Annotated in this window: 53 protein-coding genes, 2 pseudogenes and 1 other annotated feature (1 of these 56 only partly in view); of the genes and pseudogenes, 52 read left to right on the top strand and 3 right to left on the bottom strand. The window is 48.5% G+C overall.

Translation table 11 applies throughout. The features are described from left to right. From PVOR_RS11465 to PVOR_RS11545, 18 genes and pseudogenes are all read left to right on the top strand, one after another. A protein-coding gene (locus tag PVOR_RS11465; protein WP_006209337.1) for an ABC transporter substrate-binding protein crosses the window boundary here: on the top strand, window positions 1–727 show its 3' portion. The gene continues 626 nt to the left of window position 1, outside the view; only the last 727 of its 1,353 coding nucleotides appear in the window; the start codon falls outside the window, past its left edge; the stop codon is at window positions 725–727. 92 nt (window positions 728–819) lie between these two features. Continuing rightward, window positions 820–1,704, top strand: coding sequence for a carbohydrate ABC transporter permease (locus PVOR_RS11470; RefSeq protein WP_006209338.1), 885 nt, complete (start codon window positions 820–822; stop codon window positions 1,702–1,704). Beyond that, window positions 1,704–2,531 carry a carbohydrate ABC transporter permease gene (locus PVOR_RS11475; protein WP_006209339.1) on the top strand — a complete coding sequence of 276 codons (828 nt, stop codon included), beginning with the start codon at window positions 1,704–1,706 and terminating at the stop codon, window positions 2,529–2,531. The genes PVOR_RS11470 and PVOR_RS11475 overlap by 1 nt, the downstream gene beginning before the upstream one ends. Before the next feature lie 21 nt (window positions 2,532–2,552). After that, window positions 2,553–4,409, top strand: a complete 1,857-nt coding sequence (locus PVOR_RS11480; RefSeq protein WP_006209340.1) for a cache domain-containing sensor histidine kinase — start codon at window positions 2,553–2,555, stop codon at window positions 4,407–4,409. Beyond that, window positions 4,387–5,172, top strand: a complete 786-nt coding sequence (locus tag PVOR_RS11485; RefSeq protein ID WP_006209341.1) for a response regulator transcription factor — start codon at window positions 4,387–4,389, stop codon at window positions 5,170–5,172. Before PVOR_RS11480 ends, PVOR_RS11485 begins: the two co-directional genes overlap by 23 nt. A gap of 99 nt (window positions 5,173–5,271) precedes the next feature. Next, the gene (gene nagZ, locus PVOR_RS11490; protein WP_419144504.1) at window positions 5,272–6,597 is read left to right on the top strand and encodes a beta-N-acetylhexosaminidase; all 1,326 of its coding nucleotides are present in this window, start codon (window positions 5,272–5,274) and stop codon (window positions 6,595–6,597) included. Between the two features lie 6 nt (window positions 6,598–6,603). After that, window positions 6,604–6,918 (top strand): glycoside hydrolase family 3 C-terminal domain-containing protein, encoded by a 315-nt coding sequence (locus PVOR_RS33000; protein ID WP_419144505.1) that lies wholly within the window; start codon window positions 6,604–6,606, stop codon window positions 6,916–6,918. A gap of 155 nt (window positions 6,919–7,073) precedes the next feature. Beyond that, a complete protein-coding gene (locus PVOR_RS11495; RefSeq protein ID WP_006209342.1) occupies window positions 7,074–9,794 on the top strand; it encodes a stalk domain-containing protein in 2,721 nt (906 codons plus the stop codon). A 231-nt stretch (window positions 9,795–10,025) separates the two neighbouring features. Further along, window positions 10,026–10,496 carry a Fur family transcriptional regulator gene (locus PVOR_RS11500; protein WP_006209343.1) on the top strand — a complete coding sequence of 157 codons (471 nt, stop codon included), beginning with the start codon at window positions 10,026–10,028 and terminating at the stop codon, window positions 10,494–10,496. After that, entirely contained in the window at window positions 10,493–10,750 is a 258-nt protein-coding gene (gene yidD / locus PVOR_RS11505) for a membrane protein insertion efficiency factor YidD (protein ID WP_006209344.1), read from the top strand. Before PVOR_RS11500 ends, yidD begins: the two co-directional genes overlap by 4 nt. A 118-nt stretch (window positions 10,751–10,868) precedes the next feature. Further along, window positions 10,869–11,128: a binding site (T-box leader), on the top strand. A gap of 80 nt (window positions 11,129–11,208) precedes the next feature. Further along, window positions 11,209–13,198: pseudogene (gene metG / locus PVOR_RS11510) on the top strand (methionine--tRNA ligase). Window positions 13,199–13,402: 204 nt separating this feature from the next. Continuing rightward, a complete protein-coding gene (locus PVOR_RS11515; protein ID WP_082834325.1) occupies window positions 13,403–14,461 on the top strand; it encodes a metal ABC transporter solute-binding protein, Zn/Mn family in 1,059 nt (352 codons plus the stop codon). Window positions 14,462–14,561: 100 nt separating this feature from the next. Beyond that, window positions 14,562–15,311: a metal ABC transporter ATP-binding protein gene (locus PVOR_RS11520; RefSeq protein ID WP_006209347.1), complete on the top strand. Its 750-nt coding sequence runs from the start codon at window positions 14,562–14,564 to the stop codon at window positions 15,309–15,311. 48 nt (window positions 15,312–15,359) lie between these two features. Beyond that, window positions 15,360–16,166: a metal ABC transporter permease gene (locus PVOR_RS11525; protein WP_006209348.1), complete on the top strand. Its 807-nt coding sequence runs from the start codon at window positions 15,360–15,362 to the stop codon at window positions 16,164–16,166. A gap of 17 nt (window positions 16,167–16,183) precedes the next feature. Beyond that, window positions 16,184–16,897, top strand: coding sequence for a cytochrome c biogenesis CcdA family protein (locus tag PVOR_RS11530; protein WP_006209349.1), 714 nt, complete (start codon window positions 16,184–16,186; stop codon window positions 16,895–16,897). Window positions 16,898–17,050: 153 nt separating this feature from the next. After that, on the top strand, window positions 17,051–17,476 hold the full coding sequence (gene mntR / locus PVOR_RS11535) for a transcriptional regulator MntR (RefSeq protein WP_006209350.1): 426 nt from the start codon (window positions 17,051–17,053) through the stop codon (window positions 17,474–17,476). Window positions 17,477–17,593: 117 nt separating this feature from the next. Then, window positions 17,594–19,150, top strand: coding sequence for a family 10 glycosylhydrolase (locus PVOR_RS11540; RefSeq protein WP_006209351.1), 1,557 nt, complete (start codon window positions 17,594–17,596; stop codon window positions 19,148–19,150). Between the two features lie 79 nt (window positions 19,151–19,229). Then, the gene (locus PVOR_RS11545; RefSeq protein ID WP_006209352.1) at window positions 19,230–20,153 is read left to right on the top strand and encodes a patatin-like phospholipase family protein; all 924 of its coding nucleotides are present in this window, start codon (window positions 19,230–19,232) and stop codon (window positions 20,151–20,153) included. A 129-nt stretch (window positions 20,154–20,282) separates the two neighbouring features. Here PVOR_RS11545 and PVOR_RS11550 read toward each other — a convergent pair whose 3' ends face one another. Further along, on the bottom strand, window positions 20,283–20,531 hold the full coding sequence (locus tag PVOR_RS11550; protein ID WP_006209353.1) for a hypothetical protein: 249 nt from the start codon (window positions 20,529–20,531) through the stop codon (window positions 20,283–20,285). A 6-nt stretch (window positions 20,532–20,537) separates the two neighbouring features. Then, entirely contained in the window at window positions 20,538–21,530 is a 993-nt protein-coding gene (locus tag PVOR_RS11555) for a DUF1385 domain-containing protein (protein WP_006209354.1), read from the bottom strand. Window positions 21,531–21,693: 163 nt separating this feature from the next. Here PVOR_RS11555 and PVOR_RS11560 point away from each other — a divergent pair, with 163 nt between their 5' ends. From PVOR_RS11560 to spo0A, 31 genes and pseudogenes are all read left to right on the top strand, one after another. Continuing rightward, a complete protein-coding gene (locus tag PVOR_RS11560; RefSeq protein WP_006209355.1) occupies window positions 21,694–22,191 on the top strand; it encodes a YqhR family membrane protein in 498 nt (165 codons plus the stop codon). A gap of 78 nt (window positions 22,192–22,269) precedes the next feature. After that, complete coding sequence (aroQ, locus tag PVOR_RS11565; protein ID WP_006209356.1) at window positions 22,270–22,716, top strand: type II 3-dehydroquinate dehydratase; 447 nt, start codon at window positions 22,270–22,272, stop codon at window positions 22,714–22,716. Between the two features lie 38 nt (window positions 22,717–22,754). Then, on the top strand, window positions 22,755–23,825 hold the full coding sequence (locus PVOR_RS11570) for a M24 family metallopeptidase (protein ID WP_006209357.1): 1,071 nt from the start codon (window positions 22,755–22,757) through the stop codon (window positions 23,823–23,825). A 91-nt stretch (window positions 23,826–23,916) separates the two neighbouring features. Further along, on the top strand, window positions 23,917–24,474 hold the full coding sequence (efp, locus tag PVOR_RS11575) for an elongation factor P (protein WP_006209358.1): 558 nt from the start codon (window positions 23,917–23,919) through the stop codon (window positions 24,472–24,474). Between the two features lie 236 nt (window positions 24,475–24,710). Beyond that, window positions 24,711–25,964 carry an aspartate kinase gene (locus tag PVOR_RS11580; RefSeq protein ID WP_006209359.1) on the top strand — a complete coding sequence of 418 codons (1,254 nt, stop codon included), beginning with the start codon at window positions 24,711–24,713 and terminating at the stop codon, window positions 25,962–25,964. A 185-nt stretch (window positions 25,965–26,149) separates the two neighbouring features. Beyond that, complete coding sequence (locus tag PVOR_RS11585) at window positions 26,150–26,416, top strand: YqhV family protein (protein ID WP_006209360.1); 267 nt, start codon at window positions 26,150–26,152, stop codon at window positions 26,414–26,416. Window positions 26,417–26,535: 119 nt separating this feature from the next. Further along, on the top strand, window positions 26,536–27,534 hold the full coding sequence (spoIIIAA, locus tag PVOR_RS11590; protein ID WP_006209361.1) for a stage III sporulation protein AA: 999 nt from the start codon (window positions 26,536–26,538) through the stop codon (window positions 27,532–27,534). Beyond that, the gene (gene spoIIIAB, locus PVOR_RS11595) at window positions 27,527–28,045 is read left to right on the top strand and encodes a stage III sporulation protein SpoIIIAB (protein ID WP_006209362.1); all 519 of its coding nucleotides are present in this window, start codon (window positions 27,527–27,529) and stop codon (window positions 28,043–28,045) included. Before spoIIIAA ends, spoIIIAB begins: the two co-directional genes overlap by 8 nt. A 15-nt stretch (window positions 28,046–28,060) precedes the next feature. Then, window positions 28,061–28,264, top strand: a complete 204-nt coding sequence (gene spoIIIAC, locus PVOR_RS11600) for a stage III sporulation protein AC (RefSeq protein ID WP_006209363.1) — start codon at window positions 28,061–28,063, stop codon at window positions 28,262–28,264. A gap of 10 nt (window positions 28,265–28,274) precedes the next feature. Then, window positions 28,275–28,664 (top strand): stage III sporulation protein AD, encoded by a 390-nt coding sequence (gene spoIIIAD, locus PVOR_RS11605; protein WP_006209364.1) that lies wholly within the window; start codon window positions 28,275–28,277, stop codon window positions 28,662–28,664. 15 nt (window positions 28,665–28,679) lie between these two features. After that, window positions 28,680–29,888, top strand: coding sequence for a stage III sporulation protein AE (gene spoIIIAE, locus PVOR_RS11610; protein ID WP_006209365.1), 1,209 nt, complete (start codon window positions 28,680–28,682; stop codon window positions 29,886–29,888). Window positions 29,889–29,928: 40 nt separating this feature from the next. Continuing rightward, the gene (gene spoIIIAF, locus PVOR_RS11615) at window positions 29,929–30,648 is read left to right on the top strand and encodes a stage III sporulation protein AF (RefSeq protein WP_006209366.1); all 720 of its coding nucleotides are present in this window, start codon (window positions 29,929–29,931) and stop codon (window positions 30,646–30,648) included. A 14-nt stretch (window positions 30,649–30,662) separates the two neighbouring features. Beyond that, window positions 30,663–31,304, top strand: a complete 642-nt coding sequence (gene spoIIIAG / locus PVOR_RS11620) for a stage III sporulation protein AG (RefSeq protein WP_006209367.1) — start codon at window positions 30,663–30,665, stop codon at window positions 31,302–31,304. Window positions 31,305–31,375: 71 nt separating this feature from the next. Further along, window positions 31,376–32,206 carry a SpoIIIAH-like family protein gene (locus PVOR_RS11625; RefSeq protein ID WP_006209368.1) on the top strand — a complete coding sequence of 277 codons (831 nt, stop codon included), beginning with the start codon at window positions 31,376–31,378 and terminating at the stop codon, window positions 32,204–32,206. 169 nt (window positions 32,207–32,375) lie between these two features. Then, on the top strand, window positions 32,376–32,879 hold the full coding sequence (accB, locus tag PVOR_RS11630; protein ID WP_006209369.1) for an acetyl-CoA carboxylase biotin carboxyl carrier protein: 504 nt from the start codon (window positions 32,376–32,378) through the stop codon (window positions 32,877–32,879). Window positions 32,880–32,933: 54 nt separating this feature from the next. Continuing rightward, a pseudogene (accC, locus tag PVOR_RS11635) lies at window positions 32,934–34,278 on the top strand (acetyl-CoA carboxylase biotin carboxylase subunit). Window positions 34,279–34,396: 118 nt separating this feature from the next. After that, a complete protein-coding gene (locus tag PVOR_RS11640; RefSeq protein ID WP_006209370.1) occupies window positions 34,397–34,810 on the top strand; it encodes an Asp23/Gls24 family envelope stress response protein in 414 nt (137 codons plus the stop codon). A gap of 73 nt (window positions 34,811–34,883) precedes the next feature. Further along, window positions 34,884–35,423 (top strand): alkaline shock response membrane anchor protein AmaP, encoded by a 540-nt coding sequence (gene amaP, locus PVOR_RS11645; protein ID WP_006209371.1) that lies wholly within the window; start codon window positions 34,884–34,886, stop codon window positions 35,421–35,423. A gap of 15 nt (window positions 35,424–35,438) precedes the next feature. Next, the gene (locus tag PVOR_RS11650; protein ID WP_006209372.1) at window positions 35,439–35,672 is read left to right on the top strand and encodes a DUF2273 domain-containing protein; all 234 of its coding nucleotides are present in this window, start codon (window positions 35,439–35,441) and stop codon (window positions 35,670–35,672) included. Between the two features lie 178 nt (window positions 35,673–35,850). Next, window positions 35,851–36,309, top strand: a complete 459-nt coding sequence (gene nusB / locus PVOR_RS11655; RefSeq protein ID WP_006209373.1) for a transcription antitermination factor NusB — start codon at window positions 35,851–35,853, stop codon at window positions 36,307–36,309. 58 nt (window positions 36,310–36,367) lie between these two features. Next, window positions 36,368–37,228: a bifunctional methylenetetrahydrofolate dehydrogenase/methenyltetrahydrofolate cyclohydrolase FolD gene (gene folD, locus PVOR_RS11660; RefSeq protein ID WP_006209374.1), complete on the top strand. Its 861-nt coding sequence runs from the start codon at window positions 36,368–36,370 to the stop codon at window positions 37,226–37,228. Between the two features lies 1 nt (window position 37,229). Beyond that, on the top strand, window positions 37,230–38,600 hold the full coding sequence (xseA, locus tag PVOR_RS11665) for an exodeoxyribonuclease VII large subunit (protein WP_040680502.1): 1,371 nt from the start codon (window positions 37,230–37,232) through the stop codon (window positions 38,598–38,600). Continuing rightward, complete coding sequence (gene xseB, locus PVOR_RS11670) at window positions 38,590–38,850, top strand: exodeoxyribonuclease VII small subunit (RefSeq protein WP_006209376.1); 261 nt, start codon at window positions 38,590–38,592, stop codon at window positions 38,848–38,850. The genes xseA and xseB overlap by 11 nt, the downstream gene beginning before the upstream one ends. A gap of 22 nt (window positions 38,851–38,872) precedes the next feature. Next, the gene (locus PVOR_RS11675; RefSeq protein WP_200860825.1) at window positions 38,873–39,748 is read left to right on the top strand and encodes a polyprenyl synthetase family protein; all 876 of its coding nucleotides are present in this window, start codon (window positions 38,873–38,875) and stop codon (window positions 39,746–39,748) included. 110 nt (window positions 39,749–39,858) lie between these two features. Continuing rightward, window positions 39,859–41,766: a 1-deoxy-D-xylulose-5-phosphate synthase gene (dxs, locus tag PVOR_RS11680; protein WP_006209378.1), complete on the top strand. Its 1,908-nt coding sequence runs from the start codon at window positions 39,859–39,861 to the stop codon at window positions 41,764–41,766. Window positions 41,767–41,785: 19 nt separating this feature from the next. Further along, the gene (locus PVOR_RS11685; RefSeq protein ID WP_006209379.1) at window positions 41,786–42,658 is read left to right on the top strand and encodes a TlyA family RNA methyltransferase; all 873 of its coding nucleotides are present in this window, start codon (window positions 41,786–41,788) and stop codon (window positions 42,656–42,658) included. 68 nt (window positions 42,659–42,726) lie between these two features. Beyond that, complete coding sequence (locus PVOR_RS11690; protein ID WP_006209380.1) at window positions 42,727–43,218, top strand: hypothetical protein; 492 nt, start codon at window positions 42,727–42,729, stop codon at window positions 43,216–43,218. 17 nt (window positions 43,219–43,235) lie between these two features. After that, on the top strand, window positions 43,236–43,685 hold the full coding sequence (gene ahrC, locus PVOR_RS11695) for a transcriptional regulator AhrC/ArgR (protein ID WP_006209381.1): 450 nt from the start codon (window positions 43,236–43,238) through the stop codon (window positions 43,683–43,685). Between the two features lie 41 nt (window positions 43,686–43,726). After that, window positions 43,727–45,466, top strand: a complete 1,740-nt coding sequence (gene recN, locus PVOR_RS11700; RefSeq protein WP_006209382.1) for a DNA repair protein RecN — start codon at window positions 43,727–43,729, stop codon at window positions 45,464–45,466. A gap of 100 nt (window positions 45,467–45,566) precedes the next feature. Beyond that, window positions 45,567–46,901 carry a SpoIVB peptidase gene (gene spoIVB / locus PVOR_RS11705; protein ID WP_006209383.1) on the top strand — a complete coding sequence of 445 codons (1,335 nt, stop codon included), beginning with the start codon at window positions 45,567–45,569 and terminating at the stop codon, window positions 46,899–46,901. A 196-nt stretch (window positions 46,902–47,097) separates the two neighbouring features. After that, the gene (gene spo0A, locus PVOR_RS11710; protein WP_006209384.1) at window positions 47,098–47,901 is read left to right on the top strand and encodes a sporulation transcription factor Spo0A; all 804 of its coding nucleotides are present in this window, start codon (window positions 47,098–47,100) and stop codon (window positions 47,899–47,901) included. A gap of 161 nt (window positions 47,902–48,062) precedes the next feature. Here spo0A and PVOR_RS11715 read toward each other — a convergent pair whose 3' ends face one another. Next, entirely contained in the window at window positions 48,063–48,965 is a 903-nt protein-coding gene (locus tag PVOR_RS11715) for an ArsR/SmtB family transcription factor (RefSeq protein ID WP_006209385.1), read from the bottom strand. A 293-nt stretch (window positions 48,966–49,258) separates the two neighbouring features. Here PVOR_RS11715 and PVOR_RS11720 point away from each other — a divergent pair, with 293 nt between their 5' ends. The 3 genes from PVOR_RS11720 to PVOR_RS11730 all read left to right on the top strand — a co-directional run bounded on the left by PVOR_RS11720 (window position 49,259) and on the right by PVOR_RS11730 (window position 52,437). After that, window positions 49,259–50,500 (top strand): extracellular solute-binding protein, encoded by a 1,242-nt coding sequence (locus PVOR_RS11720; RefSeq protein WP_036636775.1) that lies wholly within the window; start codon window positions 49,259–49,261, stop codon window positions 50,498–50,500. A 92-nt stretch (window positions 50,501–50,592) separates the two neighbouring features. Continuing rightward, the gene (locus PVOR_RS11725) at window positions 50,593–51,468 is read left to right on the top strand and encodes a carbohydrate ABC transporter permease (protein ID WP_006209387.1); all 876 of its coding nucleotides are present in this window, start codon (window positions 50,593–50,595) and stop codon (window positions 51,466–51,468) included. A 54-nt stretch (window positions 51,469–51,522) separates the two neighbouring features. Then, window positions 51,523–52,437, top strand: coding sequence for a carbohydrate ABC transporter permease (locus PVOR_RS11730; protein WP_006209388.1), 915 nt, complete (start codon window positions 51,523–51,525; stop codon window positions 52,435–52,437). The last annotated feature ends 83 nt before the right edge of the window (window positions 52,438–52,520 follow it).

Genomic DNA, 52,520 nt, shown 5'->3' on the forward strand with positions numbered 1-52,520 from the left:
GATTCCGCTCATGACCACGAATAATCTGTGGAGCTATTATGCAGGAGCGGAAGTTACGTATGGCTTTAAGACCGGAGAAACCAAATGGACCGATCCGAAAGTCGTAGAAGGCGTGAAGAAACATCAGGAATGGGTTGAAAAGGGTTACTTCAAAAAAGGCGAGCTCGGTTTCGAGTATGCGGACATGAGAAACCAGATCATCTCCGGCGAAGCTATGATGATGATGGACGGATCGTGGGCTAACTCCGTATTCAGAGATCCGGCTCAAGCAGGCGATATGGTAGGCAAGATCGGATACTTTAACCTGCCTCCGGTTAATGAAGGCGATCCTGTGATTGTCATGCAGGATGCTAATAATGGATACGGCTTCTCTGCTTCGGTGGCTGAGGATCCTCGTAAACTTCAAGCGGTTAAAGAATTCATCAAAAATATGTGGACAGATGAAATGCAGCTTCGCGGTCTGAAAGAAGACGGCGTGCTGCCGGCGATGAAGATGGATCTGGCAACCATGAACTCCACTTCGGACGATCCGCTCATGCAGGATATTTTCAAAGGGGTAAGTGAAATCAAATATTCCTTCCCTGCCTTTGATGCACTTGTTCAAGCAGACGTGAATACGGCACTGAGCATGGGGATTCAACAGGTCATCGGCGGCGAGCTTGATGCCGAGAAGATGCTGGAGAATGTTCAAGCAGCACAAGAAGCGGCTAACGCTGCAGAGGAATAAATAATCAAGATTAGACGTTAAAGGGCACCACCCGCTGCTAGACATGGGGGTGCCCTTTCGTCTAAATTACAGACATAAATACGGAGGTTACCATGAACAAAGCGCTGAGAAATCCTCTGATTTACATCGTTTTTGTGCTGCCGGCATTCATACTGTTTCTGGCCTTTTTCATATACCCGATTTTCACTGCGTTTGATAACAGCTTTACGAGCTGGAACGGCATCTCCAAAGATGTGAAGTACATTGGGCTTGATAACTATGTTACCGCAATTAATGACGATGCTTTTTGGAAAGCAGTTAAGAATAACGTTTATTTCATTCTCTTTTCCTGTTTGATCCAGGTTCCGATTATCGTGATTTTTTCATTGCTTATTGCAAACGTGAAACGTCTGAAGGGACTTTACAAGACAGCGGTTTTTGCACCATCTATTATGTCAACAGCAGTTATCGGCATTTTGTGGGGATTCATTTACAACCCGGACTTTGGCCTGATGAATGAAATTTTAGGATTGGTTGGCGTTGAGCCAATTTACTGGCTGTCTGATCGAAAATGGGCCATGATTGCCATCCTCATTACGAACGGCTGGCAATGGACCGGCTTTTACATCGTGATGGTGCTTGCGGCGATTCTATCCATACCTAAGGAACTTGATGAGGCTGCCGCGATGGATGGTGCGACAGGCGTTCAGAGAGCCACGAAAATCACGCTTCCATTAATTATGCCAATTATCTCTGTAGTGATCATGCTTTCGATCGCGGGAGCCATGAAAGCGGCGGATATTATTCTGGTTATGACCAAGGGCGGGCCGGCCGGCTCAACCGACGTTATGGCAACATATATGATTCGATATGCAATTACGAGTTTCAAACATGGTTTTGGCAATTCGATTGCCGTGTTGATCTTCCTCTTCACGATTATCGTAACCGTGCTCTACCAGGTGCTGATTGCACGTCGCAACGAAAGGATTGAATACTGATGAGAGCACTGAAGAAACTGATCCCGCATATATTCCTGATGGCTTATCTGCTCATCATTCTCTATCCATTCCTGTTCGTGTTGTTCTCTTCCGTGAAGGTGGATAATCAGTCCATCGCGTCGAACCCGTTTGGACTGCCAAGCACGTTTGTATTCGATAACTACGTCAATGCGTGGGTTAACGCCAAGATCAGCACCTACTTCTGGAACAGCTTGTACATCGGCGTGCTGTCTGCCTGCTTGTCAATCCTGTTTGCGGCAATGCTGGCATTTGCGGTCACACGCATGCGGTACAACCGGATCAGCGCAATTGTTTTCCAATGTATTTTAATAGGGATGCTGATTCCTAACAATTCTCTGATGCTGCCGATTTATGGCATGATGAGACAGCTCGACATTTTGAACACACATATGGCTCTCATTCTACCGTATGTTGCTAATGCGATACCCTTCTCTGTCATTATTCTGGCAGCCTTCATGCGGTCGTTGCCCGGAGAAATAGAAGAAGCGGCAGTTATTGATGGATTGAGGTCTGGCGGGTTGTTTGCTAGAATTATATTACCTCTAACCGTTCCGGCCATCGTTACCGTTTTCATTATCAACTTCCTTGGTAACTGGAACGAATTCTTGCTTGCTAACTATTTCCTATCTAATGATGAACTGAGAACGCTTCCTGTCGGAATGGTCGGTTTCAGAGACGCCTATAATATGAACTACGCGCAGATGTCGGCGGGTATCGTATTCAGCGTACTTCCGGTCCTAATCATCTATGCAGTTCTACAAGAGAAGATTATTGAAGGTGTCACCGCAGGAAGTGTCAAGGGGTAATACAGGAGCGGGAGCATGCGTATGAATTTGCGGAACAAACTATTCACGGCCTTTTTGGGGCTCATTATTATTCCGTTATTTGTGCTAGGTCTATTTACTTTCTTTATTACCTATAACTCGATTGAGAAAAAGTACAGTCAGCAAGCCGAGTACTCCCTTAAAGCGATCAGTTACAGCATTCTGAACGTGTTTAAGGAAATGGAATATGTCACGGATAACGGGATTGCCACATCCGTATTTGCGATGGCGCTGAATGCCAAGGACCCCGATGCGCAAAATCTGATCAAGGAATCAAATGCGGATCAGCTGAAACTCAATGACAGACAGCGCAGTTTTCGAAACCTTCTATATAATCATCCTGCGATCAGTTATGCGTTTTTGTATCATTTCAGCAAAGAGTCGCCACCGATTCCGATTTTTAGTAAAGAAAATTTCAGAACCCTGCCTTACGAACAATTTAAGAATAGTCCTCTATATGAAGAGGTTGTCAAACTGAACGGAATTCCCAAATGGCTGGCTCCGCATGAATTTCCGGAATTGACGGGTGCGGACCCGGTCTTCACCCAGATCAGGCTCATTAAGGATGTCTCCACACTTCGCAAGCTAGGTATTCTTGTTGTTCAGATCAAAAAATGGGAGTTTGAAGAGATCTTCCGTAACCTTACACTCCCGAACAATCTGCAGAACACCTCATTCATGGTAGTTAATAATGAGGGATTAATCCTCTTTGATCCAAAGAATGATATGGATGGCCAAAATATCAGTCAGTATATGAAGCAAAAAGTCGAGTTTAAACAAGGCTACCAGAGCTTTAAAGCCAAGTTTAACGGCAATGAGAACATTGTCTCCATCTATCATCTGAACGATTATGGCTGGAATCTCGTTTCGGTTACCGATTGGAATTCTTTGTCGCAGGAGGTTACTTCCTTTGCCAAATGGTTCTTTGTCATTATGGGCATCAGCCTTGTCACAGCCATTGTGTTCAACCGTCTGTTCATGAACCGGATTACCGGCACGATCGCTGTCATTGTACGCTTTATGCGCCGAGTGGAGGATGGGGATTTGAGCGCGAGGGTTGAAGAGAAGGGAGAGGATGAACTGCTGCTCCTCTCGAAAGGGTTCAACAATTTGATGAACCGGATCAACAATCTGTTTGCGCAGATCAAGAAGGAACAGCGGCAGAAGACCGAAGCAGAGATGCGGGTGTTGCAGGCACAGATTAAGCCGCATTTTCTCTTTAATACATTGGAATCTATCAATGTCCTTGCCATCCAGAATGAAGGGCGCAAGGTCAGTGAAATGGTATACCGGCTTGCCAGCATTTTGCGAATCAGTATACAGGACAAGGAAGAGATCACACTCGAGGAAGAAATCAAGCATTTGCAGAGCTATCTCGAAATTCAGAAGTTTCGGTTCGAGGATTTGTTCGAATATGAAATCGACGTTCCGAGGGAGCTTATGCACAGCCGTATCCTGAAGCTGACGCTGCAGCCGCTTGTCGAGAATAGCATACAGCATGGATTTGAAGGGATAGCCTATACGGGAATGATTCGCATATCCGCGTGGAAGGAACTCGGGAATGTTTTCATCCGGGTGGAGGATAACGGGCTTGGGATGACCTCCGAACAGCTGTCGATGTTTGAATATATGGTATCCGAGGATAACGTGTCCGAACAGACAACGATGCAGAACCTTAAAGTGAACCAGGAACGGCGTGGACTAGGACTGCGAAGCGTGGCAGACCGGCTGAGGATTCAGTACGGGGATTATTACGGTCTGTTCATATGCTCCAGCCGTCCCGGCGGAACCGTTATACAATGTGTCATACCCAATTATGACAGGGGGGAAGGGCAGCATGCTGAAGGTATTATTAGTTGACGATGAGGCTCCCATCTTGAACAATCTCAGCAGGGTTCTGCCTTGGGAAGAGATGGGGATGAAGGTTGTCGGACTTGCCAGAAGCGGGATGGAGGCACTTGAAGTAGCTGATCAGCATCATCTCGATTTGATTCTGTCGGATATCCGGATGCCTGTGATGGATGGATTGTCCTTTATTACGAAGATCCGCGATAAGGGGAGCAAGGCGGAAATCTTTTTGCTGACGGGTTATCAGGAATTTGAATATGCGCGGGAAGCAATCAAACTTGGCGTTAAAGATTATATCAGCAAGCCGATTCATTACGGTGAACTGGAGATGAAGATTCGGGACATTGGGGAGGAAATCCGCAAGAAGAGAGCGAAAGAGAAGTATTACAGCACCGTTTCGCTTATTGATGAGGCTCCAAATCCTGTAGCTGTCAAGAAAACACCCGACCAATTGGTTACATCCGCATTAGAGTATATCAATACCCATATGGGGCAGGATTTGGGCATTGAGGAGCTCTCGGAACATCTGGGCATCAGCTCAAGTTACTTCTGCTTATTGTTCAAGAACCATGTGGGTCTTACCTTTGTGGAATACTTGACGAGACAGCGAATGGAGGCTGCCAAGTTTCTGCTTGTGAACAGCGATAAGAATATTGCGCAGATCGGTTCTTTTGTCGGTTATCATGAACGCCGTTATTTCACCAAGGTGTTTCAAAAGGCCACGGGCATGACACCATCCGAATTCCGGGAAATGTCCGGGGAGGCAACGGTCTAAGATCTCCCTGTACGAATGCGGGCTGCCAAGTCATCATACGAACCCGCTTAACCAGCCTTGCATGGTCCTTAAATTGATAGAAAGTAGGTTTTTGAAACCATGAAATGGACGATAGCGGATTTATCTTTAGAGCAAAAGGTAGGGCAAATGTTTATATGCGGATTCAATGCCCTAACGCCGAATGAACATGCAAACATACTGATCGATCAATATCAGGTCGGGGGTATCTGTTATTTCCGCCGAAACGTGAGAACGCTGCCCCAGCTGGCCGAGCTTTCGGAATCGTTGCAGCAGCTCGCCTCAGGCAGCCAGAAGCTTCCGCTTCTGCTCTCGATTGATCAGGAAGGCGGCATGGTTGCACGAATCGATCATGAAGGCATCAGCCGCATTCCTGGTAATATGGCGCTTGGCGCAGCGGGAAGCGCGGAAGATTCCTACAGGGTGGCACAGATTGGGGCGCGTGAGCTTCGTTCACTCGGTGTGAACATGAACTTTGCGCCTTGTCTGGATGTCAACAACAACCCTCGCAATCCGGTGATCGGCGTACGTTCCTTCAGTGAAGACCCGCAAGCCGTTGCTGCCCTTGGGACAGCTGCGATCAAGGGATACCAGGAAGAGGGCGTATCTGCAACGGCCAAACATTTTCCCGGACATGGCGACACCAGCGTCGATTCCCATCTGGGGCGGGCTTCTGTGCCGCATGATATGGAACGCCTTCGCCGTGTAGAATTATACCCCTTCGCGCAAGCGATCAAGGCTGGCGTTGATGCGATTATGACCGCGCACGTCAGCTTCCCGGCAATCGAATCGAGTGATCTCCCGGCAACCCTCTCGCATGCCGTGCTGACCGGACTTCTTCGAGAGGAGATGGGGTTTGAAGGGCTGATCGTGACAGACTGTCTGGAGATGCATGCCATCTCCAAAGAGTACGGCATTCCTGAAGGAGCGATTCGTGCTATTGAAGCCGGCGCGGACTGCGTGCTGGTCAGCCATACCCTGTCAGAGCAGACCGCAGCGATTACAGCTGTCATTGAAGCCGTTCAAAGCGGAAGATTGTCCATGAACCTGATCGACAGGTCTGTAGAGCGGATATTAGCACTCAAGGAGCGCAATGCGAAGCTTGCCGAAGAGCTGCCGGTCCAAACGATTGGAGAGGTGACGGAAGAGACCAAACAATTACTGGCCCAAATCGCGGGCAGAGGAATCACGCTGGTGAAAGACGAAGGCCAGCTTCCACTTCAGGCAGAGCAAGCGATTGCGGTTATCTGGCCAGAGCTGCTGCAAGCTACCCAGGTGGATGAAGCCTGGAGCAAAAGCTATACGTTAGGCGATGCGCTGAGAAGTTATGGGGTGCAGGCAGACGATCTGCGTGTCGGAACCGATATGTCGGATGCGGAGGTAGAGCAAGCAGTTAAGGCGTGCTGAAGGACTATAGACAAAGTTGTACGTGGCTACGTACACGTCGGAGACGCCGTCTCCCCGCGGGACAACGAGAAGCTGGTGAATAAGCTGGCTGAGCTTGAGGGTGTGTCAATCGTTGTTGTTGCAACCCGCAATCCATATGATATGAATGACCTTCCTCCCGTTGCAACATATCTGTGCAGTTACGAGAACACACCTTATTATATGAATGCGGCTGCCGGCGTCTTGTTGGGCAAGGTGATACCGGAAGGGAAACTCCCGGTCAGCATTAGCGATACTTATCCGCTGGGTTGGAGCGGCCACCAGGATTATGTCAATAATTAAATAAATGTTATTGGAGCCGGAGTCTTCCTTACGGGGAATGCTCCGGTTTTCCTATTTTCCAGCTATTTCTGAGCAACTTTTCGGGAATGTTGGCGTCTAATACTATGTCCCATAGAGGCAGACAGACTATACTGAGTGTTTTAAAGGAGTAAAGGATGAATTTCAAAAGAATCTCGATGATTACAGTCCTTGCCGCGGCCCAAGTATCAACGGCTCTTCCCGTGGCAGCTGAATCACCGGATATTACAGCTCCGGCGCTAATTAGCAATTCAGCGCTGCAGTCCCCGGTGGAAGGACAAACCCAGCAGAGCAGAGAACAGCAGACGGAATTGCAGCAAGCCGAAGAAACGCCAAATGAAACACCGACCCAGGCAGTCGAAGGTACGATAAGTGATCCTGATTCCGATTCTTCTGCACCAAATGAACAGCAGGAGGAGCAGGAAAGCGATCCTTCCGATAATACGGTATCAGAAAATGAAGAGGGCAGTACGACCAAAGATGAGTCCGAGATCGGCACTTTCCAGGTTTCAGCCAATGAACTGGTGCTGATGATGAACAGCAATGTGATGTATCACAACGGTAAGCAGTACAAGGCAGGACAGCCGATGGCTGTGAAGCAAGGAGTATCCTATGTGGCTATCCGTGCGATGGTTGAACGCGCAGGACTAAAGCTGGCTTATGATAACAAGACAAAGGAAACGATCATCCTTAAAGACGGCAATGAACTACGCTTTACGACAGGAAGCAGCAATTATAAAGTGAACGGACAGGTGCGCCCAATGAAAGGCGCTGCCTATCAGAGCAGCAATGTATTTATGGTTCCATTAACCGCAATCACGCAAGCGCTTGATATTCCATATAAGGTTAATCAGCCAGAGAAGAAGGTTATTCTGGATTTATCCAATATGGGCAATGACAGCAATAGCGGTCAACAACCCGGTGGAAATAACGGGGGGGAACCAGGGAGCGAGACTCCCAATATACCGAATCTTGGCCCCAATGACTTGATCCTGATGATGAACAGCAACAAGATGTACCAGAACGGGAAAACGTATACCGCTGGACAGCCGATGGCTGTCAAGAATGGCGTATCCTATGTTGCGATTCGTTCCCTTGTCGATCGGGTCGGCCTGAAACTGACTTATGACGGGAAAACAAAAGAAACGATCATTATCCGTGGCAGCGATGAGCTTCGCTTCAAGACGAACAGCAGCGTATATACTGTGAATGGTCAGAGAAAATCAATGAAGGGCCCGGCGTACCAGTCCAACAATACGTTCATGGTGCCGCTGACCAGCATTACGCAGGCGCTTGATATCTCTTATCGGGTGGATCAGCCGAACAAGCGTATTATACTCAGCGTGAGCTCAAAGCCGGTGGCTTCCTTTACCATTCAGTCCGGTGAGATCCTTGCCGGTCAGAAGGTTACGTATAAAACGAACTCGTATTCGCCGACAGGCCTTGCGATCGTAAATGAGCATTGGGAAGGCCGCGAAGAGGTTTTCAATGAACCCGGCGTGCATACGGTTTCCTACTCCGTACAGGATTCGAGTGGGGAGTGGAGCGAGCCGTATACACTCAGCATCCATATATCAGCTCCAAACACCCCGCCTGTAGCGATGTTTGATACCGATAAGAAGGAATATAAGATCGGTGAGAAAATTACGTATATCAACCAGAGTTATGACAGTGATCCTGGCGATGAGATTACGTATAAATGGGAAAACAATGATCAGGCCTTTTTCACGGCCGGCCCGCATAAAGTGTTATTGATTGTTACGGATAAGCATGGCGCCACCAGCTCTTATGAGAAAATCATTAACGTAACGAATGAGGTCTTGTATACAAAGGATCAATTCAATCAGTTATTTACGGGTATCGGCGACAAATATACGTTTGACGGAACAGCGGTGCCAACATGGAATCTTATGCCCATTACGAGAAGCTCCGAGCCCAGCTTGCTGATCCGCAGCAACTCTCCGGAAACAGTATATCAAGAGGGGATTGTGTACCGCGAGATTGGCAATGCCAGCACACGCTTCATGATTCACCATTTGAACGCAACCGGAAAAAACATGAAGATGTACGTAGTCGCAACTAATATCAACACATCGACGGCACGCCTGACAACCGAGTATACCGGAATGGGCGGACCGATTAATATTCCTACAGCGACAGGCAAAGCAGCCGTGCAGCGTTACCTTGAATCGATGCAGTCACCGGATTCGTTCAAGACGATTTCCCTTGCACCTGGGGAAAGTCGAATCATTTTACAAGATTTAAGCGCGCAAACGATGAAGAACCAGCAGGTGCTCTCGATGTTTGCTGATCTGTATTCGGATTCGCCGATCCGATATGACGTTATCATGATTGATGAAGTCAAGGATCCGATTCAAAAGCTTCCTTATCTGATTCTGCATCCGAGTGATGGCGTTCATAACCGGGGAACCTATCCGGATTCCACGCGGATCATCGAGTCTTACGAACTGGTAGGGAATACACCTTCCCGGCTTGCGCTGGGTGACAAGACAAATGATCCGAATCTGGAAGGGTATGACGGCATTAACGGCTCATATCAATCCAATGCCGGCAACTTCGGTGTACTGTACAAAATCAAGCTGCACCGCGTAGCGCCCAATACGCTGATCACGCTGAATCCGCGCGGAGGCAAATACATGGGCGCGATGATGGTGAACGGAAACATCATTCAGACGCCGAATACAAGCGGAGGCGCAATTTCCGCTCCGAATGAAGCCGCAGTACTGTACCGTACAGGCAATTACGAGCAGAGCGTAGAGATTTTGTTCACAGCAGCACCGGGAAGCAGTCTGCCAATCAACATCCTCTTGCAGCCGCTGCCGCAGGTTAAGAACTAATATTACTTTCTAATGACAACAAGGGCAGTCCTTACAACCACGGAAATGGTGAGAGGGCTGCCCTTTTTATGATGATTCGTATCCGTCGGTGCGGTGATCCGAAGCCGTCACTATTGAAGCATGGCGTTCAATGTACGAACACAGCAGGCACATAACCGCTTACATTGACGATGTCTCATTTTTCAGGCATTATAAGGAGAGAGTATCTTCATGAAGAGGAGGTTATTGCGTATGCTTACGACAGAAGAGATTATCGACGCCATGTCGGAACAGGGGCTGCGCATTACCGATCAGCGCAAGACGCTTGCCAAATTGTTTGGGGAACATCCCGGCTATTTGACAGCCAAGGATGTATACGAATATATGGGCCGGAAGTACAGCGGTTTGAGCTTTGATACGGTGTATCGTAATCTTCGGGTATTGTATGAGCTTGGCGTATTGGAGCAGGTCGTGTTCGAGGAAGGGATCAAGTTCAGAGGACGGTGCAGCGAGGATCATCACCATCATCATATGATCTGCCTGCAATGCCAGAAGACGTATCCGATCACGTTCTGTCCGATGCAGTTGACCGATGCGCCGGATGATTTTCAAGTCGTTCAGCATAAATTCGAAGTGTTTGGCTACTGCCGGGATTGCAGCAAGGATAATACCGATAAGGGAACCTCACCTTCAAGTGGAGGAAAACGGGACAACCGGGCATGAGCACCGCGCGCAGGGTTGTGAAGGTGCCGATACACTTCTATCGGAAATTCATTTCACCGTTGAAACCGGCAACCTGCCGATTTTATCCGACCTGCTCAGCCTACGCTTTGGAGGCCGTTGAAGTGCACGGTGCCTTGAAGGGGTCCTGGCTGGCGGCCAAGCGGATTGCAAGATGTCATCCGTTTAATCCTGGCGGCATTGACATGGTTCCGCCGCGCAAAGGAGAGTCGCACTCTCCATTGACAGAGGAATAGTCCTTGTCCCTGGTAAAATGCTTGCCGGTTGTGGCATGCTGACAGTAGGAATAGGATGTCCGCACAGACCGGCTTGACACCCGGCAGCCCATTTTATTAAAATGATAAGAAATTATAGGTAAATCCGAGGAAGAGATAAGTACGAAAAGCTGCGCCTTGTACAGAGAGCCGGGGAAGCTGGAAACCGGTCATGGCGAATTTCGGAAAATGGTCTTGGAGGATCCGCTTTTGAGCGCTGCAGCCAGCATGGGAGGCTGCCGTAAAGGAGCGGCGTGAGCCAGCGTTAATGGACGGCCGCTTGACGGCAGAAGAGCCTGTTGCCCTTAAGGGTACAGGGAATTTGGGTGGTAACACGTGAGAACAACTCTCGTCCCATGGGGACGGGGGTTTTTTGCTGTTTTCCTGCATGCCGGCAATAGCTTGATACAACAATTAATTTAAGGCAAAGGAAGGTTTTTATGGCCGACAAAAAGACGTTTTATATTACAACACCCATCTATTATCCAAGCGACAAGCTGCATATCGGGCATGCCTACACCACGGTGGCAGGAGATGCCATGGCTCGCTACAAGCGGCTTCGAGGTTACGATGTCCGTTATTTGACGGGAACCGATGAGCATGGACAAAAGATTGAACGGAAAGCGGAAGAAGCAGGGAAGACCCCTCAGCAGTTCGTGGACGACATTGTGGCTGGAATCAAGGATCTGTGGAAGAAGCTGGACATCTCGAACGAGGATTTCATTCGTACCACGGAGAAGCGCCATACAACGGTTGTGCAGGAGGTATTTGAACGACTGCTCAAGCAAGATGATATCTACAAGGGCGAGTATGAAGGCTGGTACTGCACACCTTGCGAATCGTTTTTCCTGGAGCGTCAGCTGGTGAACGGCAATTGTCCGGACTGCGGTCGTCCGGTAGAGCTTGTGAAGGAGGAGAGTTACTTCTTCCGCATGAGCAAGTATGTGGACCGCCTGCTTCAGTACTATGAAGAGAACCCGGATTTTATCCAGCCGGTGTCCCGCAAGAATGAGATGATCAACAACTTCATTAAACCGGGCCTTGAGGATCTGGCTGTTTCTCGTACGACCTATGAGTGGGGCGTAAAAGTCAAAAGCGATCCGAAACATGTGATTTATGTGTGGATTGATGCACTCCTGAACTATATAACGGCACTTGGATACGGTACAGAGGACACCAGCATGTATGATAAATACTGGCCAGCCGATGTACACCTGATGAGTAAGGAGATTGTGCGTTTCCATACGATCTATTGGCCGATCATCCTGATGGCACTCGATGTGCCGCTTCCGAAAAAAGTGTTTGCCCATGGCTGGCTGCTCATGAAGGACGGTAAAATGTCCAAGTCCAAAGGGAACGTGGTTGATCCGGTCACGATGATTGACCGGTATGGACTGGATGCGCTTCGTTATTATTTGCTGCGCGAGGTTCCATTTGGCGCGGACGGTACGTTTACGCCGGAGAGCTTTGTCGAGCGGGTAAACTCGGATCTTGCCAACGACCTGGGCAACCTGCTGAACCGCACCGTGGCCATGGTCGATAAATATTTTGACGGAGAAGTCCCGGCATTAATTGCAGGTGTGACACCGTTTGATGCCGCCATAGAGGAAGCCGCCAAGACCGTGTATGACAAAGTCGAGACCGCTATGGAGAATATGGAATTCTCGGTTGCCTTGACGGCGATCAGCCAGTTTGTCAGCCGCAGCAACAAATAGTATTGATGAGACACAGCCATGGACGCTGGCTAAAGATGAGGGCAAACGCCACGAACTCGCATCCGTGATGAGTCATTTGGTGGAAACGCTCCGCGTAGCGTCCATTCTGCTGCAGCCGTTCCTGACCCGTACGCCGAAGAAAATGTGGGATCAGCTCGGCCTGGTGGAGGGTGAGCTGACGACTTGGGAGAGCGGCCGTCAGTTCGGGGCCATTCCGGCCGGAACGAAACTGCAAAAAGGCGAGCCGATCTTCCCGCGTCTGGACACAGAGCAAGAAGTGGCGTTCATCGTAGAGGCGATGACAGGCGGCACGAAGGCTGTCCAGGAAGAGGCTTCTGCCTCGGGGGCTTCTTCATCCGAGAATAGCGCAGCAGAGCCTGTAGAGCTCAAAGAGGAGATAGGCATAGAAGATTTTGCCAAGGTCGAGCTTCGAGTGGCGCAGGTAATCTCCGCAGAGCCCGTGAAGAAAGCAGACAAGCTGCTGAAACTGCAGCTTGATCTTGGTTTCGAACAGCGGCAAGTGGTATCCGGCATTGCCAAGTTTTACACGCCGGAGGAATTGGTGGGACGCAAAGTGATTTGTGTGACCAATCTGAAGCCGGTGAAACTAAGAGGAGAAATGTCGCAAGGGATGATCCTGGCCGCTTCCGAGGGGGATCAGTTAACGCTTGCAACGGTACCGGACAGCATGCCTAATGGAGCTGTCGTGAAATAATGTGCGACTATGTTGAATGAAGTCGGAATAGACGGTGTACCCTGTTAAGGGTACGCCGTTATTTTTTTCCGTTAATAAGGAGTACATAACATCTCTATCGAAATCTAATAGTAATTTTTACGATTTGGTTGACAATTGGGTTTTCCTGCTCTTATAATCTTGTTAGTAAAGTTTACGATTAAATGAACGGAGCGGTGTGGGGAGATGAACATGAGTAAGAGAAAGAATATGCTTAACAGTTGGACCTGGAGTATAACCTCCATGTTATTGGCAGTTGTCATTTTGTCCGGGTGTGGCAGTAAATCGGGCGGAGGCGTTGTAGAAGGCAAGGTCAACGTCATTACTACCTTTTATCCTATATATGAATTTACGAAGGAGATCGGCGGCGACGAGGTCAATGTGGTAAATCTTTTGCCAACCGGCGTAGAGCCGCATGATTGGACTCCGCGCAGCCAGGATATCGTCAACACTTCCAAAGCTCAGCTGTTTCTTTATAATGGCGCAGGCCTTGAGGGATGGGTACCCGGTTTTCTGAAGGGGCTTGATAAGGATACCCAGGTGAAACCAGTCGAAGTCAGCCAAGGCATTCAGTTGATTGATGCAGAGGGTGACGATGGTCACGGGCATGGAGAAGCAGCTCATGAAGAGGAGCACGACCACAGCCACGAGGAAGGTGCCGAAGAAAATCATGAAGGCCATGACCACGAAGAAGGCGCAACGGAGAATAACGCGAGTGCGCATCATGCAGATCCACATACATGGGTAAGTCCGAAATCGGCATTGGCGATGGCGGAGAACATCAAGAATAGCCTCGTTGAAGTGGATCCCGAACATAAGGACTTATATGAACAGCGCTATGAAGGATTGAAAGAGAAGCTCGTGAAGCTGGATAACGACTTTACGAATCAATTGTCCGGTTTGCCGAAAAAAGACATCGTTGTATCTCATCAGGCATTCGGTTATCTATGCCGGGATTATGGTCTGACACAGCATGCGATTATGGGATTGTCTCCAGATGCTGAGCCGAGAGCACAGGACATTGTGAACCTGACCAAAACGGTGAAGGAGAAGGAAGTTCAATATATTTTCTTCGAAGAACTTGTATCGGATAAACTTGCAAAAACGCTGGCTAATGAAGCGGGCGTGGAAACGCTGGTGCTGAATCCGGTAGAAGGATTGACGAAGGAGCAGGTGGACAGCGGTGAGAATTATTTCACGCTGATGGAGAAAAATTTGCAAAATCTAACGAAGGCATTACAATAAATAAGAAGGGGGATAATATCCCCCTCTTCTTTTGTGTCATGGAATGTTAATATGCTCGTATACTTGATAGAGAGACTACAGAGAGAAAGGCGGCCTGGTTATGGAACCGGCAGCGCAGGATTGCCATCAACCGATTATACAAATCAAGAATGTATCCTTTCATTATCGCGATCAGCAGGTGATCAAGGATCTTAATTTCACCATCAAAGAACGAGACTTTGTAGGGATCGTCGGCTCTAACGGAGCGGGCAAAACCACGTTGCTTCGCATGATCGTTGGATTGCTGCCTGCCGTGGAAGGATCCATCGAACTGTTTGGTCAGCCGATCCGGAAATTTCAGGACTGGGAGCGGATTGGATACGTTCCGCAGAAAAATTCGTTCAACCCGTTGTTTCCGGCAACCGTGCGCGAAGTGGTGATGTCCGGGTTATATAACCGCAAGAAAATGTTTCGCCGTCTGACCCGTCTGGATCATCAGAAATGCGAGGATGCTCTGGAAGTCATGCGTATTCAGGATATTGCAGACAAGCGGATCGGCGCCCTGTCCGGCGGTCAGCAGCAGCGTGTATTCCTGGCCCGTGCGCTTATCAATCGTCCGGATCTGCTCATATTGGACGAGCCAACGATTGGTATTGATGCCGAGACTCAGGCCGGATTTTTTGAATTGATTACCCATATGCATGCCCATCATCATATGACCTTTTTGATGGTGACCCATGACTTGGACATGGTTAAAGACTACTTGGGAGAGTCGCCGGTATCGCAGAACGGGAAAATACAATTTTATGTTCGCCATTCCCATGAAATCGAGAATTGCGCGGAAGTTGACCTGCAGCATTCGCTCGTATAATGCATTTGCATACGGAACTGTGTGAAGCAGGAGAAGGAGACGTTATCATTGCTTGATATTTTGCTTAGCGATTTTTTTCAGCGGGCGCTGATCGGAGGGGTTCTGATCGGTTTAACAGCCCCGCTTATCGGGATATTCCTCGTGCTGCGCAGGCTGTCCATGATCGGCGATACCTTGTCGCACGTCACGATTGCGGGTGTGGCGCTGGGATTTTTGATTGAAGTATATCCACTAGCCGCAGGACTTGTGTTTGCGGTTCTGGCCTCTTTTGCGATTGAGAAGCTGAGAAAGGCATACAAAAGCTATGCCGAGCTGTCAATCGCGATTATTATGTCTGGCGGCGTAGCGTTGGCTTCGCTGTTTTTCACATTGGGAATGGGCTATAATACGGATGTTATGAGTTATTTATTTGGAAGCATCTATACGCTGGATACCACCGATATTTATATGGTAGGCGGTGTAACGATTATCGTGATCGCGGTGGTGGTCATGTTCTTCAAAGAATTCTTCCTGCTCAGTTTCGAGGAGGATGCGGCAAGCGTCAGCGGGCTGCCTGTCAAAATGATGAACATGATCATTACGGTTCTGACCGCACTTGTCGTAAGCACGGCCATCAAGATTGTGGGCGCACTTCTGGTATCTGCGCTCCTGACCATACCGGTAGCGATCAGTTTATTGCTGGCGAGAAGCTTCCGAAGCTCCATCATTTTATCGGTTATCATCTCCGAAATTGCCGTTATCGGGGGACTGATGCTTGCGGGCGTATTCAATTTGGCACCGGGTGCAACTATCGTGCTGCTGCTGATTAGTCTGCTTATCGTTACACTTGTCGGCAAAAAGGGCTTTACGACATAAGGGGGTTCTGAAATAAAATGGCTGATATTAATATCGGCATTGCGTTTGCTGCCGGTTTTGCTTCCTTTATATCTCCATGCTGCTTACCGTTATACCCGTCCTACTTATCCATCATTACAGGCATGTCGGTGAATGACCTGAAGAACGAGCAGAACCGCAAGGAGGTCCGCTTCCGGACCATGACGCACACTTTGGCGTTCATCCTTGGGTTTTCTGCCGTTTATTACACCCTTGGCTGGGGGGCAGGTTTATTCGGGGAGTTTTTTACAGAGTATCAGGATCTGATTCGCCAGTTGTCTGCACTGCTTATCATTGTGATGGGACTTATGCTTATCGGCCTCTTCCAGCCTAAATTTCTAATGAAGGATCGGAAATTCAATTTTAAATCGAAGCCGACCGGATACATAGGAACGTTTTTGTTTGGCATCGGGTTTGCCGCAGGATGGTCGCCTTGCGTCGGGCCGATCTTAACTGCAATCATTGCACTGGCAGCCTCTGATCCAGGAACCTGGTTCCCGCTGATCACTTCGTACTCACTAGGATTTGCCGTTCCATTTTTCATTTTGGCATTCTTTATCGGCTCTACCCGCTGGATCCTGAAATATTCCAGCACGTTGATGAAGGTAGGCGGCATCCTGATGATTCTGATGGGGGTTCTGCTCTTTACGGATCAAATGTACAAAATTACGATTTGGCTGCAAGGCATTACGCCGGAGTGGCTCAAATTCTAATGAGCAGGTTAAGCTGGTCCAATTCATAAGTCAATAATGTTATAGGATTGGACCAGGACTTGCCAACGGGTCTTAAAAACATGTATCATTACTAGTGCAGGTAAAAGAGGTTTTTTTGCAATGGTTATGTAATTATAGAAAAGAGGGAATAAGATGCCGACACCTAGCATGGAGGATTATTTGGAGCGCATCTACAAGCTGATTGACGAAAAAGGATATGCGCGCGTTTCGGATATTGCCGAAGGCTTGGAGGTTCACCCCTCATCCGTCACGAAAATGATTCAAAAGCTGGACAAAGACGAATATTTGATTTATGAAAAATATCGTGGATTGGTGTTGACCAGCAAAGGCAAAAAAATGGGCAAGCGGCTCATGGAACGCCATCATTTGCTTGAGGAATTTCTTGAGATGATCGGTGTACAGGATGAAAATATTTATAAGGACGTTGAGGGAATCGAGCATCATTTGAGCTGGGATTCCATTATGAGAATTGAGACGCTTGTCGAGTATTTCAAGCGTGATGAGAATCGACTTCAGGATTTGCGTGACGTTCATAACGAATTAGTCAACGAATCGTAATGTGGCATCTGTCCGCTTGTGACAGATGCTTTTTTAAACTAAACTGTCATATTTCTAGTGTTTTATTAATAGGTTAGATTTACCTGCAAATTTCATATTTTCGGAGGAATAATAGAAATGAAGCTTCGTAGATGGTTGTTGGTGCTGATTATGCTGCTATTGTGTCTCCCGTCGGTGGTCCCAACTGCGCAAGCGAAGACAGCCGGTATCAGCATACAGTTGGACGGTGTTAACCTGAACAGTGACGTATCTCCTTACATATTGCCCAAGGTCTATGTGACGATGGTTCCAACACGTATTATCAGTGAGGGGCTTGGCGCATCGGTCGATTGGGATCAGAAATCGAAGACGGTAACGATCGGTAAGGACGGTTCCAATCTTCAATTGACTTCCGGCAAAAAAACAGCATTTGTGAACGGCTCATCCGTAGCCCTGGATGCATCGGTTGAGATTAAGAACGGTCGGGTTATGGTTCCGCTGCGGTTTATCAGTGAGAATCTTGGCCTGCAAGTAGAGTGGAATCAAACGGCACAGCGTATTTCGCTCTTCACAGGCATGGTAGTCGTTCCGCCGCCCGTATCCACGGGAGACGAGATCAGAGGGGCGTGGATCTCCACGGTGTTCAATCTCGATTGGCCAAAATCGAAAACCAGCGCCGAACAGCAAAAAGCATCCTATACCTCCTTACTGGACTCACTCCAGGAAGTTGGCATCAATACCGTGTACGTGCAGGTGCGTCCGGCTGGAGATGCCTTGTATCCTTCCTCCATGGTTCCCTGGTCCAAGGTGCTGACTGGCATTCAAGGGGCAGACCCGGGGTATGATCCGCTGGCATTCATGGTAGAAGAAACACATAAACGGAATATGGAGTTCCACGCTTGGTTCAATCCGTTCCGGGCCAACACCGATATCCTGACAGCAACACTCGATCCATCTCACGTGGCCTTAAGCCATCCGGACTGGATCGTGAACACCGGTAAGCAACTGTATATCAATCCAGGTATCCCGGATGCGCGTGAGCACATTATTGATACCATTATGGAAGTGGTGAACGGGTACGATATCGACGGCATTCATCTGGATGATTACTTCTATCCATCCAATACGGTATTTAACGATGATGCCGCGTATCGGCAGTACAATAATGGAGTTTACTCCAATCTCGGAGACTGGCGCCGCGGCAACATCAATGCATTTGTCCAGTCGCTTGGTGAGAGTATTCACCGTGCGAAGCCTAACGTTGAATACGGAATCAGCCCATTCGGTGTATGGCGCAACCAGTCAGTGGATAAAACCGGATCCGATACCAAAGCCGGTGTGACCGCTTATGACAGCATGTATGCCGACGTACGGGCGTGGATCCAGAACGGCTGGATCGATTATGTAGCTCCACAGATTTACTGGAGCATGAGTAATCCGGCTGTCGATTATGACAAGCTGGTTGACTGGTGGGTTGGCGAGGTTCGAGGAACGGACGTGGATCTCATTATCGGTCATGCACCCTACAAGCTTGGAACCAGTGAAATCGGTTGGCAAAGCGCATCGGAAATCATTAACCAATTGAAGTACAATCAGAATTATTCAGAGGTTACAGGCAGCATTTTCTTTAGAGCAGAAAATATTTTAAGCAATCCGTTAGGTCTTAAAGATCAATTGCAATCATATTATAGATAATCCAGCAAGTCCTATAGGTATGAAATTTCCCCCGTGCTCATACATAGTCATTAGACCATGTGAGGCGGGGGATTTTTGTATGCAAATCAATGCGGTTTTTGAAGGTGGGGGAGTCAAGGGCATCTCGCTTGCAGGGGCTGTCAAAGCAGCGGAGAATGCCGGGGTAGAGTTCAGCCGCGTTGCCGGAACATCTTCCGGATCAATCATTGCGTCCGTACTGGCAGCCGGTTACCGCGCGGATGAGATCAAGGATATTATCGAGGAAACGCCTTTTCATTCGTTTCTCCAGCGCGCCCCGATATTTAATACGAAGTTTATCGGTCCTGCCTTGCGGGTGTTGATTAAGAAGGGTCTGTATTCCGGAGAAGCCCTGGAGAACTGGATTCGAGACATTTTACTTGCGAAAGGGATCTTTACCTTCTCGGACATACCGGCAGGCAAGCTGTATATTGTAGCCTCTGACATAACAAACGGAAGGCTGCTGGTGCTTCCTGATGATCTTCGTCAATATGGAATTAACCCGCAAACGTTCCCTGTGGCCAAGGCTGTTCGTATGAGCTGCAGCATTCCTTATTTTTTTGATCCGGTCATTCTTCGCTTATTGGGCAGGGCTGCTAAGGGCAAATCCTTGGCAGATCAGTTTGTCTACATTGTGGATGGAGGGCTGCTTAGCAATTTCCCGTTGTGGCTCTTTGACCGTGATTCCAAAGGGGGGCCTAAGCCGCTGCCTGTGCTTGGTTTTCAAATGGTTGGAAAGAATAGCAACTTTCCTCATCTGATCGAGGGGCCCATCGGCATGCTGACTGCCATGTTTGAGACGATGCTGTCGGCCCACGATGAACGGTATATCGAGCAGAAAAATCGAAACCGAACGATCAAAATCCCGACGCTCGGCATCGGAACGACACATTTCAACCTGACGAAGGACGAGAGTGAGGATTTGTATAATTCCGGATTAACGGCAGGGACGATATTTTTCAGCCGCTGGAGCTCTGAACAATAAAAAAACCGTCCACCCGGCATTTCCATGCAGGGGGCGGTTTTTTATTGTTAATGATATTTAGGAACATCATCCGGCGGGTCTGATTTACCTTTTTGCCCATCGATGACCTGAAACGGGTACTGTTTGCGTTTAGCTGGACTGCTCTTTCGCACCGGAGCATTCTTGGCTGCCATTTTTGCCGACTGTTCTCTTGGAAGGCTTCACCTTGGGACGCTTGCTTAAGCGGCGCGGCGGAAACTTGTAGAGCAAATACACAACGCCAACAATAATCAAGGGGATCAGAATACTCATTCTTGATCCAGGTTCTAACAGGAGTACCAGCAGCCCTACGGCGGCTAAGGTGCTAGCCGTCCAAAAAATGATCGCATGCCTTCTCATGGATTATCACCCTTTCGCGGGATCCAGCACACTTCCTGTCACAGATTGGTGAACGGTAACATTCTCGTATTGAGCATCTAACTCACGCATTCTGTTAAAGGATGCGATGGATACTTCAACCTGAGCATCATTAGGTTCCTTTGTAGTCAGAAGCTGCAGCCACAGACCGGGATATCCGAGGAAACGAAGCACCGGCGTATCACGCATGGCATTGGTGAGTTTCAGAAACTCAAAGGAAACGCCCAGCACCACCGGAAGAAGCGCGATTCGTTGAATGACCCTCTCTGTCATGGTATCCCATGGGACTACCGAGTAAACCACAACGCCGAGCACAATAGTCAGCATCATGAAACTGCTGCCGCAGCGATAATGCAGGCGCGTATATTTCTGAACGTTCTTCACCGTCAGTTCTTCACCTGCTTCGAATGCGCTTATGACTTTATGTTCAGCACCGTGGTACTGGAACAGTCTCTTAATGACAGGTGTTTGGGAGATCGCCCACAAATACACAAGGAGCAGTATTAATTTAATAACGCCTTCAATCAGGTTATGCACAATATAGTGATCAAATGTATCGCCAAAAAAGAAATCTTCTACAAAAACAGGTACGAGTGTAAACAACAGCTTACCGAATATAAAGGAAAGCACACTGACGGCGGCGACACCAATAATCATGCTTAAACTCCAGCCTGAGTCTTCCTTCTCTTTCTGTTTCTCGCGTTCTTCCGGCTCCAGCGTATCGTCTGCGTAAGCATCAGCCGAATAATTCAGATGTTTGGAACCTTTGATTGTTGAATCTATGAGACTGACGATGCCGCGAAGAAGCGGAATCTTCCGCAGCTTACGAACCCATGTCTTGTCTTCGCGAGGCACCTCTAGAAACTTGATTTCGTTATTTTTTCGCCGCACGGCTGTCACATTGACATGCTTGCCGCCGAACATAACGCCTTCGATTACAGCTTGGCCTCCATAGCTGATCGGGGTTGACTTATCGGACAACCAGTTCACCCTCCCTGACATGTTTTTCGTTCTATGAACTATTGTATCGAATTTTGAAAGTAATTTCTAGTTGGATTAGCCGTAAGGGAAGAGGTGCATACTACTTTGAAAGAAGAACTGAGGCAATGAAGTGTTTCCATAGCATAGAGAGGAGAATCGATAGATGCATGAACATCAATTTCGGCAGCAGAATCAGGTAACGAGTCCATTCTTGTTTGCCTTGGAGCTGGGCTATTATGCTGGACTGATCTGGGGGGCTGTACTCTGGTTGTTTTACTGGCTGAGTTTTACGAAGGTGCTGCCTGGATTTTTGTTGGAGCCATTCTTCAAACATGAATTTCTCAAGAGCACAGCGGGTCAAATCGCCGGGTGGCTATCCTTCATCGCCTTTTCCGTCATTGCTTCGCTTATCTATGTGCTCTTGCTAAGGAAACTCAAGGGTCCATGGCCCGGGATTGCTTATGGAATTTTATGGTGGGCTGTGTTGTTTATTGCCCTCAACCCGTGGCTCCGACTGACGGACCCGGTCAAGAAGCTGCCGTGGGATACAAACATCTCCGAAGTTTGTATTTTTATATTGTGGGGACTATTTATCGGCTATACGGCAGCGCAGGAATTCACCGATGAGAAACTGCGTGAACCGAAGAAGGTGACAGGCTAGACAAGAAAAACTTCTCAATCTCATGCTGCCTATGGTAAAATAGCTTTTGGTTATTTGACGAAAAAGGTGGGAAACCCTATGAAATCCATATGGGTGATAAACGGACCGAACTTAAACCTGCTCGGCTTCCGGGAACCGGGGATTTATGGTTCACTCAGCCTGCAGGCGATCGAAGATAATTTGCGCAAACAGGCGGATCTCGCCGGTATCGGTATTACCTTCTTTCAGTCCAATCATGAGGGTGCAATTATTGACCGGATCCATGAAGCTATTGGGCACGCGAACGGCATACTCCTTAACCCAGGCGCACTGACTCATTACAGCTACGCTGTACGTGATGCCATCAGTTCCGCCCGTATTCCGACAGTGGAAGTTCATCTATCGAACATTCATGCCAGGGAGGAATTTCGTCATACTTCCGTCATAGCACCTGTTGCTGTCGGGCAAATCGCGGGTTTTGGCGCAGCCAGTTACACACTGGGCTTGTCAGCCCTTTTACAAGTTCTGGATGACCAAGAAGGATAGTTTGCTCTTGGGAAATGGGTGAGAGGAGAGGGTAACGAATGAGTAACAAACGAGTTGTTGAGCTGCGTGAGAAACTTCAAGGCAAAGGCTTGTCGGCTATGCTGGTTGCAAGTCCGGTCAACCGCAGATATTTGACGGGATTCACCGGATCTGCCGGTTATGTGCTGATCACGCTGAATGAATCTTATCTATTGACGGATTTCCGTTACATGACACAGGCTCCGCAGCAAGCGGTTGGGTTTACAGTGGTCGAGCATGGACCGAAGGTCATGGATACGGTTAAAGATCTGCTTGCTGCAGAAGGAATCACCTCGCTTGGTTTTGAACAGGATCATGTTACATACGGTGTGTTTTCCACATATTCCGAACAGCTTGCACCAATCAGCTTGGCGCCAGTTACAGGCCTTGTGGAGGAACTGCGTATATTTAAGGATGCTGAAGAGCTGAGTATCATGCAGCGAGCGGCAGATTTGGCGGATCAAACGTTCAGTCATGTGCTGACCATTCTGTCGAGCGGTAAAACGGAACGGGAGATCGATCTGGAAATGGAAATGTTCATGCGCAAGCATGGTGCGACCTCCTCTTCCTTCGACACCATCGTTGCCTCCGGCGAACGATCCGCCCTTCCGCACGGTGTTGCCAGTCAGCGCGTCATTCAGGGGAATGAATTCGTTACATTTGATTTCGGTGCGCTGCTTGACGGATACTGCTCCGATTTGACAAGAACTGTTGCACTCGGCAATCCTGACCCTAAACTGAAGGAAATCTATGATATTGTGCTTGAAGCGCAGCTTCACGCACTGGATCATATTAAACCAGGCATGACGGGACGCGAGGCAGATGCCTTAACACGTGATATCATTTCACGTTATGGATATGGCGAATATTTTGGCCACAGCACGGGACATGGTTTGGGTATGGAGGTTCATGAATCTCCGCGCCTCTCCAAGATGAGTGATGATGTGCTGCAGCCGGGCATGGTGGTCACGGTCGAGCCGGGCATCTACCTGCCTGGGCTTGGAGGCGTGCGTATCGAAGATGATATCGTAATCACGGAAACGGGTATTCATATACTGACTAGCTCGTCCAAAGATTACACTGTACTATAAAGAGGCAGCTCCAGGAGTCTCTTATGACCAAGAATGTTCGATCAGGAATGAAATGCAATTCATTAAACCGTATCCTTAGGAGGGAATCTTAGTGATTTCAGTTAACGATTTTAAAACAGGTTTGACCGTTGAAGTGGATGGCGATATTTTTAGCGTTTTGGATTTTCAACATGTGAAGCCGGGTAAAGGCGCAGCTTTCGTGCGCTCCAAGTTGAAAAACCTTCGCAACGGCAACACCGTTGAGAAGACATTCCGTGCGGGGGAAACCATCGGTCGTGCCATCATCGACAACCGCGGAGTGCAATACCTGTACGCAAGCGGACAAGAGCATGTGTTTATGGACAACGAAACTTATGATCAGTTCAGCTTGACCAGCGAGCAGCTGGAGTGGGAGCTTAACTTCCTGAGAGAGAACATGAACGTTAACATCATCAGCTACCAAGGTGAGATCCTTGGTATCAACCTGCCAAACAGCGTTGAGCTGAAGGTTGTTGAGACCGAGCCTGGAATCAAAGGCAACACGGCTACGGGTGCTACGAAGAGTGCGAAAGTGGAAACCGGCCTCAATGTGCAGGTTCCGCTGTTCATTAACGAAGACGATGTGCTTCTGATTGATACGCGCGAAGGTAAATATATCTCCCGTGCTTAGTATGGCTTAAACGGGACCCTTCGAAGACTCGCAGGGTGCCAATATGTTCTAAATCAAGGACTCCTGTACGCATGTACGGGAGTTTTTTGCGATGAGCCGGGCTTGGATCCATGCGCTGTACACGTTTTGCTGTTGAAAAGCCTTGACGGGATGACTCACTTTCGTATTATACTGTTTTAAAGTGAGAAACCACCTGAATGCTGTTACATACTGATTAGCGGGGAGTGAAAGAAGCATTGTCACTGTACGTCATGAAATTCGGAGGCAGCTCTGTTGGGGATACAGAACGCATGAAGCGTGTTGCCAGAAGAATTGTAGAGAAACAAGATGAAGGTCATCAATGTGTAGTTGTAGTGTCTGCTATGGGGGATACAACAGACGATTTGATCGATCAGGCGAAACTGTTGAATGATAACCCGCCGGCGCGGGAAATGGATATGCTGATGACCACAGGGGAACAGATATCGATTTCACTGCTGTCCATGGCTATTCACGGCCTGGGGCGCAAGGCGATGTCCTTTACTGGCTGGCAGGCAGGCTTCCGTACGGAAGCGGTCCATGGCAAAGCTCGTATAACCGACATTATGCCTGAGCGCGTGCATAAGGCGCTTGACGATGGTCACATCGTCATTGTCGCGGGATTCCAGGGAATGTCCGAAGAAGGAGAAATTACGACGCTTGGTCGCGGAGGATCAGACACCACCGCGGTTGCTCTTGCAGCAGCCATTCAAGCGGATGTATGTGAAATATATACGGATGTGGACGGAATCTACTCTACAGATCCGCGGGTAGTCCAATGCGCGCGGAAGCTGAAGGAGATTTCCTATGACGAGATGCTGGAGCTTGCCAATCTTGGTGCAGCGGTCCTTCACCCGCGTGCGGTTGAATATGCGAAGCATAATCAAGTCAAGCTAGTCGTCAGATCCAGTTTTAATCATAACGAGGGTACGGTTGTTAAGGAGGAAACAAGCATGGAGCAAGGTGTGGTTGTCAGCGGAATTGCATTTGACAAGAATGTAGCCAGAATCAGTATCCTGGGTGTTGCCGATACGCCGGGTGTCTTGGCTCAAGTGTTCGGAGAGCTGGCGAAGGAAGCGATTGACGTCGATATTATCGTGCAGAGTGGTGTGCAGAATGGCGAAGCGGACTTTTCCTTTACCGTTTCCCTGAGCGATCGCGAACGCGCACTGTCCGTAATTGAGCAGATTCGCGGTAAACTTCCGTACCGTGATGTGACATCGGAAGATCATCTTGTGAAAGTGTCGATTGTCGGAGCGGGAATGGTCAGCCATCCTGGCGTGGCAGCTCAGATGTTCGATGTGATTTCACAGCAAGGCGTCAGCATCAAGATGGTTAGCACTTCCGAGATTAAAGTGTCCTGCGTAATTGAGGGCAGCAATCTCGAAGGTGTTGTACAGGCGCTGCATACTGCGTACGGGCTGGATACAGACCAGCAGGCTTCCGTTGGCGGACCGCAGGTTCGACGATAACATTTTCAGCTATTATACCTGTTTTAATAGAGTAATCCCGGTCGATATCGATCGGGATTTTTTGCGTTGTTCATTCGCTTCAGATATCGGTTCTATGAAATTGAAAAAAATAGAGATAAAACGAGAGTCACTCGCATATTTTTAAACATCACTGACGTGAAGAAGGAAGAAGGAGGATAAACAGCATGCTGGACAAGTTTGTCGCTAGTATGGCTACATTGCGAATTTTCTCCGGCAGTCTCGAGATTGTGGCGGCCATCATCATGCTTCGACTGAATCAAGTTGATAAAGCGCTGGCTGTTAATTCAGCACTGGCTTTCACGGGTCCGCTGGTGTTGATTATTACGACAACGATCGGTCTTGTAGGAATGGCAGATAAATTGTCTTGGGGGAAGATTGGCTGGATTTTGTGCGGCGTCTCCTGTCTCTTATACGGAGTTTTAAAAAAATGATAGATTCGCTGCATAATTTCTCGGTACAAGCATACACATGGGATAAGAAGTTCTATTTATTTAAATGACGTTCTGTAAAGCGCCATATTTCAAAAAAGGACAACTTGGGGGAAATTGATATGACACTGAGCTGGCTGGAACTGTTTCCCGAAACCGTAAAACGAATGCTGCTGGGCTTATCGAACGAGCTTCTCCATCATGTGGAGGAGGTGCGCATCCGGGAGGAGCGTCCGCTCGAAATCAATTCGGCGGGTAAGCATCACTTTCTGGACCTGCGGGGCGGACTCACTCTGCGGCCAGAAGAAGCGTATAAACCGACACGCGAAGACACCCACAGGCTGCTGGATCTCATCAGTAATCATTCCCTCTACACCATGGAAGAGGAGCTGCGCAAAGGGTTCATCACGATACCCGGCGGTCATCGGGTTGGACTCACAGGCCGGACCGTGCTTAGCGGAGGTAGAGTTGAACACATTCGGGACATCAGCGGATTCAATGTACGGATTGCCAAGGAAGTACAGGGAGCAGCAGACGATATCATCCCGCATTTACTGGACCGCAAGCGGAAGAGGGTCCTGCACACGCTGATTCTATCTCCGCCTCAGCAAGGCAAGACCACGCTGCTCAGGGACTTGGCGAGGCAAATCAGCCATGGCAAATGGGGGAAATCGGCCGTGCATTGGCCGGGAATGAAAGTTGGCATCGTTGACGAACGTTCTGAAATTGCAGGTTGTTTGCGGGGAGTGCCGGGCTTTGACGTGGGTCCCCGTACGGATGTGCTGGATGGATGTCCGAAAGCGGAAGGGATGATGATGATGATAAGGTCCATGTCGCCGGATGTGCTGATTGTGGACGAGATCGGCCGCCCGGAAGACGCCGAAGCTGTCATTGAAGCCTTGCATGCAGGCATAAGCGTGATTGCAACGGCGCATGGCTCATCCGTCCAGGATATGCGGGGCCGACCAGCACTCTCCGGATTACTGGAGAACCGGATGTTTGAGATGTATGCCGTTCTTAACAGAACGGGTGACCAAAGATCATACAAGCTGTATGACGGAGGTCAGCGCACACTTCAGCCGGCTGCGAGCGGCCCGCCTGGCGGTGATGCCTATGCTTAAACTGGTGGGCGCGGTGCTCGTGCTGGGAGCAGGTACTTTGGCCGGATTTTTTCAAGCCCAGCAGTTTGCGACAAGACCCAGGCAGCTAAGAGAACTCATTCTGGCGTTTCAACGGCTAGAGACGGAAATCAGCTACGGTTTTACACCGCTTCCCGATGCATTGGAGCGAATTGGCACTTCCCTTCGAGAGCCGCTCAGATCCTTGTTTGCCTCAGCTGCACTTTACATGAGACCCGACTACGGGTTATCCGCACAGGACAGCATCCGGAAGGCACTCGGTGAATATTGGAAGCGAACATCGATGAAAAGTGCCGAGCGAGAGGTGTTGGAGCAGCTTAGCGGCGTACTTGGCACCAGTGACAGGCAGGACCAGATCAAACATATAGCTCTGGCCGTCGGTCAGCTGAAGCATGAAGAAGCAGCGGCTAGGGACGACCAGGTCAAATATGAAAAGATGAGCAAGAGTCTGGGGCTGCTAATTGGAGCATTGATCGTCATTTTGATCTTTTAGCGAGGTGCCAAGGAAATGAACATTGAAGTGAATGCCATCTTCCAGATCGCGGGTATCGGCATTATTATCGCCATGATTCATACCGTTCTGAAACAAATGGGCAAGGAAGACATGGCGCATTGGGTGACTCTTATCGGGTTTGTGGTGGTGCTGTTTATGGTCATAAGACTGCTCGACGATTTGCTTAAGGAAATCAAAAGTATTTTTCTATTCCAGTAGGTGGACCTTTATGGAAATTATCCAGGTGGTAGGGCTGGGTCTCATCGCAACCGTGCTGATATTGGTGGTCAAGGAACAGAAGCCTCTCTTTGCCTTTCTTCTCGCCGTGGCGACCTCAGTGCTGATCTTTCTCTTCCTCATCGGGAAGATCGGAAATGTCATATCCATGCTGGAGGATTTGGCGGAGAACTCTGGAGTCCAGATCATATATCTAAAGACGGTCCTGAAGATTATCGGCATTGCCTATATTGCGGAGATGGGAGCCCAGATCGTACGAGATGCCGGACAGGAATCAATCGCATCCAAAATAGAACTGGCGGGAAAAGTGCTCATATTGGTGCTCGCTGTACCGATTATCGGGATCATTATCGAGACGGTCCTGAAGCTCCTCCCGGCTTGATAAAGGTGGGGGGACATGGGAAGAGGAGCGACCATTCAAAAAGGCTTAGCCGTGTTTCGTTTACTAACCTTGATGTTGTTTCTCTCCGGCTTGTTGTGCGGCACGGTATCCGCGGCTGAGGCATCAAATCCGGCAGGAGATTGGGTGGAGCAGCAGACGGAGCAGCTGCCGACGGACCAGGTTGAGAAATACTGGGACCGGTTGATGAAGGATTACGGCGGATTCTTCCCGGACGGCAAGACGCCGTCTCTGATGGATATGCTGCTGCCGGGCGGCGACGGGTTAAGTTTCAAAGGGGTTATGTCCGGTATTGGGAAATATTTATGGCATGAGGTGCTCTATAACGGCAAACTGCTGGCTACCATCGTCATGCTGAGCATCATGAGTCTCATCTTGGAGAACCTGCAGACGGCTTTTGAAAAAAGCACGGTGAGCCGCGTAGCCTATACGATCTGTTATATGGTCGTGCTGGTCATTGCTGTTAACAGCTTCAGCATCGCGATTGGATATGCGCGGGATGCGATCACGCAGATGATTGACTTCATGATGGCGATGCTTCCTCTGCTCTTTGCGCTCATGGCGTCAATGGGGAATGTTGTAACGGTATCGGTTGCTCATCCCCTGGTCATATTCATGGTACATACGGTAGGCACCTTGATAAGCACGATTGTTTTCCCGCTGCTGTTCTTCTCGGCACTGCTGCATCTTGTGAGTTCGCTGTCTGAAAAGTACAAGCTGACCCAGCTTGCCGATCTGCTTAGAGGAATCTCCATGGGGGTTCTGGGCGTGCTGCTTACCGTGTTCCTCGGCGTCATTTCCGTTCAAGGGTTAACCAGCTCGGTTACGGACGGCGTGACGATCCGGGCAGCCAAATATGTAACAGGCAATTTCGTTCCGGTAGTCGGCAAGATGTTTGCAGACGCGACGGATACCGTGATTTCGGCCTCATTGCTCGTTAAGAATTCCATCGGTCTGGCAGGGGTCATCATCATCTTGTTTCTGTGTGCATTTCCTGCAATCAAAATCTTGACGCTTGCCTTGATATATAATCTGGCAGCTGCGGTGATGCAGCCGCTTGGGGACACGCCGATCGGGACCTGCTTGCAAACGATCGGAAAGACGATGCTGTATGTGTTTGCAGCCTTGGCCGCCGTGAGCATGATGTTCTTCCTGGCGATAACGATATTGCTCACCGCAGGCAACATCACCGTCATGATGAGGTGAAAAGGTAAATGTAATAGTCGCAGTTTAGGAGGGGTGACGAATGGACTGGCTTGGAGCTTGGCTGAAAAGCGTCATTATGGTGGTCCTCTTTGCGGCCTTCGTTGATCTGATACTGCCTGGCAAGGCGATGGAACGTTATGCCCGGTTAGTTCTAAGCCTCCTCATCCTGCTCACACTGCTAAGTCCGATTATCTCGCTGATTACGGACCCGCCCGAGAACCAATTGGCGATGGAGCTGGAACGTCAGGAGAAGGGGCTGCCGGAAGAGGTTCAACTGGAACAGATTATGGCACAGGCTGAGAAGCTGAAGGATATGCAGCAGAGTCAAAGCCTTCAGTGGGCAGGCAATGAACTGGCACGGGTGATGAAGGAAGAAATTTCCGCAGAAACAGGGGAAGCGGTACAAGAGGTTAAGGTGGTACTGGCTGCGGTTGCCGGACAGGACAAGGGATATTCCGGCGCGGCAATACGTTCTGTCGATGTCAGACTGACCGGGATGGAACAAGCGGATGCTGCAGTGGAGGAAGAAAATCAGCACCCCGTCGGCATCCCCCCGGTGGATTCTGTTCGAGTCAACGTTGAGCCTTCATCAACGGAAAGAGATGGGAAGGCAAACGCTAAGGATAACGCAGAGGCCGTAAGCATAGCCGAGGAGGCAAGGGCGGAGCCCGTACGGGATTACATCAGCCGTCGCTGGGATTTGGAGCCGGATCTGATCACGATATATATGCCAGGCCAGGAGCAGGATAAAAAGCTGTAGCGGAGGTGAGGATGATGGGGAATTGGTTGAAGCGATTGGAACAGTGGCTTGGCGGAGGAGCTGGCGGAGCAAGAAAAATACAAACCTTCCGCTGGTTGATCATTCTGGGTCTTATCGGTGTGGCAATCATGCTGTTCAATTCTTTCGTGAATGTAAAGAAGCTTGATCACGAGAATATCGGCCGTGAGCCACCGCCCGAATCGGCCTCAGTATCTACAACGCAAGGGGGGACTTCAAGCAGCGGCGGAGCGGATTTTGAATCGATAGAGCAGGATTTCGAGATGCGTACCAAGACCATGTTGGAACAGATTGTAGGCGTAGGATCCGTCGATGTGATGGTAACCGTGGATTCTACGGAAGAACTGGTGGTTCAGCGCAACATGAAGGATACACAAGAGCTGACGGAGGAAACCGATGCAAACGGGGGGAAACGTCATGTTACAAGCTATCAGCGCGACGGGCAGATCGTCACTTACGATTCAGCCGGTGATCAAACGCCCATTATTACCAAGAAGATCAAGCCGCAGGTCCGGGGTGTGCTTGTCGTAGCCAAGGGCGCGGAGAATGAAATTGTCAAAAGCTTGATCGTGGATGCGATCCAGCGCGGCCTCAATGTCCCATCCTATCGAATATCCGTTGTCCCACGCAAGCAGTAGTAAGCAAGGAGTCTCGCGAATGAGCCGATCGTTCATTCCAAGGTTTTTCAATTAAAGGAGGAAAAGTTCAAATGAATAACAAAAGACAAACCATCTGGTTGGTTTCCATGCTGAGTTTAATGGTCATTCTGTCAGCCTACTACTTATTTACGGATGATTCCGGAACCAAAGCACCGCCTGTTGCCGAGAGCACGCAGGTTGACGGACAGAAGCCAGGTGCTGGACAAGAAGCAAACGGAACTACAGGCACTGGTGACGAACTGGTTGTGAACGAAGTTCTCGAAGAAGGCACGGACGGCGATTCCGGTGCTAATGAGCAAGGGGCTGGAACAACCGATACAGGTGCCACAGGTGCTCAAGACCCTGCGGAAGCGACACAGGGAGAGCAAGGGGATGAAGGAAAAGAGAATGGGGCAGCAGAAAAACCGGCAGAGCCTGAGGTGAAGGAATCCAAGGATGGAGCTGAGAATTCCAAAGATACCAGCAGCACGAATACCGGAGAGGGATCAGAGAAAGAAATATTAGAGCAAGTGGCTGCCAACGCAACTTCCGCTGAAGCTCAATTGGAGTCCTATAAATTAGAGCGGGCACAAAAAAATATGAAATTATACGATGATTTGATGACAAAGATCGACAATCACGAAGATAAGCCGGAGCAAACGGCACAAGCAACCCAACAGCTGAAAGCGGCTGAAGAGAAAGAGGAAGTGATTCTCAGCATCGAGGAGTCGCTGCAGCAGCAATTTGGCAACGCTGTTGTAAAAGAAGAAAGCGAGAAGTACAATGTTGTTGTTCTGAGCGACAAACTTGATGCCAAAGGCGCAGCCGGCATTGTCGATCTTGTGATGAAGGAACTGAAGGTTTCACCGGATAAAGTAACTGTCCGATATGTTACGCCGTAAGCCCGTCTGCAGGATTCAACATAAAGCATCTTTATACGATACTCTTGAAAGAGTCTAAGGATTGCCTTGGGCTCTTTCTATTTCGCCTGATTGTGATATAATACTCTAAGCTATTGACTGACTGTCCTAAGCAAGGGCTTCCAAGAAAGTGAAGGAGTGAACGTCGATAATGTTTAAATTAAACGAAATCAAAGAACTTATTAAGCTGGTGGATCAAACTTCCGTACATGAACTGGAGATTGAGAGCGAAGGTACACGCTTGTCCATTAAGAAACCTAATGCAGCTGAGGTTGTAAACAACTATCAAGCTGCGCCGCAAGCGTACATACCAGCACAGCAAGTGATGGCACCACAGATCGTACAGCCGAATACGGGGAATCAGGCGCCTGCAGCCGCACCGGGGCAGGATACAGTGGAGGATAGCAGCAGCTCATTACATAAAATCGTTTCACCGATGGTAGGAACCTTTTATCGTTCCCCCTCTCCAGAAGCTGGGCCGTTTGTTAGTCCCGGGGACAAGGTGACTGATAAATCGACGGTCTGCATCATTGAGGCCATGAAGCTGATGAACGAACTGGAAGCAGAGATCAAAGGCGAAATCGTAGAGGTTCTCGCTCAGAACGGACAACTTGTAGAATTCGGGCAGCCTCTGTTTCTGGTGAAGCCGGAGTAATATGGAGGGACTCGCCAAGAACGAGAGTCGTAAGAGTCCGAAGGAGGTTACTGCATGACATTTCAAAAAGTGCTTATTGCGAACAGGGGAGAGATTGCCGTTCGTATCATCCGGGCATGCCGGGAACTCGGCATCGCAACCGTTGCTGTATACTCGGAGCCGGATCGCGAGTCGCTGCATGTTCGCTTAGCGGATGAGGCTTATTGTATCGGCCCTACACTATCCAAAGACAGTTATCTGAATTTCACCAATATTATGAGTGTTGCCACACTGACCGAGTGTGATGCCATTCACCCGGGTTATGGCTTCCTGGCCGAGAACGCGGACTTTGCTGAGATCTGTGAATCCTGCAATATTACCTTTATCGGTCCTTCGGCTGACGCAATCAACCGTAGTGGGGGATAAGGCCGTTGCAAAACAAACGATGAAGGATGCCGGTGTACCGGTTATTCCGGGCTCGGACGGTTTGGTAGAGGATCTGAACGAGGCGGTTATGCTTGCCCGGGATATCGGCTATCCGGTCATTATCAAAGCCACTGCAGGTGGCGGGGGTAAGGGAATTCGGATCGCAGAGGACGAAGAGTCGCTCGTTAAGCAGATTACAAACGCACAGCAGGAAGCTCAGAAAGCATTCGGCAATGCGGGAGTTTATCTTGAGAAATATTTAACCGGCATGAAGCATGTCGAAATTCAAATTATGGCTGACAAACACGGCAACGCCGTGCATCTCGGAGAGCGTGACTGTTCCGTGCAGCGCCGGAGACAGAAGCTGGTTGAAGAAGCTCCTTGTCCGGTGCTAAGTGAAGAGGTACGCAGCCGGATGGGAGAAGCGGCGGTGCGCGCGGCGAAAGCTGTTGATTACTCTGGTGCCGGAACGCTTGAATTTTTATTGTCGCCAGACGGTCAGTTCTACTTCATGGAAATGAATACGCGGATTCAGGTAGAGCATCCGGTGACCGAAATGGTAACCGGGGTGGATCTGATCCAGGAAATGATCTCTGTCGCTGAAGGCAACACACTTTCCTTCAGTCAAGAGGATGTTGTCATTAACGGCTGGTCCATCGAATGCCGCATCAATGCCGAGAATCCGGACAAAGGCTTCATGCCTGCACCGGGAACGATTCAGTTCTATCTACCTCCAGGTGGTCCTGGCGTGCGGGTGGACAGCGCGGCATATCCCGGCTATACCATTTCGCCCTATTATGATTCCATGATTGCCAAGTTGATTGTATGGGCGCCGACTCGTGAAGAAGCGATTGCGAAGATGAAGCGCGCCTTGGCGGAATTCGAGATTGAGGGAATCTATTCTACAATCCCGTTCCATCAAAAACTGATGAATCATCCTACCTTCCTGAAGGGTGACTTTGATATTAAATTTTTGGAAGAAAATGAGATTTGAATACTTTGGCCAAGTTTGTCATAAACTTGGCCAAATGGTATAGTATGAGTAATAAGAGCGCATGCCTTATGCAGTTCGGGTGCATCCGCTTACTTATTCTGAAAGGTGTGTTGAGACAATGGCGGAAACTTTGCCTACAGAATTCGAACGTACAGATATCGGTGAGATTCAGATTGCGCCGGAAGTTATTGAAGTCATCGCTGGACTTGCCACGGTTGAAGTGCGTGGAGTTGCAGGAATGAGCGGAGGCTTCGCAGGCGGTATTGCTGAACTGCTCGGACGCAAAAACTTATCCAAGGGTGTTAAAGTGGAAGTGGGACAACGCGAAGCTGCTGTTGATGTATCCGTTATTGTGGAATACGGGTATCGTCTTCCGGAAGTAGCTGGAGAAATCCAACGCAACGTGAAACGTTCAATAGAGAATATGACAGGGCTTACGGTTATTGAAGTCAATGTACATATTCATGATGTCCATTTCATGAAATCCGTAGAGAAGACGGAAGAGTTGGATCTGGCTCAACGCGTGAAATAGAATAGTTTCAGGCTAGCCCTGGGCAGCGATGTCGAGGGTTTACTCTAATTTATAAGGGAGGCTGTGCTGAATCGTGGCCAAAATAATGGACAGACTTCTGCTGTTTATCTACAGCTTAAGCATCGGTGTTATATCCGTAGTTGCCATCCTCCTGTTGAGCGGCGCTGTTCCGTATACGTTAACGAGTGTGCAGGAACAACGTCTTTTCTGGGCTGGAATTATCGTAGCTGCGGTGTTGTTTTTGCTGAGCATTCGTTTCTTCTACATCTCAGTAAGACGTGATCGCTCGAACCTGAATTCCATTGATCAGCGTACAGAATTTGGCGATATCCAAATCTCTGTGGAGACGATCGAGAATCTGTGTCTCAAGGCTGCTTCACGCGTCCGAGGCGTAAAGGATTTGAAGTCCCGAATCAAAGTATCCCAGTCAGGTCTGGATATCGCGATTCGCGCCGTGGTTGATGGAGAGGAATCCATTCCAACGCTGACAACCGAAGTACAGAAGCAGGTGCACGACTTTGTTGAGGATACAACTGGAATACCTGTGTCATCCGTATCCGTGTATATTGCTAACGTGGTTCAGGCACCAAGCTTCAAGAGCCGCGTGGAATAGAGGTGAGCTTCCCAAATGCCCTGGAAAGAAATATGGGAGAGTCACAGAGGAAGAATTGCCGGCGTGACCGGCGGGCTTGTGTGCGGACTGATTTATTTATTATCCGGTTTTTGGGATATGTTGTTCTTTGCATTAGTGGTATTTATCGGCTATATATTTGGCAAACGTAAGGATTTGAAGCAAGGCTCCATGTTCCACTTTCAGGAATGGGGGCGCTGGCTTTCTGAGCGTTGGCGGCCGTTTAAATGAACCCTGTGATATGCTTTCTCCGGAAAAAATGCTGAGGACAGGTTTAGTGCGCCTTTTTTGCGGAGAGAGATATTCACAGGTTTTTTTTTGGTAGTTTTATTGTTGTCAAGTCTTGATGATAAATGGATCATACTAATTAGAAAAAATGGATTCAGGCAGGGTCCACAGGAGGAACGAAATGAAAAGACGTGTAGCTAGAGAGATTGTCGTTCAGAGCCTTTACCAAATGGAGATGAACGAAGTCGACAGCATGGAAGCCGTGTCGATGCTGCTCTCGGAAGCGGCCGAAGAGAATGAGACCGAGCGGGTAATCGGTGACGAAGTCCAAATGAAGGAGTATGTACTGCAGCTCGTTAATGGAACTTGGGAATCCAAGGAATCCATTGATGAACTGCTCGCTCATTATTTGAAAGGCTGGCAGGTGAGTCGTCTTTCCCGTGTGGATCGTCAAATTCTGCGTTTGGCAGTATATGAACTGAGCAGTCGTGAAGATGTGCCTGGGAAGGTTGCCGTAAACGAGGCAATTGAGTTGTCCAAGCATTTTGGAACCGATGAGTCCGGTAAATTCGTGAACGGCGTACTGGGCCGGATGATTCAAGAACTGGACCAAGTCAAATTGAAGCTGCGTCAGTCTTGAACTGTGCGCACTTAACGTAAAGGCCGCATCATTCCATCATAGTGGAGGAGAGATAAGGATGACAGCAGCAACGATTATTAGCGGTAAACAGATTTCCGAGGAAATTCGCAAGGGGATTGCGTTAGAAGTAGAACAATTGTCCAAGCAGAATGTACGTCCTGGTTTGGCTGTTGTACTTGTAGGTGATGATCCGGCTTCGCATGTTTACGTTCGTAACAAGGAAAAGGCATGTCAGGATCTGGGTTATTATTCGGAGGTGCATCGGCTATCCGCGGAATCCAGCCAAGAAGAAGTGCTGGCGCTGGTGGACAAGCTTAATGCCCAGGATTCCATTCACGGGATTCTGGTTCAGCTGCCTCTGCCCAAACACATCCATGAGAAAGCTGTCATCGATGCAATCTCGGTGAAGAAGGACGTGGATGGTTTCCATCCGGTTAATGTGGGTAACCTCGTAATAGGCGATGACAGCTTGCTTCCATGTACTCCAGCAGGTGTGATTGAAATGATTAAACGAACCGGCATAGAGATTGCGGGCAAGCATGCCGTTGTAATCGGCAGATCCAATATTGTGGGCAAGCCGGTGTCCCTCCTGCTTCAGCGGGAGAATGCCACGGTTACGATGTGTCATTCCAGAACTGCCAACATGGTCGAAATTGCTCGTCAAGCGGATATTCTGGTCGTCGCGATCGGCAGAGCCAATATGATCGATGCCAGCTATGTGAAACCTGGAGCCGTTGTCATCGATGTCGGGATGAATCGCCTGGAGAACGGAAAGCTTGCCGGGGATGTTGATTTCGAGAGCGTGAAGCAAGTGTCCGGCCCTATTACCCCGGTTCCTGGAGGCGTAGGCCCCATGACCATCACGATGCTGATGCAGAATACCTTGTTAGCTGCCAAAAGGCTGAATGGGTTGGCCTGATATGAAATCAGCAGATCCAGGACACGTCTTATCCGTAAAGGATTTAAACCGTTATATTCGTATGAAAATGGAAGGCGACTCGCGGCTCTCAGATGTTTGGATCCGAGGTGAAATTTCGAATTTCACCCATCATTCCAGCGGTCACATGTACTTCACCCTCAAGGATGAAGGAAGCCGGATTCGTGCGATTATGTTTGCCACCCATAATCAGAGGCTTCCCTTTATTCCGAAGGAAGGCTCGCGGGTCATAGCTCGTGGAAACGTGTCGGTTTACGAACGGGATGGGCAGTACCAGTTCTATGCTGTTCAAATGCAGCCGGATGGTATCGGCAGTTTGTATTTGGCATATGAACAGTTGAAAGCCAAGCTGGAGGAGGAAGGTTTGTTTGCGGCTGATCGCAAGCGCCCCCTGCCGCTTTATCCCAAGACGATTGGCGTCATTACCTCGCCGACGGGAGCCGCTGTTCGGGATATCATGATTACCATTAGAAGGCGGTACCCTCAAGCGAGAACCATATTGTATCCCGTTCTGGTCCAAGGAAAAGGGGCAGTTCCTTCGATTGTTAAAGCGATTCGGACAATGAATGACATGGCTGAGGCAGACGTACTCATTGTAGGACGCGGCGGTGGATCGCTTGAAGAATTGTGGGCATTTAACGAGGAGATCGTAGCAAGAGTCATTTATCAATCGGACATTCCTGTCATATCGGCCGTTGGTCATGAGACGGATTTTACGATCGCCGATTTTGTTGCCGATCTTCGGGCAGCTACGCCAACTGCTGCAGCGGAGCTTGCGGTACCAAGCAGCGCAGAATTGAAGGGGCAGCTTGTTCAGAGACAGCGGCAGCTGAATCAGGGGCTTCAGCAGCGCCTGAAGCGGAGCCGTGAGCGTTTAGCTTCACTTCAGCGCTCTCCCGTCCTTGTTCACCCTCGCCGATACATGCTGCAGCATGCTGAGCGGTTGGACATGCTGTCACAGCGGCTGCACGGGAATTTGAAATCGCAGCTATCCCTGAGCCGTCAGCGGCAAAAATCACTGCATCAGGGGTTGATTCGGTACAATCCGCGCACGCAAGCGGAGTTTGCGGCGCGAAGGAAAGATCAGGCTAACCGCCAGTTAATGAATGCGATGCAGTCCATCATGAAATCCAGGCTGTCACAGCTTCAAACCGAAATGCGGCATCTCGATGCACTCAGTCCGCTTAAGATTATGTCCAGAGGGTATAGTCTGGTGTATGACGAGAAAGAGCAGAGACTCGTGAAGTCTTTAGAGGATGTGCAGTTGGGCGATTTGGTTAATGTGAGGGTCAGTGATGGACAGCTGCAGTGTCAAGTATGGGGAATGAAGGAGGATGAAGGGCATGGGGAATGAAACCGTGGAGATCAGTTTTGAAGAGGCAATGGCTCAGCTTGAGACCATTGTAGAGCAATTGGAAGATGGAGACGTACCTCTGGAGAAGGCCATCGATTTATTTCAACAGGGCATGAAGCTGTCGCAGATGTGCAGCCAAAAGCTGGAGCAGGTTGAGCAGAAGATCGAAATGATTGTTGAAGAAGGCGGGGAACTTAAGCGCAAGCCCTTTGGCGGGACGCTGGAGGAGACAGGTGAACTGGGTGAATAATAGACAACCGATCAATCAATATATGAATGAAATTTGTGACAGGCTTGATAGTGAGCTTACGAATCTTTTTCCCCCAAGTTGGAAAGTTCCTGAAACCCTTCACAAGTCCATGTCGTATTCTTTAATGGCAGGCGGAAAGCGTATGCGTCCGCTGCTTGTGATTGCTGCCTGCGAAGCGGGGGGCGGATCACGCGATGCCGCAATTCCGGTGGCATGTGCTGTTGAGATGGTCCATACATATTCGCTCGTACACGATGATCTGCCAGCGATGGATGATGACGATTACCGCCGAGGCAAACCGACAAATCACAAGGTATTTGGTGAGGCCAGTGCTATTTTGGCCGGCGACGCCTTGCTGACCCACGCTTTCTATAGCATAATTCAGGCTTCCAGACAGTTTGGCGTTCCGGCAGAACGCGTGCTGTCGATTGTGGAGGATCTTGCTGAGTATGCAGGGCCACGGGGAATGGTAGGAGGCCAGGTTGCCGACATGGAGGGTGAACAAGGGTTGACGACGCTGGAGCAGCTGGAGTATATCCATCTGCACAAGACCAGCGATCTGATCATGTTCTCACTTATGGCAGGCGGGCATATCGCCGGATGCACGGAAGCCCAGATTGAGTCGCTTCGGATTTTTGGACACCACATCGGGCTTGCTTTTCAGATTCAGGATGATATTCTGGATCTGGTCGGGGATGAGTCCAAGCTTGGGAAGCCGGTACAGAGCGATGTGAAGCAGGAGAAAGTAACTTATCCGTACTTCATCGGTTTGGACCCATCAAGGCGTGAGGTTGAACGTCTGACAGCAGAAGCCAAGCGGGTTATCACCGAGGGGAATTTCAACGATCCATCCAGACTGCTCGAGATTGCAGATTTCTTGATGGCTCGGGATCACTAAGCGTGCATTACATGCATAAGGTTTTTTTGTGATATAATGTCTATTAATGGCTGATTCACAAGTCAGCCTCAGAAACGTAAACTTAATCAAGGAAAGCGGGGAGATTCTTCGTGCTTCTTCCAAATATCAAACATCCCAAACAACTAATGAACTTATCGGTGAACGAACTCGAGGATTTAGCTGTACAAATCCGTAATTTTCTAATTGAAAAACTGTCCGTTACCGGTGGCCATCTTGCACCGAACCTGGGAGTGGTTGAACTCACGCTGGCCTTGCACTATTGCTTTGACAGCCCTCGTGACAAGATGATTTTTGACGTGGGTCATCAAGCCTATGTACACAAAATCCTGACGGGTCGGATGGATCAGTTCGACACGCTCCGCAAATACAAGGGTTTGTGCGGCTTCGTTAAGCGTTCTGAAAGCGAGCATGATGTCTGGGAAGCCGGGCACAGCAGCACTTCGCTATCAGCTGCAATGGGAATGGCTATGGCACGCGATCTGAAGGGTGAGAACAATCGGGTTATCGCCATGATCGGGGATGGCGCCCTTACCGGCGGCATGGCGTTTGAGGCTCTCAATCATATTGGCCATGAGCAGAAAAAGCTGATAGTCATTTTAAATGATAATGAAATGTCGATTGCACCCAATGTGGGTGCCATGCATAACTATTTAAGCAAAATTCGTTCAGACCGCTTTTATCTTCGCGCTAAAGACGAAGTGGAGATGGTGCTGAAGAAGATTCCTGCTATCGGCGGGAAATTGGCAAAGACTGCGGAGAAGATGAAGGACAGCCTTAAATACATGATGGTTCCCGGCGTTCTGTTCGAGGAGCTTGGCTTTACGTATTTGGGACCTGTGGACGGACACGATCTGAACAAGCTGATCGATACGTTAAATCAGGCTGACAACGTAGATGGACCTGTTCTGGTTCATGCGGTAACCACCAAAGGCAAGGGTTACCGTCCTGCAGAATCAGATTCTCATAAATGGCACGGAATTACGCCTTATAAGATTGAATCCGGCCAAGTTCTTAAAGCCGTAGGAAATCCGATGTACACGGAAGTGTTCGGGCAGACTTTGGTTGAGCTGGGTGAGCAGGACAAACGCATCGTGGCCGTTACGCCAGCAATGCCAGGCGGGTCCGGCTTAATCCCGTTCAGCAAGAAATTCCCTGACCGTATGATTGACGTGGGCATCGCCGAACAGCATGCAGCAACACTGTGCGCAGCAATGGCAATGGAAGGCATGAAGCCTGTATTTGCCGTGTATTCGACGTTTATGCAGCGCGCTTATGACCAGATCGTGCACGATATTTGCCGTCATAACGCTAACGTTATGTTTGCGATTGATCGCGCCGGCTTTGTTGGCGCTGATGGCGAAACACACCAAGGGGTATACGACGTGGCCTTTATGCGTCACATCCCGAATATCGTCATTATGATGCCGAAAGATGAGAATGAGCTTCGTCATATGATGAAAACAGCTCTCGACTATAATGAGGGTCCGATTGCATATCGTTACCCTCGGAACAATGTTCGTGGTGTCCCGATGGATACCGAACTGGTACCCATTCCTATTGGAACTTGGGAAATCGTTCGTCCGGGTGAAGGGTATGCCATATTGGCTTCGGGCCCGATGGTACAATTAGCCGAGGAAGCGGCCGAGCAGCTTAAGCGGGAAGGCATTTCGGTAGAAGTCGTTAATGCCCGGTTCCTTAAACCGCTCGACGGAGAGATGCTCAAGAATTTGGCAGAGACCGGTACGTCCATGCTGGTTCTAGAGGAGGTTTCCCAAGCGGGCAGTATGGGCAGTGCGGTTCTGGAGTATTTTGCAGAACAGGGAATACATGATGCAGTCGTATCCTTAATGGGCATTGAGGATCGGTTTATCGAGCATGGAAGCATTCCGCAGCAGCGTGAAGAAGTAGGGCTGACCTTGGAATCGGTGTGTCAGGAAATCCGGAATTTGAAGACCGCTCGGACCGCTGAGCTTGGCAAGAGAAGTTTTATGTCTTAGTAACGATCGGGAGTATAATATGGATTCATCTCAGAAAGAACGGATTGATGTCCTGCTCGTGGAGCAGGGATATTATGAGAGTAGGGAAAAAGCCAAAGCTGCGATTATGGCGGGACTGGTCTACGCTGGAACCGAGCGGATCGAGAAGGCCGGCATGAAAATCCCGAGGACGTCAGAACTGAAAGTCAAAGGCTCTGTTCATCCGTACGTCAGTCGTGGGGGCTTAAAGCTTGAGAAGGCGATTCGTGAATTCGATATCGATATGAAGGAGCGCACGATGCTGGATATCGGCTCTTCGACTGGCGGCTTTACGGATTGCGCACTCCAGCACGGGGCAAGTTATGTGTATGCAATTGACGTCGGCTACAATCAATTGGACTGGTCATTGCGTAACGATGAGCGCGTGTGTGTCATGGAGCGAACGAATTTCCGATATATGACACCGGAGGATTTGAAGGGCCCACCGCCTAATTTCGCAAGCATTGACGTGTCGTTTATATCCCTCCGCATTATTTTGCCACCTTTGAAAATGCTGCTGGGTAAACCCGGAGATGTTGCCGCTCTGATCAAACCTCAATTTGAGGCAGGGCGGGAGAAGGTCGGTAAATCCGGCGTGGTTCGGGATCCGAAGGTTCATAAGGAAGTTCTAACGCAGGTGCTGACTTTTGCTGAAGAGATAGGATTCAAATTGAAAAATCTTACTTTCTCACCGATTACCGGAGGGGAAGGAAATATTGAATTCCTGGCCCACTGGCGTTTAGAGCCGGAGGTTTCTGAAGTTTCAGAAGCACCGATTCAGGGAGATGGACAAGATGCTGTCCACTTGAGTCAATGGATTGACACCGTTGTAACACAAGCGGCTCATACATTTACGGGAAACTCATCGAAATGATGGGTTTCTTTTGCTGAAAAAGAGGAATTTATGTTCTCATCCGCGAATACAAAATTCGAGGTGAGAGGATGAATGAGCGTTATGATTGGTTATTAATGATATTGCTTGGTGTCGTCATTGCCTTGCTTATCGGCTATAGGCTGAATCGTTGGCTGATGTCACCATCACCGGACCGGCTGCCGGGTATCCCGATCAATGAGCGAATACCAGATCATCCAGCGATTGGGATGCTTGAAGAAGAAGGATATGATGTGGTTGGGGGTAAAGTAAAAATAAACTTATCTTTCGAAACGGGACAGAGGCCGATCCATAGTCGTCTGTTTGTCGATTATGTTGCATCCGATGACAGCGGTGAGCTGTATATGGTAAAGGTGTCGCGGGACCGAATGCCGGTCGATTGGACAGGCTCGGGCATCCGTGACCGGCTCATGCCATTTTTGCTGCTGTATCCGGAATGTGCCGGGCTGCTCTATATCGATATGAATGAACAGGTCATTCACCGTTTAGGTTTAGATTGGTCAGACGAAGAATGGATCGGCAATGATGAATACAACAGTTAATACTCAGGAGGCTCTTTATGAAGGGACAACGCCATATTAAAATCAGGGATATAATTACCCACCATGATATTGAGACACAGGATGAGCTTGTGGATGCTTTGCGTGCTGAGGGTTTTCAGGTTACACAGGCTACGATCTCACGAGATATAAAAGAACTGCTGCTCATTAAGGTGCCAACGGACGATGGGCGTTACAAATACTCCATGCCAACTGATCAGCGTTACAATCCTGTACAGAAGCTCAAAAGAGCGCTGATCGATAATTTCGTATACATCGATCGTACGGGAAACCTTGTCGTCATGAAGTGTTTGCCTGGAACAGCCAACTCGGTTGCGGTACTGCTGGATAATATGGAGTGGTCCCAAATTATGGGAACCATCTGCGGAGATGACACCATATTGTTAATTTGCCGTACGGAGGCCGATGGGGAACACGTTGTATCCCAGATCAATAAATTCATATCGTAAGTCAATGTCCTATATATAAGCAGGCTGTGGAGGTGTTAAGCATGTTAAACACGTTATCCATTCGTAATTTGGCAGTTGTTGAGAGTGTGGATGTGCAATTTTATCCGGGGTTTCATGTCCTTACAGGGGAGACTGGGGCGGGTAAATCCATTATTATCGATGCGCTTGGGTTAATTGCAGGCGGGCGCGGTTCTGCTGAGCTGATTCGCTACGGCTGTGACAAGGCGGAGATCGAAGCCTTATTTGAGCTTCCCATTGATCATCCGGTATGGAATACGCTGAAGGAGCTGGGTGTGGAAGCGGATCGGGAGGAACATTTGCTGATCCGAAGAGAGCTGACAGCCCAAGGGAAAAGCACGTCCCGTATTAACGGACAGCTTCTGAATCTAAGCATGCTCCGTGAAGTTGGCGAGAAACTGATTAATATCCATGGTCAGCATGAGCATCAAAGTTTGCTGCGTTCAGAGCAGCATATGAGCTTGTTGGATACGTACGGAGATAAGGTCATAGGACCTGCTAAGCGTAAATACCAGGGGCTGTACTCCGAGTTTAGTAAAGTGGAAAGAGAGCTTAGGGACCTGCAGGAGACCAGCCAAAAGGCATATCAAATGCTGGACATGTATCGTTTTCAGCTGGAGGAAATAGCGGCAGCCGAGCTAAAAACAGGCGAAGACGAGGAACTTTCCGATGAAAGGACCAAGCTGTCCCATAGTGAGAAAATGATGGACTCCGTAGCAGGAGCATACGACCTCTTGTACGGTGCCTCGGGTCTCGAATCCGTCAGCCGGGCACTGTCGAAATTGGAAGATGTATCTGCTTATGACGAGAAGGGGTTAAAGCCGCTGGTCGAGCAGCTTCAATCTGCGTATTATCAGCTTGAGGATGCCGTATTCCAGCTTCGCGATTATCGGGACGGGATTGAATTCAATCCCGAGCGGCTTAACGACATTGAGCTTCGTTTAGATATGATATCCGGATTACGCCGAAAATATGGGGATAATGTGGAGCAAATTCTGGAATACTACGTGAGAATTCAGCAGGAAACTGACATGCTGGAAAACAAGGACGAATTTATTCAAGCGTTGGAGCAGCGACGGGATGAGCTATTGAGCGTGCTTTTGGTTAGTGCTAAAGAGCTCAGTATTGCCCGCAAGCAGTGCGCGCAGGATTTGGCACGACAAGTGGAAGGCGAGCTGAAGGATCTTCAGATGGAGCGAACCTCTCTGGAGGTACGTTTGGAGCTGCAGGTGGATCCTAACGGATATGAATATGAAGGACATCGAGTACGGCTGACCAAACAAGGAATGGATACAGCGGAATTCCTCATATCCGCCAATCCGGGAGAACCGCTGCGTCCGCTTGCCAAGATTGCTTCAGGCGGTGAAATGTCCAGAATTATGCTGGCGATGAAGAGTATATTTGCCCGTCATGATCAAATTCCGGTCTTAATCTTTGATGAAGTCGATACGGGTGTTAGCGGCAGAGCAGCCCAATCGATTGCTGAGAAGCTGTTTTTGCTGGCCAAAACCTGTCAGGTGTTCTCCATTACGCATTTGCCTCAGGTGGCTTGTATGGCGGATCATCAGTATCTAATCGAGAAGAAACTTGAAGCCTCCAGAACGATGACCCAAGTGGAGAACCTGACGGAAGAGGGGCGTGTAAAAGAGCTTGCACGGATGCTTGGCGGAGTCGAAATCACGGAAAAGACGCTGCATCATGCCCAGGAAATGCTCAATCTGGCGGCAGCGCAAAAGGCTTCCAGAAAGGCTTTGGGTCAATGATTGACAGTTATAAAACCTTAAGGGCAGGGTAACTTAAAGGTACGCAATTGGCGACCACCTTTTCGTCAAGCGAAAGAAGAAAAAGGGAGCGTGACAGCCATTGAAGCCTAACCTCAGGAGAAAACTGCTCGGTTTCGTTCTTGCTTTCCTTCTTTGTTTCCTTGGATCTGCTGATCCTGTCCAATCTTTTGCTTCATTGCCTGATGAGCTTAGGTTGATTTCCGGTCAGCAGTCCCGCCTGGATGTTGCCATGCCCGTTCAAGCACTCGCTTCAGTAGATCGTCCGGATGTCGTGCAACTCAACGGCTCCAGCGAATCGCAGCTTCAAGTATCATTGAAGCATCCGCTGCACTTAAATCCTCAGCAAAGCGGAAAAGCTGAAGTTACACTGAAATTATTCGGTAAAATTCCTCTGAAGACTGTACATGTCAAAGTGATGCCTGAACTCAAGGTAATCCCGGGTGGTCAAACCATCGGTGTCAAAGTGAAATCCTCTGGAATTCTCGTGGTTGGTCATCACCTGGTACGTGTTCAAAACGGTGCCAAAGTGTCACCCGGAGAAGCAGCAGGTTTAAAACTTGGCGATCTGCTTACGACGATGGATGGCAAGCCGCTCAATGACGTAACTAAGGTTGCAGATCTCGTGGAGAAGGCGGGCAAAGCCAAGCGGCCACTGGATATCTCTTTTAAGCGGGGCGGTAAAGAAATGAAGACCAAGCTGAGTCCAGCTTATGACCAGGAAGATCAAAGCTGGCGCCTTGGCCTCTATATCCGTGATTCTGCCGCAGGTGTAGGCACCTTGACCTTCTATGCACCCCACCAGAAAGTCTATGGCGCCCTGGGCCATGTCATCACCGATATGAATACTCAAACCCCTATTGAGGTTGGAAGTGGCCAGATCGTTCAGTCTAACGTCACGTCCATTAGCCGTAGTGAAGAAGGCGAGCCGGGAGAAAAACGGGCAACCTTCACGAAGGACGGCAAGATTTTGGGCAACGTCGAGCGTAACACCCACTTTGGCATTTTTGGTAAAATGAATGATCTGCCGGATCACGGGCTTTATCAGGAGCCGATACCGGTTGCCATGTCTCATGAGGTTCAGGAAGGCCCAGCCGAGATTTTGACCGTTGTTGAAGGTCAGGAAGTCGAACGCTTTACAGTTGAGATTGTTCATGTGTCCAAACAGGACGTTCCGGCAACGAAAGGGCTTGTGCTGCGCATTACGGACCCAAGGCTGCTCAAGAAGACAGGCGGTATCGTACAGGGCATGAGCGGCAGTCCAATCGTCCAAGACGGTAAGCTGATTGGAGCTGTAACCCACGTGTTTGTGAATGATCCCAAATCGGGATATGGATGCTTTATTGAATGGATGCTTCAGGATTCCGGTGTACTACAATCTACAGAGTCAACTCCTCAAAATCTTAAGGCAGGTTAATGCCTTGAGATTTTTTGTCGTAAAAGAACGAAATACAGATTAATTTGAAACAAAATATTTAATTATAAATCAACTTCAAAAAAAAATAAAGAAAAATAATTTTCGACAGAAGGAATTTAAATAAGCATGTCGAAAACTTTAAACACAAGAAAATAGTTCTAAACTAATCACTGATCTGATAAAGGAGGAGCACGAATTGCAAAAGATCGAAGTATTATTGGCAGATGACAACCGTGAGTTTACAAACCTGCTTGGTGAATACATTTCGGATCAACAAGACATGGTGGTATCCGGAATCGCTTATAATGGCGAAGAAGTATTGAACATGATTGAGGAATCAGGAAAAGCACCAGATGTGCTAATCCTTGATATTATTATGCCTCATCTGGATGGACTTGGCGTACTTGAGCGTTTACGCGATATGAACCTGTCTCCACAGCCGAAAGTCATTATGCTCACGGCATTTGGTCAGGAGAATATTACTCAGCGTGCTGTGCAATTGGGTGCCTCTTATTATATTCTGAAGCCGTTTGATATGGAGGTTCTGGCTAGCCGCATTCGCCAGCTGGTTGGATCGCCAAGCAATATCTCGTCCAGCACGCCGTTTTCAAGCATGAAATCCAATGTGGTTCCTATGGGCAAGGGCAAGAATTTGGATGCGAATATCACATCGATTATTCACGAAATTGGCGTTCCTGCTCATATCAAAGGTTACCAATATTTGCGGGAAGCGATTACCATGGTATACAACAATATCGAAATTTTGGGTGCGATAACCAAAACACTGTATCCGGCAATTGCCGAGAAGTTCAAAACAACGCCTTCCCGAGTGGAGCGTGCCATCCGTCACGCTATTGAAGTGGCCTGGACGCGCGGCAATATCGATTCCATCAGCCATCTGTTTGGTTATACGATCAACATCAGCAAATCCAAACCAACAAACAGCGAGTTCATCGCGATGGTGGCAGACAAGCTGAGAATCGAGCATAAGGTTTCTTGAAAGGGTAAGGACTAACATTGAAATCACTCCTTTATTGGTTGCGAATGAGTAACCTGTGAAGGAGTGATTTTATTTTTTGTAAAAAAGAAACCAGCCGTTGATTCGGCTGGTTTCTTCTCGCTATATGCTCCTCATTCTTAATGCTCGGGATCCTATCCCCCTCACAGATAATACATTTTGAACTCGATATCTTGTTCATGGTTGCCGAATTTTTTGCCGAATATCGTGGCTCCTCCAACGTGCTCCGCGTCTGGCTTTACTTCAATTCGAAAGGTCCAACGGTCACAAGTGGTATCCAGATCGTTCACAGAGACAGGGGAGAGCGGGTCGCCATCAATGTACGTGCCATGACTTGTAATCCGGATCGTTTTCAGTAGTCCATATTGGTTGATGTTGTGCGGCCACCACTCAGGTGTATATTTCCCTCGTGTATCTGCGAAATCCCCGGGGCTTGTCCACGTACCGAGTTCAATCCCATTTAATGAGAACGTAATATCCGAAGGCCAAACATCGTTGGAAAAAGGAAATTCCGACGACAGCTCCAAGCTGATCTCGAACTGCTGCAGCTTCTCGTCCTTCTGAAGAAAGTTAGCGATATTGTACTGGATAAACCCTTCGGTAAACCATAGAATCTCTGCATCAACCCGCTTCGGATCCATAAAATACTTAGGCTCATCCACCCTTCCGATAAACTCCTTTTCAGTCGCAAGGCCGCAGGTAGGCTTCAGATCATAATCCGTGTAATGGCCGATAGGCACCGAAGCTTCATAGGAAGCAAAAGAATGAAAAATTTTTTTGGGGAAATTGATTTCGATATGATCCACTTTCAGTATTGAAATTTTTTGCTGTCCGGATTTTCCGGGGATTTTCTCCGTGCGTATAATCCCCGCATCTTCCAGTTTTTTAATATGCTTTGTCACAATCGGACTGCTAATTTGAAGTTCTTGAGCCAAATCCTTGATATTCATTTTGTTTTTGGAGAGCAGCTGAATTATCTTGATTCGAACTTCGCTGGCCAACGCCTCATAAACCACAAGCGATGACTTGTCTATTTCCAATTGCATATGACCACTTCTTTCAAAAAAGTTTTCATGAACCAAGATGAACAAAGATCATTAACTAATAAGCATCATACCATAGGCAAGGTTAACCTGTATATAAATCACCTCTTTTATAGAAACAAAATTTCAAGTATATGATTAACATAATAGTTAATTAAATATAAAATTATTATATTAGATTTATATTTAAGTTATTGACACCGCTTTCAGAGCGAGTGTATACTGAACCAAAGTTAATCGTTTCCATTTCTCTGACAGGTAATGATTAACCAAATGATTAGTAATAGGAGGAGAGTTTGTTGAAGAAAAAAATGGGGGTTTCACTGATACTTGTATGGTTAGCCGTAGCAGTTCTAGGGGGATGTGGAAACGGAGACAAAAACACCATCACCTTCTGGACGCCTTTGACAGGTGATGACGGAGCTTACATGGATCAGCTCGTAAAGGACTATAATGCAACAAATCCCGAGTATAAAGTGAAACATGTGATTACTTCGGATATGTATACCAAGATATCCACGGTTCTGAACTCCGGCAAGGGCGTACCGGATTTGTCCATTATTCATGCCGACCGGGTGCCGAGCTTTGTGAAGCAAGGCGTACTTGAACCCATGACAACGGTTATGCAAGCGCAACCAGAACTGAAAGAAGACAATTATTTGCCACAAGCCTGGGCAACCGGAAATGTGGAGGGTACCCAATATACTGTGCCTCTCGATATTCATAGCAATGCGATGTATTACAACAAGAACCTGCTCAAAAAATACAATGTCGAAAGTTTTCTCGATGACGATGTCGTTACCATTGATGAAATATTATCCCTGCAAGGAAAGTTAGATGAAGGCGACTATGTGGTCAACGATGCATTGTTAGGCTGGGTTGTGTTGGCTCAGATTCAGAATCTGGGCGGCGGTATCGAGCAAGACGGCAAGCCGGCCGTAAACACAGAAGCCATGAAGCAGGCCCTGACCGAGATTAAGAAGATATCGGATGCGGGGTTAATGACTCCGTTCGGCGAAGACGGATACTTGATGTTCCAAGCTGGAAACGTTTTATTTTCTACAGACGGCACATGGAGTTCGACGGCACATGCCAGCGTGGAAGGATTGGATTTTGGCGTAACCAACATCTATTCGACCAGTGCAGATACATTCACGAACCGTGCCTCCTCACACTTATTCTCCATGCTGAAGAACGAGAAGAGAACGGATGAAAAAGAACAAGCCATCGGCCAGTTCCTCGAATTCATTCGGGAACATTCCATAGAGTGGGCAAAGGCGGGACAGATCGTGGCCAGTAAACAAGTCATTGAGAGCCCTGATTACGACAGCTACATCCAGTCGTTCTTCACTTCTAACGATAAGGAGATCGAATCGTTGTACATCTACACCTATGAATACTATCCGTATGTGGCAGAAGCCGTAGATACCTATGCAGGGGATATCGTAAGAGGAAATGTCGATATCGACGAAACTTTGGTGACAATGCAAAAGTTTGTAGAGGATAAAATAGCCGAGGGCAATAGCGGCGCGAAATAACAGGCAGGGAATCTGAACCGAACCGATTGAAAAAAAGAAACGTGTCGTTGGATCCAAGACACATTTCTTCTCCAAAGGAGACATGAAAGGGTATGAATAAGAAGTCGTTGACGCCTTTTTTCTTTGTAGGTCCCCATCTGATTTTATTTATCGTATTTATCCTGCTGCCGACCATTTACGGGATATATGCATCGTTTACGCAATGGAATTTGATCAATGATCCCGTGTGGGTTGGGCTTGCCAACTATAAAACAATTCTGTTCAACACGGAGTCCACGTTCTATAGCCAGTTTATGAATGGTCTGAAAAACACGCTGATTTTCGTTGTGCTGAGCGTGCCTGTATTAATCATCATCCCTTTAATGATTGCTGTTTCACTTGAGCATAAAAAAGTGAAAATGAAAAATGTCATCCAGTCCATTCTCTATATACCCGGACTCATCTCGATTTCCGCGGCGGCACTTATTTGGTCCTTAATATTTAATAAGCAGCTTGGAATCACGAATAATATCTTCGGTTCGGAAACTGTCTGGGCGGCAAATCAACCCTACGCTTGGCTCATTATCATTGTCATTACGATATGGGGCGGCGTGGGTGGAAACATGATTATCTACCGCGCCTCCATAAGCGGCGTATCCAAGGATTTGTACGAATCAGCAGAAATGGACGGAGCAGGACCGGTCCGCAGGTTTTCGAGCATTACGCTGCCGTCGATTCGTTTTCCGCTGATCTATACCTTTGTTATGACAACGGCCGGAGCCTTCAACGTATTCGGTCAACCGCTCATGATGACGGACGGGGGACCAAGGCAGAGCACAACGGTATTGATGATGTACATTCGGCAGCTGGCTTTCGGTCATGGAGAATCGATTGCTGGTATGGCTTCCGCAATGGCAGTGCTGCTGGGATTAGTCATACTTGTGATCTCAGCTCTTCAATACTATGTCATGAACCGAAACGCTTCATAGATGGCAAGTCATGCTTGCAAGCAACGGAAACGATAAAGGTAGGTGTACTGTGCAATGTCGAACCCGGTATTAAATGAAACCGATATGAAGAATCCAAGGCTTGGTCCATCCGGTCCGAAGAAGGCTGCATCTCATATAAGCATCTCAAAATATATAGCTTACACATTTCTGATTGTGCTGTGTATCATATGGGCAATTCCCGTCATTTTTGGTATTACCACGTCTTTTCGCTCGCAAGCTGAAGTGGTGTCCAGCGGTTTCAGATTGCTGCCCGTCAACTGGATTTTCGATAATTATGTTACCATTCTGCAGAACACGTCGACGGCCCCTATTTTACGCTGGCTGATGAACTCGGTGTTCATTGCAACCCTGCATACACTGCTGGTGATTGTGGTCATTTCACTTACTGGTTATGGATATTCACGCATGAAGTTTAAAGGCAGAGATGCATTGTTCTTTACTTTGCTGGGTATCTCCTTTTTTCCTGGCGTGGTTAATCTCATCCCGTCTTACAAAATCATCGATGCGCTGGGCTGGGTGAACACGTCATGGGCGATGATTATTCCGGGGTTGGCGGGCATGGGTAACATTTTTCTGGTTCGGCAATTTATGATGGGCGTTCCCAAGGATCTGGATGAATCGGCTCGTGTTGATGGTGCGGGAGATTTTAAAATCTATTACTCTATCATCTTGCCGCTTATGAAGCCGGTATTGATTGTGTGCGGGTTGTTTTCCTTCACAGGGTCCTGGAATGATTTTCTCTGGCCTGTCATCGTATATACGGATGTGGAGAAAATGCCGGTCACCGCAGGTCTATTGCTGCTGCAGGACATATACGGCAATTATCGCATGATCGGCCAATTAATGGGCTCTGCCATTCTAGCGATCATTCCGACGCTGCTGTTGTTCCTGTTTGCCCAGAAATACTTTGTGCAGTCTATTAACTTAAACGCCGGTATCAAGGGTTAGATAGAATACAAATAAAATAATAAGGTATAGGAGTCGTCACCATGTCTGAATTATATATGAGCATTTTGCATAATTCGAAAATT

Origin of the sequence: Paenibacillus vortex V453, assembly GCF_000193415.1 — a bacterium.
In the GTDB taxonomy this organism is placed as follows: domain Bacteria; phylum Bacillota; class Bacilli; order Paenibacillales; family Paenibacillaceae; genus Paenibacillus_AQ; species Paenibacillus_AQ glucanolyticus.

Coding starts and splice junctions, on each gene's coding strand:
- PVOR_RS11470 (WP_006209338.1), top strand. CDS start 820: ATGAACAAAGCGCTGAGAAATCCTCTGATTTACATCGTTTTTGTGCTG.
- PVOR_RS11475 (WP_006209339.1), top strand. CDS start 1,704: ATGAGAGCACTGAAGAAACTGATCCCGCATATATTCCTGATGGCTTAT.
- PVOR_RS11480 (WP_006209340.1), top strand. CDS start 2,553: ATGAATTTGCGGAACAAACTATTCACGGCCTTTTTGGGGCTCATTATT.
- PVOR_RS11485 (WP_006209341.1), top strand. CDS start 4,387: ATGCTGAAGGTATTATTAGTTGACGATGAGGCTCCCATCTTGAACAAT.
- nagZ (WP_419144504.1), top strand. CDS start 5,272: ATGAAATGGACGATAGCGGATTTATCTTTAGAGCAAAAGGTAGGGCAA.
- PVOR_RS11495 (WP_006209342.1), top strand. CDS start 7,074: ATGAATTTCAAAAGAATCTCGATGATTACAGTCCTTGCCGCGGCCCAA.
- PVOR_RS11500 (WP_006209343.1), top strand. CDS start 10,026: ATGCTTACGACAGAAGAGATTATCGACGCCATGTCGGAACAGGGGCTG.
- yidD (WP_006209344.1), top strand. CDS start 10,493: ATGAGCACCGCGCGCAGGGTTGTGAAGGTGCCGATACACTTCTATCGG.
- PVOR_RS11515 (WP_082834325.1), top strand. CDS start 13,403: ATGAACATGAGTAAGAGAAAGAATATGCTTAACAGTTGGACCTGGAGT.
- PVOR_RS11520 (WP_006209347.1), top strand. CDS start 14,562: ATGGAACCGGCAGCGCAGGATTGCCATCAACCGATTATACAAATCAAG.
- PVOR_RS11530 (WP_006209349.1), top strand. CDS start 16,184: ATGGCTGATATTAATATCGGCATTGCGTTTGCTGCCGGTTTTGCTTCC.
- mntR (WP_006209350.1), top strand. CDS start 17,051: ATGCCGACACCTAGCATGGAGGATTATTTGGAGCGCATCTACAAGCTG.
- PVOR_RS11540 (WP_006209351.1), top strand. CDS start 17,594: ATGAAGCTTCGTAGATGGTTGTTGGTGCTGATTATGCTGCTATTGTGT.
- PVOR_RS11545 (WP_006209352.1), top strand. CDS start 19,230: ATGCAAATCAATGCGGTTTTTGAAGGTGGGGGAGTCAAGGGCATCTCG.
- PVOR_RS11550 (WP_006209353.1), bottom strand. CDS start 20,531: ATGAGAAGGCATGCGATCATTTTTTGGACGGCTAGCACCTTAGCCGCC.
- PVOR_RS11560 (WP_006209355.1), top strand. CDS start 21,694: ATGCATGAACATCAATTTCGGCAGCAGAATCAGGTAACGAGTCCATTC.
- aroQ (WP_006209356.1), top strand. CDS start 22,270: ATGAAATCCATATGGGTGATAAACGGACCGAACTTAAACCTGCTCGGC.
- PVOR_RS11570 (WP_006209357.1), top strand. CDS start 22,755: ATGAGTAACAAACGAGTTGTTGAGCTGCGTGAGAAACTTCAAGGCAAA.
- PVOR_RS11585 (WP_006209360.1), top strand. CDS start 26,150: ATGCTGGACAAGTTTGTCGCTAGTATGGCTACATTGCGAATTTTCTCC.
- spoIIIAA (WP_006209361.1), top strand. CDS start 26,536: ATGACACTGAGCTGGCTGGAACTGTTTCCCGAAACCGTAAAACGAATG.
- spoIIIAB (WP_006209362.1), top strand. CDS start 27,527: ATGCTTAAACTGGTGGGCGCGGTGCTCGTGCTGGGAGCAGGTACTTTG.
- spoIIIAC (WP_006209363.1), top strand. CDS start 28,061: ATGAACATTGAAGTGAATGCCATCTTCCAGATCGCGGGTATCGGCATT.
- spoIIIAD (WP_006209364.1), top strand. CDS start 28,275: ATGGAAATTATCCAGGTGGTAGGGCTGGGTCTCATCGCAACCGTGCTG.
- spoIIIAE (WP_006209365.1), top strand. CDS start 28,680: ATGGGAAGAGGAGCGACCATTCAAAAAGGCTTAGCCGTGTTTCGTTTA.
- spoIIIAF (WP_006209366.1), top strand. CDS start 29,929: ATGGACTGGCTTGGAGCTTGGCTGAAAAGCGTCATTATGGTGGTCCTC.
- spoIIIAG (WP_006209367.1), top strand. CDS start 30,663: ATGGGGAATTGGTTGAAGCGATTGGAACAGTGGCTTGGCGGAGGAGCT.
- PVOR_RS11625 (WP_006209368.1), top strand. CDS start 31,376: ATGAATAACAAAAGACAAACCATCTGGTTGGTTTCCATGCTGAGTTTA.
- accB (WP_006209369.1), top strand. CDS start 32,376: ATGTTTAAATTAAACGAAATCAAAGAACTTATTAAGCTGGTGGATCAA.
- PVOR_RS11640 (WP_006209370.1), top strand. CDS start 34,397: ATGGCGGAAACTTTGCCTACAGAATTCGAACGTACAGATATCGGTGAG.
- PVOR_RS11650 (WP_006209372.1), top strand. CDS start 35,439: ATGCCCTGGAAAGAAATATGGGAGAGTCACAGAGGAAGAATTGCCGGC.
- nusB (WP_006209373.1), top strand. CDS start 35,851: ATGAAAAGACGTGTAGCTAGAGAGATTGTCGTTCAGAGCCTTTACCAA.
- folD (WP_006209374.1), top strand. CDS start 36,368: ATGACAGCAGCAACGATTATTAGCGGTAAACAGATTTCCGAGGAAATT.
- xseA (WP_040680502.1), top strand. CDS start 37,230: ATGAAATCAGCAGATCCAGGACACGTCTTATCCGTAAAGGATTTAAAC.
- xseB (WP_006209376.1), top strand. CDS start 38,590: ATGGGGAATGAAACCGTGGAGATCAGTTTTGAAGAGGCAATGGCTCAG.
- PVOR_RS11675 (WP_200860825.1), top strand. CDS start 38,873: ATGAATGAAATTTGTGACAGGCTTGATAGTGAGCTTACGAATCTTTTT.
- PVOR_RS11685 (WP_006209379.1), top strand. CDS start 41,786: ATGGATTCATCTCAGAAAGAACGGATTGATGTCCTGCTCGTGGAGCAG.
- PVOR_RS11690 (WP_006209380.1), top strand. CDS start 42,727: ATGAATGAGCGTTATGATTGGTTATTAATGATATTGCTTGGTGTCGTC.
- ahrC (WP_006209381.1), top strand. CDS start 43,236: ATGAAGGGACAACGCCATATTAAAATCAGGGATATAATTACCCACCAT.
- recN (WP_006209382.1), top strand. CDS start 43,727: ATGTTAAACACGTTATCCATTCGTAATTTGGCAGTTGTTGAGAGTGTG.
- PVOR_RS11715 (WP_006209385.1), bottom strand. CDS start 48,965: ATGCAATTGGAAATAGACAAGTCATCGCTTGTGGTTTATGAGGCGTTG.
- PVOR_RS11725 (WP_006209387.1), top strand. CDS start 50,593: ATGAATAAGAAGTCGTTGACGCCTTTTTTCTTTGTAGGTCCCCATCTG.
- PVOR_RS11730 (WP_006209388.1), top strand. CDS start 51,523: ATGTCGAACCCGGTATTAAATGAAACCGATATGAAGAATCCAAGGCTT.